A 57671-nucleotide genomic window follows, 5' to 3' on the forward strand; every position below is an offset into this window, starting at 1 on the left:
ACTGGCAAAAGATAAAAAGTTACATGACCTTGCGTCTAAACATCGCATAAGCCGCTGAACCCGTCGTGGCCGTGATCACCAGTAGCGGCCACAAACTGTTCCACACAATATCCAGACTGGCATCCTTCAAATAGATCTGCTTGGTGATGTCCGTAAAGTGGCGGATAGGGTTAATCCACGTCAGATTTTGCAGCCATACTGGCATGTTCTCCACCGGCGAAACGTAACCAGAAAGGAGAATGGCGGGCATCATAAAGACAAACACGCCGATAAACGCCTGCTGTTGTGTCGAGCAGAGTGATGAAATCAACAGACCGAATCCCACCAGCGATAAACCGTAAATCACCATCGTAAAGTAGAACAGCGCCAGCGATCCGGCGAAGGGGATTTGATACGCCCAGATACCAATCGCCAGCACAATGGTGGCCTGGAAGGTGGCGACAATTAATGCCGGTACGGCCTTGCCGATGAATATCTGCCAGGTGGTGAGCGGCGAAACCAGTAGCTGATCGAGCGTACCTTGTTCACGTTCACGAGCGACGGAAAGTGAAGTGACGATCATTACGCCGATAGTGGTGATCATGGCGATCAGCGACGGCACCACAAACCATTTGTAGTCGAGATTCGGGTTATACCAGTTGCGTACTATCAGCTCGCTGTTGTTAGGTTTCGGTTTTCCTTCCAGCAGCTCCTGCTGATAATTTTTGACGATCTGTTGCAGGTAGTTGGCGGCAATTTGCGCACTGTTGGAGTTACGCCCGTCGAGGATCAACTGCAACGGCGCGGTCTGGAAGGTATCCAGTTTGCGCGAGAAGTCAGCCGGGAAACGCACTAGGAGTAACGCCTTTTGTGTGTCGATGGTTGGGCGGATCTCCTGTGGGCTTTTCAGTAGCAGCACATGGGTAAAGGCGCTGGCGCGGGCAAAACGTTGAGTAAGTTCTACCGAATGCTCGCCGTTATCTTCATCGTAGATGGCGATGGTGGCATTAGTCACTTCCAGCGTGGCGGCGAACGGGAACAGGATCACCTGAATCAGCACCGGTAAAATCAGAATCGCGCGGGTTTGCGGTTCGCGCAGCAACGACTGCAACTCTTTGCGGATTAACGTCCATAAGCGATGAAACATGCTCTTCTCCCTAATCCAGCCGACGTTTGGTTTTCAGCCACGTCAGGCCGATAAACATCACCGCCGAAGCGATCAAAAACAGCACGTTCACTACCAGCACCACCGGAATATTCCCGGCGAGGAACAGGCTTTGCAGGGTGCTGACGAAATAACGTGCGGGAATAATGTACGTTACCGCGCGGATCACCGCGGGCATACTGTCGATCTGAAAAATAAAGCCGGAAAGCATAATCGACGGCAGAAAAGCTGCGTTCAGAGCGACCTGAGCGGCATTGAACTGGTTGCGGGTAATTGTGGAAATCAGCAGCCCCATCCCCAGGGTACTGAGTAAAAACAGGCTGGAGATAAAAAACAGAATCAGCAGCGACCCGCGATACGGCACGCCGAGAATAAACACCGAGACCAGCATACACAGCAACATCGCCAGCATCCCGAGAAAGTAATAAGGGATCAGCTTACACAGCAGCAGTTCCGTGCGGGTAATCTCCGTAGAGAGCAGAGCCTCCATGGTGCCGCGTTCCCATTCTCGCGCCACCACCAGCGAGGTGAGAATCGCGCCGATGACCGTCATGATAATGGTCACCGCGCCGGGGATAATAAAGTGCTGGCTAATCGCCGCCGGGTTAAACCAGTAGCGTGTCTGGACGTCGATAAGCGGCTCAAAGGTCTGCCCGTTGTCCTCCGCTCGCTGCATTTGCCAGATCTGCCAGATCCCTTCGACATACCCCTGCACAAAGTTAGCGGTATTCGGCTCACTGCCGTCGGTGATCACCTGAATCGGTGCGGTGGCGTTGGCGCGCTCCATCTGTTCGGCGAAATCCACCGGAATAACCACCAGACCGCGAATTTTCCCCGCCTGCATTTTGGCGATCAGTTCCTGTCGGTTATCACTGATGGTGGCGTCGATGTAGGGCGAACCGGTCATGGTGTGGGTGAAATCCAGCGCCGCTTCGCTACGCTGTTCCAGTAAAATCCCGACGCGCAGCTTGCTGGAGTCGAGGTTAATGCCGTAACCAAAAATAAACAGCAGTAACAGTGGGATCACTACCGCAATCAGCCAGCTACTCGGATCGCGAACGATCTGCCGCGTCTCTTTAACGCACAGCGCCCGCACGCGACGCCAGGACAGGATCGGGTTACTCATTGCTATGCTCCTTATCCCAGTCGTGGATCAACTGAATAAAGGCCTGCTCCATTGTGGGATCGGGTTGCTCATCGTTGGCCGACTGCGCTTTCAAATCGTCCGGCGTGCCGCTGGCGATTAATTTCCCACGGTACACCAGGCCGATGCGGTCGCAATATTCCGCTTCATCCATAAAGTGGGTGGTGACCATCACTGTGACGCCTTTCTCTACCATGCTGTTGATGTGCAGCCAAAATTCGCGGCGGGTGAGAGGATCAACGCCGGACGTCGGTTCGTCGAGAAACAGAATGTCCGGTTCATGCATCAGCGAACAGGCCAGCGCCAGCCGCTGTTTAAAACCTAATGGCAGTTCATCGGTGGCGTGGGAGGCGATACTTTTCAGGCCAAATGCCTCGCTCATGCGGGAGATCTTTTCGTTCTGCGCCCGACCGCGTAAGCCATACACACCAGAGAAAAAGCGTAAATTCTGTTCGACCGTCAGGTTGCCGTAGAGCGAAAATTTTTGGGCCATATAGCCGAGATGCTGGCGCGCTTTACCGGAACTCTCTTTCAGATCCATCCCCAGCACCAGCGCCTGACCAGAGGTCGGCACCAGCAAACCGCACATCATCTTAAAGGTGGTCGATTTGCCCGCGCCGTTTGGCCCCAGCAAACCAAAAATCTCCCCGCGTTTAACGGCAAAGTTGACGTGATCGGTGGCGGCAAAATCACCAAATTTCTTGGTTAGTTCTTTCGCTTCGATCACCGTCTCGCCGGGTGTGCCTTCTACCGTATGCAATATTGCACCCAGCGGCGATTCCGAGGTTCCAGCTCCGCCCAGCAAATCAATAAACGCATCTTCAAAGCGGGGCGTGGTTTGGCTGATGTCGATTTCTGGCATCCCGTCGGCGTGGCGAATATCGTCTGGTGTGGCCTCTTTTTTGAGGATCAGACGTACCGATTTCCCCTGAATCATGCCGTCGCTGACCTGCGGCAGTTTCAATGCCCGTTGCAACAGTTTGCGGTTACCCTCGTGTGGACTGGTCATCAGAAAGCTGCGTCCGGCCATAGTTTGCGTCAGGGCCGTCGGTTCTCCCTGATACAACAGCTCGCCTTCGTTCATCAGCAGCACGTCGCGGCACTGCTCGGCTTCGTCGAGATACGAGGTACTCCAGAGGATTAACATCCCTTCGCCCGCCAGCTCATGCACCATCTGCCACAGTTCGCGCCGTGAGATAGGGTCAACGCCGACGCCGGGTTCATCGAGCAGCAACACTTTCGGTTCGCCCACCAGGGTACAGGCCAGGCCGAGTTTTTGTTTCATCCCACCGGAGAGCTTGCCCGCCAGGCGTCCGGTAAACGGGCCAAGAGACGTAAACTCCAGCAGGCGAGCAAAAGTTTGCTTACGTGCCTCGCCGGTGACGCTGCGCAAATCCGCGTACAGATTGAGGTTCTCCATCACCGTCAGATCTTCATACAGACCAAATTTCTGCGGCATATAGCCGAGCACGGCGTGCAGCGCGCCGTCGTTTTTGATCGGATCAAAGCCAATCACCGTGGCATTGCCGCTGTCGGGTTTCAGTAATCCCGCCAGCATCCGCATTAGCGTGGTTTTACCTGCACCATCCGGCCCCACCAGCCCCGTCACATAACCGGCATGAATGGTACAGTCGAGCGGCGCGACGGCGGGCTTGTCCATGCCCGGAAAGCGTTTTTCCAGGCCGTTCAGCGTGATAACGGCATCATTCATGTCCTGCCTCGTCACCGAATTGTACCGTCACTGGCATTCCCTGGCGTAACGCATCATCGGCGTCGGTCACCACAATACGCAGGCGATAGACGAGGTCGGTACGCAGATCCGGTGTTTCGACGGTTTTCGGGGTAAATTCAGCAGTCGGCGAAACGAAACCAATCTGCCCGTGATAGGGCTTGTCCGGGCGACCATCGGTATAAAGCAGCACTTTGCGCCCCGGCTGGGCCTGGTCAAGATTCCGTTCATCAACATAAGCGCGCACCCACACCGGACGCGTTAGTGAAACGGTAAACACCGTGCCACCTTCATTGAGAACCGTGCCTGGCTCCACCGCGCGGGTTAACAGAGTGCCATCAGAGGGGGCTATCAACGTTGAGTCCTGCAAATTCAACTCCGCCTGCGCCAGTTGCGCCTGCGCCTGCTCGAGGCTGGCTTTCGCCTGGGCGATGTCCTGTTCGCGGTTACCGGAACGGTACTGACGCAATTTATCCTGTGCTGATTTCAGCGTTGCCTGTGCCTGGTCGCGCGAGGAGCGGGCATTTTCCAGGTCATTTGCCGAAATGGTGCGGCTTTTCCACAGCCCTTGCTGGCGGTTATAGAAGTTCTGCGCATAGTCATATGCGGCTTGCGCCTGTTTCACCGCTGCGGCAGCCTGAGCGATTTCTTCATCGCGATACCCGGCAAGCATCAGGTCATACTGCGCCTGAGCCACCGAAACACCCGCTTTCGCCTGCATCAGGGCAATCTCATACGGTTTATGATCCAGTTCGCCCAGCACCTGGCCCGCTTTAATTGCATCACCTTCGTCTACCGCCAGCGACTCAACGCGACCACCGACACGGAAGCTTAGATTCACGGTGCGAATATCCACGTTGCCATACAGCGTCAGGCCGTTATCCTGGCGGCTTTGATACCACCAGTAGCCTCCGGCAACCACGGCGGCAAGTACCACTACCGCCAGTCCGATCACGACAGGTTTTTTCATCACTACAAACTCCTTTGCGATAATCCTTGCAAAATCAGGTCGATATGACAGGTTACCGTCTGGTTGATCAGTTCGGTCTTTTCTTCATCGAACGCGGTCCAGCCGGTACGTAACAGAATTGTTTCTTTGCCAAGACGAAACGCCAGAATCTCACCAATCAACGCATGGGTATGAAGGATCATGCGAGTGTCGTTGGCGTCGCAGCCGGTCCAGGCCGCAATCAGGCGTGTAAGGTGGCTGTGTAGCGGACTAATCACCTGTTCGTGCACCAGGTGGTAGGCCGCCGTAGGAGAGAGCTGCTCACGGGAGATAAACTTGCTGAGGTTGACGGTGTCATCCTGGGTGAGCAGCTTAATCATGTTCCTGCAGGCGCGAAGGATCAGTTCGCGGATGGCAGCCCGATCCGGCTGTGGTTGCGCGAACAAGCGTTCGGCTTCTTCGGCGTGCGGACGAAACTGCTCGCCAATAAAATCGGCAATCCACTGGGCGCAGGCGAGGTACAAATCTTCTTTCGAACCGAAGTAATAGGTGATGGCAGCGATATTCTGTCCGGCCTGGGCGGCTATCTCGCGGGTGGTGGCGTTCATTCCATATTCACCAAACTGCGCCAGTGCGGCAGCAATCAGCTGTTTTTTCGCCTGTTCACCCTTGATTGTCATGGCAGGATTATTCATCGCACAGTCCATTCTTAATCAAATGATTGATTAAGATTATGACTCCATATGGGAGTTGTCCAGTATGGCTAAGAATTTTGGCTACGCCAGTCACAGGGATAATTTATGCGCTGTGTCACAAAAACTGCTACACTCCGCTCCCTCATGACATTGTGGTTTTTGTCATTTTCCTTTTCAGTATCTCCCTGAAAACTACACCGGTAACGGTCGGGGCGGTTCGGAGTAGTTATGTCTTTCGATTCTTTGGGTTTAAGCCCTGATATCCTGCGCGCCGTTGCCGAGCAAGGTTACCGTGAACCCACCCCTATTCAGCAGCAGGCGATCCCTGCGGTGCTGGAAGGCCGCGACCTGATGGCTAGCGCCCAGACCGGCACCGGCAAAACAGCGGGCTTTACGCTGCCGCTGTTGCAACACCTGATCACTCGCCAGCCGCACGCCAAAGGGCATCGTCCGGTACGTGCTCTCATTCTTACCCCGACCCGTGAACTGGCTGCGCAGATTGGCGAAAACGTCCGTGATTACAGCAAATACCTGAACATTCGTTCGCTGGTGGTGTTTGGCGGTGTCAGCATTAACCCACAAATGATGAAGTTGCGCGGCGGCGTTGATGTGCTGGTGGCAACGCCGGGACGTTTGCTGGACCTGGAACATCAGAATGCAGTGAAGCTGGATCAGGTTGAAATCCTCGTCCTCGATGAAGCTGACCGCATGCTCGACATGGGCTTTATCCACGATATCCGTCGCGTGTTAACAAAACTACCTGCGAAGCGCCAGAACCTGTTGTTCTCCGCGACCTTCTCTGACGATATTAAAGCCCTGGCGGAAAAACTGTTGCACAACCCGCTGGAAATCGAAGTGGCACGCCGCAATACCGCGTCTGATCAGGTGACCCAGCATGTTCACTTTGTTGATAAGAAGCGCAAACGCGAATTGCTGTCGCACATGATTGGGAAAGGGAACTGGCAGCAGGTGCTGGTGTTTACCCGTACCAAACATGGCGCTAACCATCTCGCTGAACAGCTTAATAAAGATGGCATCCGTAGTGCGGCGATCCACGGTAATAAATCGCAAGGTGCGCGTACCCGTGCGCTGGCTGATTTTAAATCGGGCGATATTCGTGTACTGGTGGCAACTGACATCGCTGCGCGCGGTCTGGATATCGAAGAGTTGCCGCACGTCGTCAACTATGAACTGCCAAACGTACCGGAAGATTATGTCCACCGTATCGGGCGTACCGGTCGTGCCGCAGCCACCGGAGAAGCGTTGTCGTTGGTGTGTGTTGATGAACACAAACTGCTGCGTGATATCGAAAAATTGCTGAAAAAAGAGATCCCGCGCATTGCGATTCCGGGCTATGAGCCGGACCCGTCAATCAAAGCCGAACCGATCCAGAACGGTCGCCAGCAACGTGGCGGCGGTGGTCGTGGGCAGGGCGGTGGTCGCGGTCAACAGCAACCACGCCGTGCGGAAAGTGGTGCGAAGTCTGGTAACGCGAAACCTGGAGAAAAGCCGTCTCGTCGCCTCGGCGATGCCAAACCAACTGGCGAGCAACAACGTCGTCGCCGTCCGCGTAAACCTGCCGCTGCGCAGTAATCTTTGATGCCGGGCGATGCCCGGCATGAGACTGATGACAAACGCAAAACTGCCTGATGCGCTACGCTTATCAGGCCTACGTGAACTCTGCAGTATATTGAATTTGCATGCTTTTGTAGGCCAGATAAGGCGCTCGCGCCGCATCCGGCATTTCACAACAAGCACTTGTCAGCAATTTGAGAACACGGCAAAAAGATTTCTCTGTTTTACCGCCCCTCTAGTCACCCGATACGTTACTTCTCCATAGCCAATTGTTCGCGCAACTCCATTAAAAGGTAGCCCAGGCGATTCTTACCCTTACCATTACCACCGTCTCCCCAGTAAGCATCATTTTCCGTATGCTCAACCAGTTTTGCGGGCGCGGTTGCCAGCAAGAGCGCACGCAGTTCTGCATGCTGTTCGAATTTAGCGCGAAGCGCTTTACGCATAACCTGTTCTTTGACCGACTCCCAGTTTTTACGCAGAGACTTAGAACGATCGCGCCCCATGCGTGCGGCGACCATGGGGGAAGAAACCCGACGGATCTCTTCGCGGTATTTTTCATCAAGAAATTTTTGTGCCTGGAAATAGTGTTCTGAGGTGGGCCAGGTTTTCCCGTCAACATTAATGGGCCAGGCGGCAAAGTTAGAAAAATCACCGTAGTCGTCGCCGGTGCTATAGAAATTTATGGTGGTGTCTTGCATGACGTGTAGGATCCTTTGTGCTCGAATGGGCATTAAACCGCATTATGTTGGTGGTTATTGCGAGCCGCTTTCCAGAAACAGAAAAACCATTACCCCTGAAAACCGAAAAATGCCACAATATTGGCTGTTTATACAGTATTTCAGGTTTTCTCATGGCATTAACCGCCGCGCTTAAAGCGCAAATTGCCGCCTGGTATAAGGCGCTTCAGGAACAGATCCCCGACTTTATTCCCCGTGCGCCGCAGCGGCAGATGATTGCGGACGTCGCCAAAACGCTGGCCGGAGAAGAAGGGAGGCATCTGGCGATTGAAGCGCCCACCGGCGTTGGGAAAACGCTCTCCTATTTGATCCCCGGCATCGCCATTGCCCGCGAAGAGCAAAAAACGCTGGTGGTGAGTACCGCCAACGTGGCGTTGCAGGATCAGATCTACAGCAAAGATTTGCCACTGCTGAAAAAGATCATTCCCGATCTTAAATTCACTGCCGCTTTTGGGCGTGGGCGCTACGTTTGCCCGCGTAATCTGACGGCGCTCGCCAGCACTGAACCCACGCAACAGGATCTGCTGGCGTTTCTTGATGACGAACTGACACCGAACAATCAGGAAGAGCAAAAACGTTGCGCGAAGCTGAAGGGCGATCTCGACACTTATAAATGGGATGGTCTGCGCGATCATACGGATATCGCTATAGATGACGATCTCTGGCGTCGTTTGAGCACCGACAAGGCCAGTTGCCTCAACCGCAACTGTTACTACTATCGTGAATGCCCGTTTTTTGTTGCTCGTCGGGAGATTCAGGAAGCAGAAGTGGTGGTAGCAAACCATGCGCTGGTGATGGCAGCGATGGAAAGCGAAGCCGTATTACCGGACCCGAAAAATTTACTGCTGGTGCTGGATGAAGGTCATCACCTGCCGGATGTGGCGCGGGATGCGCTGGAGATGAGCGCCGAAATCACCGCGCCCTGGTATCGGCTACAGCTGGACTTGTTCACGAAACTGGTCGCTACCTGCATGGAGCAGTTTCGCCCGAAGACAATCCCACCGCTGGCGATCCCTGAACGTTTGAATGCGCATTGTGAAGAGTTGTATGAGCTTATCGCCTCGTTAAACAACATTCTCAATCTCTACATGCCTGCCGGGCAGGAGGCAGAGCACCGTTTCGCGATGGGCGAACTGCCTGATGAAGTGCTGGAGATCTGTCAGCGGCTGGCAAAACTCACCGAGATGCTGCGTGGTCTGGCGGAGTTGTTTCTTAACGACTTAAGTGAGAAAACCGGTAGTCACGACATTGTTCGTCTGCATCGGTTGATTTTGCAGATGAACCGCGCGTTGGGGATGTTCGAGGCGCAAAGCAAACTCTGGCGGCTGGCTTCGCTGGCGCAATCTTCCGGTGCGCCCGTCACTAAATGGGCGACGCGAGAAGAGCGTGACGGGCAGCTACATCTCTGGTTTCACTGCGTGGGAATACGTGTCAGCGATCAGCTGGAAAGGCTGCTGTGGCGCAGTATTCCGCACATTATTGTCACTTCCGCGACCTTACGTTCGCTGAACAGTTTTTCGCGTTTGCAGGAGATGAGCGGGCTGAAAGAGAAAGCGGGCGACCGCTTTGTGGCGCTGGATTCGCCCTTTAACCACTGCGAACAGGGCAAAATTGTTATTCCACGGATGCGCTATGAGCCTTCCATCGACAACGAAGAACAGCATATTGCCGAAATGGCGGCCTTTTTCCGTAAGCAGGTGGAGAGTAAAAAACATCTCGGTATGTTAGTACTGTTTGCCAGCGGGCGTGCGATGCAGCGGTTTCTCGACTACGTGACAGATTTACGGTTGATGTTGCTGGTGCAGGGCGATCAGCCGCGCTCTCGCTTAGTTGAACTGCATCGCAAACGTGTTACTAACGGTGAGCGCAGCGTACTGGTTGGTTTACAGTCTTTTGCCGAAGGGCTGGATCTGAAAGGTGAACTGCTCAGCCAGGTGCATATCCACAAAATCGCTTTTCCGCCTATCGACAGCCCGGTGGTGATCACCGAAGGGGAATGGCTGAAAAGCCTCAACCGCTATCCATTTGAGGTGCAAAGCCTGCCGAGCGCCTCGTTTAACCTGATTCAGCAGGTTGGGCGACTGATTCGAAGCCACGGTTGCTGGGGCGAAGTGGTGATTTACGATAAACGCTTGCTGACCAAAAATTATGGCAAGCGACTACTGGATGCATTACCGGTATTTCCGATAGAGCAACCGGAAGTCCCTGAAGGTATAGTTAAAAAGAAAGAAAAAACGAAATCCCCACGCCGTCGGCGGCGTTAATGATGTGAGTCAGGTAAGGAGTCGTAAATGGACTATCGCAAAATCATTAAAGAGATCGGGCGCGGGAAAAACCACGCGCGCGATTTAGACCGGGATACTGCGCGCGGTCTGTATGCCCATATGCTCAACGGTGAAGTCCCTGACCTTGAGTTGGGCGGCGTATTGATTGCGCTGCGTATCAAAGGGGAAGGGGAAGCAGAGATGCTCGGCTTTTACGAAGCCATGCAAAATCACACCATTAAGCTGACTCCGCCTGCCGGCAAGCCGATGCCGATTGTCATTCCCAGTTACAACGGTGCGCGTAAACAGGCCAACCTGACGCCATTGCTGGCGATCCTGCTGCATAAGCTCGGTTTTCCTGTGGTGGTTCATGGGGTTAGCGAAGATCCAACTCGCGTGCTGACCGAAACCATTTTTGAACTGATGGGTATTACGCCAACGCTGCACGGCGGGCAGGCGCAGGCGAAGCTCGACGAACATCAACCGGTGTTTATGCCTGTCGGCGCGTTTTGCCCGCCGCTGGAAAAACAACTGGCGATGCGCTGGCGGATGGGAGTGCGTAACAGTGCGCATACTCTGGCGAAACTGGCAACACCATTTGCCGAAGGTGAGGCGCTGCGTCTTTCCAGCGTTTCGCATCCGGAATATATCGGGCGAGTCGCAAAGTTCTTTAGCGATATCGGCGGGAGGGCGCTACTAATGCATGGTACTGAAGGTGAAGTGTATGCTAACCCGCAGCGCTGCCCGCAAATCAATTTGATCGACCGTGAAGGGATGCGGGTGCTGTATGAAAAACAGGACACTGCTGGTAACGAGTTACTGCCACAAGCAAAAGACCCGGAAACCACGGCGCAGTGGATTGAGCGTTGCCTGGCTGGTAGCGAACCGATTCCCGAATCGCTGAAAATCCAGATGGCTTGCTGCCTGGTGGCGGCGGGCGAAGTGGCAACCGTTAACGACGGTCTGGCGCGCATTAAACAATCATTTTAAGTTCTCCCCCAGCCGGATGATCACTGTCATCCGGTCTTTACTCCTCAGCAAAATCAAAGTGCAGCATCTTGATTGACCTTCCCGTGTGCGGCGCGCAGCATAAAAAAGCAACAGGCATATAACGTAAAAAGGAGTTAACCATGGAAAGTGGACGTCGTTTTCATGCCCAGACGCTGCACAACTTTATCCTGGCTGTGTTTCGTCAGATGGGTAGCGAGGAACAGGAAGCAAAACTAGTAGCAGATCATTTAATTGCGGCAAATCTGGCAGGACATGATTCACATGGTATTGGCATGATCCCTAACTATGTGCGTTCCTGGCAGCAGGGCTATTTGCAACTCAACCATCACGCCAAAATTGTCAAAGATGTGGGGGCAATGGTCACGCTTGATGGCGATCGCGCATGTGGTCAGGTAGCTGCATATGAGGCAATGGTGCTGGGGATTGAAAAAGCACGCCAGCACGGCATTGCCGCCATAGCGCTGAGTAACTCACATCATATCGGGCGTATCGGTTATTGGGCGGAACAGTGTGCGGCGGCGGGATTCGTCTCTATCCACTTTGTCAGTGTGGTCGGGAGTAAGGCTGTTGCGCCGTTTCATGGCCGGGACAGTCGCTTAGGCACAAATCCATTTTGCGTCGTCTTTCCTCGAAAGGATGGTTTCCCGCTGCTGCTTGATTACGCGACCAGCACCATTGCGTTTGGTAAAACGCGTGTCGCCTGGCATAAAGGCGTACCCGTGCCGCCAGGTTGCCTGATTGATGCTAACGGTATGCCAACGACCAATCCGGCGGTAATGCAGGAGCCTCCGTTGGGAGCGTTACTGAGTTTTGCTGAACATAAAGGCTACGCCCTGGCGGTGATGTGCGAAATTCTTGGTGGGGCGCTTTCTGGCGGTAAAACCACCCATCAGGACACATTGCAGAGTAGTCCCGATGCCGGTTTTAACTGCATGACCACCATTATCGTTAATCCGGCGTTGTTCGGTGCGCCGGAATGCACAGCGCAGACCGAAGCCTTTACCCAGTGGGTGAAAGCCTCGCCGCATGATGAAGATAAACCGATTTTGCTGCCGGGCGAGTGGGAAGTAAATATGCGCCGTGAACGGCAGGAGTTTGGGATCCCACTAGATGCCGGAAGCTGGCAGGCCATTTGTGATGCGGCGCGACAGATTGGTATGCCGGAAGAGACATTGCAGACTTTCTGCTAACAATTAGCCAGCTAAAAAAAGCCCGTCCAGTGACGGACGGGCAAACAAGGGTAACATAGGATCAATGAGGGTTAGAGCACATGCGTCTGTCGGCAAACAGACAGGGAAATACTTGTGCTGGACGTAGCGTAAACGCCATATTCGACCAACGGTTCGGATTTTGTAGGCCTGATAAGACGCGGTAGCGTCGCATCAGGCATCTGTTGCCGGATGCGGCGTAAATGCCTTATCCGGCCAACGAATTACTTATAGATAACTGCTGTACCGCTTAATTTATTGTTGTTGGTGGCGGAAGTAATGCTGTATCCACTCGCCCCGGCAGCCGCAGCCTTTTCAGCCAGTTTCGCTTCCAGAGCATCGAGAGTAGATGCGCCATCGGCAGATACTACGCCGATTTTATTCATGCTCTGGGCCTGAGATGCCGTTACCGGTTCCGCCGCAAACACGCCAAATGACAGAGTTGAAAGAGCCATAGCAGCAACAACAGTTTTGATAGTTTTCATGATTAATCTCTCGCAGGTGATTTTGTTTAAGTGACGTTGTTTCGTCGATGTGATGAGTATCACGTTTTTTCGTGCGAGAGAAAATCGAAGAGAATTGACCACCTTGTTCAAATAAATTGATTGATATCTAACATACTGATAAACCATTTATTTGTTGCACTTATGAACCAACTTTCTACCACGTGGCAGTCATGGCAGCGTTAAAGGCACGGAATGCCACGCAAAGTGCAAATTATATTCGCTCTACATCCCGCCAGTTGCAGTTAACGTAACTGGCTATCTTTCGAACCTCTGCGATTATATCCTGTATAAGCTGGTTTTTGTAAATCTTTCTCCTGCTGGCAATGAATACATAAGCGCACGCCAGGAATGGCTTCCCGACGGGCCTGTGGGATAGGTGCGCCGCACTCTTCACATTCATACAGGCTTTCGCCACGCGGAATTTCACCCCGGGCGCGGGCAATCGCATCTTCAATTGTACTGTTGATCTGTTCGTTGACGGCGTCATCGTTAGCCCAACCGGATGCCATATCGTCCTCCCCATATCAATGCTTGTACAGTTAAGTGTAGCTAATATAGGGACGAACTCAGGCAGTTCAAGAGTCAGATCTCCGACCATTCCCGCAGCAGGTTATGATAAAGATTGAGCAGCGACAGGATCTCTTCACTTTCGCCATATCGGCTTTTCAGCGACTGAATATTGTTGTCCAGTTCAAACAGCATGGCGCGCTTTTTATCATCGCGGATCATCGACTGGATCCACATAAATGATGCCACTCGCACGCCGCGGGTTACGGGTGTCACGCAATGCAGGCTGCTGGAGGGATACAACACCAGATCACCTGCCGGGAGTTTTACCCGATGTTGTCCGAAGGTGTCATTAACGACCAGTTCGCCGCCGTCGTAGCTTTGTGGATCGCTTAAAAACAGCGTGGCAGAAAGGTCAGTGCGCATCCAGCCGTTTTGTGGATGGCTGCGTACTGCGCCATCCACATGAAAACCATAGGTTTCATTGTTCTGATAACGATTAAACAGCGGGGTGGAAAGGCTACGCGGTAAGGCAGCGGCAAAGAACAAAGCATGTTGGTTAACCGCGTTCAGCACCTCATTTTGCAGTGCGGCGTACAGGGCGCTGCGGGTGTCTACCTGTTGATTGTTCTTAACTTGTGCACCTTGTGCTCCGGTGGTGACGCGTCCATCCACCCATTCGGCTTGTTCCAGTTGTTCGCGAATCCGGGCGACGTCCTGTGGCGATAGCACGCCAGGAATGTGGTACATCATACAAGTTCTCCAAAAAGTGGGGCCTGCGCCCCACATCTGAATCAGAAATGCATATTGGCGGTGAGCAAGAAGGTTCTTGGCTCGCCCGGGTGATAACGGTAGCCGCTCTTGTTGATTGAGGCGACGTAATCGGTATCAAACAGGTTGTAGACATTTAGCTGGAAGTCGAGATTGCGATTAACCCGATACCCCAGTTTGGCGTCGGCGACCCAATAACCTTCAGTAAATGCTGGCGTTCCCACCGCACCGTCTGAACCTTTATGCATACTGCCGATGTAGCGCGCGCCCGCACCAACGGAAATATCATCGGTTGCCTGATACTGGCTCCATAAGGTGAAGGCGTGCTCCGGCGTATACGGCAGCGATGAGGAACCATCCTGGGCGACATCAGCGCCATTTTTTATGGTCGCTTTCTGTTGGGTATATCCACCAATCACCTGCCACGCGGGAGTGATATTCCCGGCCACAGAGATCTCATAACCTTCGACGCGTTTCTTTCCGTATTGCGAGTAGGTCCCGTCATCATTCTGCTCAACTTCATTTTCAATGTCGGTACGGAACAGCGCGGCGGTAAGTAGCAGGCGTTTATCCAGCACCTGCCATTTGGTGCCAATCTCACTGGTTTTGGCTTTCTGCGGTTTAAAGTCAGTCCGGCTGGCGCTGTTGCCGCTGCCAGACTGCGCAAGAGCGAAATTACTGCCGCCCGGCGGTTGCTGGGAAACCGCATAGTTCACGTAGATGTTGCCATTTTCTGTCAGGTGGTACAGTGCACCCGCTTTCCAGTTCACCAGATTGCCCGACTTGGCGGTGTCGACGGTGGTGACTGGAGAACCTTTTGCCACACCAGCTGGGCAGGTGATGGCACCGCGTCCGCTGCCGCCGCAGGCGGTGGCACTGTCATATTCAGTATGATAATTATCCAGACGGATCCCGCCGTTCAGCTCAAAATCACGGGTGATTTGCAGCGTATCGAAGGCATAAATTGCGAAGGTATCCGTCTGACCATTGGCGTTTGCGCCGTTGCGCGTCAGGCCGCCGGGATGAATGCTGCTGTCAGGATGATAAATATTTACTGCCGGTAACGTCACCGGATTAACGCCGTAGTTGGTCTGCGTTTCACGGGTAAATTCCACGCCGGTACTGACATCATGACCGATAGAACCGGTATAAAATGTGGTGGTCAGGTTGGTCTGGTTGGTGAGAATTTTATTACTCACATCTTTGGTATTCGCTGTACGTGACCACGTCCAGCTATTCACATCGCTGGTGGGCTGAGTAATATTCGACGCCCCGCCCATAATCGCCGTCATCAGGTAATCCTGCTTCACGCGTGACCAACGCGTAGTGTTGCGAATGGTGGTGTTATCGTTGATGTCGTGCTCAAAACGCATAGTAGCGGTGTCGGTGGTCGAATCGTCGTAATCAGAATCCGTGCCATAAAAGTTATGAGTATCAACTTTTCCTGAATGATTCAGGGCCGCCGTTCCCGCAGATGGGGCAGAATAGCCCGGCAAACCGATGGTCGGAATGCCGCCGTCTGGCGTGTTGTGCTGGGTGACATGCAAATAATTAAGATACAAACGATTCGCTGTACCGAGGCCAAAAGCGACAGAAGGGGCGACGCCGTAACGCTCATTTTTGACTTTGTCGCGTCCGGCATCATGCGTTTTTTCGCCCATCACATTCAGGCGCACCGCGGTGGTATCACCAATGACCTGATTGACGTCCAGCGTGCCGCGGCGGAACCAGGCGCTGCCAATACTGGCGGAGGCGTCAATGCCGGAATCATTGCGCGGCTGCTTGCTGATCATATTGATCGAGCCAGTCGGCGCGCTGCGCCCGTAGTCGGTGCCGGACGGCCCTTTAATCACTTCGACCTGCTCGGTATTGAAGGTGTCGCGCGAGACGCTGCCGATATCGCGAATGCCATCAATATAAATACTGTTAGATGTATCGGCACCGCGCATATAAATGGCGTCGCCAGTGGTGGAGTTACCGTTCTCACCCGCAAAAAACGCACCCACGCCGGGGACGTTTTTGAGCGCGTCGGTAAGGTTGGTTGCGCCCTGATCTTTAAGCACTTGTTCAGAAATCACCGTCATCGTGCGGGTAGTATCCGCTACCGGACGCGAGAATTTCGGATCGGCAGATTGTTGTGGTGCATAAAGCGAAGGCGTTGATGCTTCGACAACCAGCGTGTCATCAGCATTGTTTTGCCCTTCGGCGGAAAGTGCCTGTGCCACAGGCGTGATGCCAATACAAAGACCGGCAAAGAACGTGAGCGAATGAAATTGTCTGGCAGGGAAATTGCGATTGTTTTCCATTTTGCAGGTGACTTTTTCTTATATGTTGAAATTTTCACTGTCACGAGAAAGCCTCTCTGCGGATGCGATGCCACTGTTAATCCCGTGATAGTGTTCGTGCAAGTGATAATAATTTTGATAAGCATTATCACTTGACGCGATTTTCTATCACCCTTGACGCGAAAAAGAAATACATTTATTTACATTGCGTTCATATTTGATGTTTTTTGATTACAAAACAGGCGAAAACTGCATCCAGAGGCGAATGCAGTTACGTTGGTGGGGTTATTTGTAGATGGTTGCAGTACCGAACATCTGATCATTTCCTCCCGCGGAATTAATGACATAACCTTTCGCGCCTTGTTCGCGCGCTTTTTCTGCCAGTTTATCCTCCAGATCGCTTAGGTTTGATGCGCCAGTTGCCGAAACGGTACCGGCGGGCCGTAGCTGACCGCTGTCCAGGTTACTCATCGGTTGCGCGGCATAAGCCGTGAGAGAGATTCCGCTCAGGACGGTGGCAATCAGTAGTGTGAGGCACTTTTTCATAATGACATCCTCATAAATACAACGGGTAGTGCCTGATAAGTGTAGGTCGCCTGCGCGATGCAAATGACGCAAAAAATTGACAGAGATGTGCTTATTTTTTGAACGATATATTTTTACAAAACAAGACAAATCAATAAGATACATGCTGCTGATTTTTATGATGAATTGCCATAAACCATAGTCATAATAAGGTTTTTAGAAATGATAAACGCAGCCAGATATTTACCCTGTAGCGTTATGCGGGTATCTTACGCCGCTGCTTAAAGGAGAATGCTATGTCCGCCCAGAAACCGGGGTTGCATCCGCGCAACCGTCATCACAGCCGCTACGATCTCGCCACGCTTTGTCAGGTGAATCCTGAACTCAGGCAATTCCTCACGCTTACACCCGCAGGGGAGCAAAGCGTAGACTTTGCCAATCCGCTGGCGGTGAAGGCGCTCAATAAGGCGTTGCTGGCCCATTTTTACGCCGTAGCGAACTGGGATATCCCGGACGGTTTTCTCTGCCCGCCAGTACCGGGCCGGGCGGATTATATTCATCACCTGGCCGATTTACTGGCAGAAGCAACAGGAACAATTCCAGCCAATGCCAGCATTCTGGATATCGGCGTTGGTGCGAACTGTATTTACCCGCTGATTGGCGTACATGAATATGGCTGGCGTTTTACCGGTAGTGAAACCAGCAGCCAGGCATTAAGCAGCGCGCAGGCGATCATCAGTGCTAATCCGGGGCTTAACCGCGCCATTCGTCTGCGTCGGCAAAAAGAGAGCGGGGCGATTTTTAACGGCATCATCCATAAAAACGAGCAATACGACGCGACCTTGTGTAACCCGCCATTCCACGATTCCGCCGCTGCGGCGCGGGCAGGTAGTGAGCGTAAACGCCGTAACCTGGGGCTGAACAAAGACGATGCGCTGAATTTTGGTGGCCAGCAACAGGAGCTGTGGTGTGAAGGCGGTGAAGTCGCCTTTGTCAAAAAGATGATTGAAGAGAGCAAAGGCTTCGCGAAGCAGGTGATGTGGTTTACCTCGCTGGTTTCTCGTGGCGAAAACTTACCGCCGTTGTATCGTGCTCTGACGGACGTGGGCGCGGTGAAGGTGGTTAAAAAAGAGATGGCCCAGGGGCAAAAGCAGAGTCGCTTTATTGCCTGGACCTTTATGAACGACGAGCAGCGCCGCCGTTTTGTCAATCGCCAGCGTTAAAGCGTTGGCTCCCCCGGCGGCAGCGGTTCAGCCGGGGTCGCGCCCGGAGCAGGCAGCACCTGATAAGTCTGCACCGGCGCGCGAACACCCGCCAGGTCGAAATGTTTTTTCACCTGGCTGTCGAGGGCAAAGCGTACCGTCCACTGTTTGAGCGGCAGCGTAGTGAACGAAACACGCAGTGTAAACGCGGTATTGCTTAAGCCGACAATCCCGGCAAAATTCGGTTCACCAATAATCAGCCCGCGAATTTCTTCGTTTTCCATTAATTCCGCTACCGCATCTTTCAGTGCCTGATTGGCTTTATCAGCATCTTCATGGCGATCAACATCGTAATTTGCCACCACCGAACCAATGCCGCGGACGAAGTTAGCAAAGGTGGTTATCGAAGACCACGGAATGATGTGATACGCCCCGGTATCCTGACGCACGCCCACGGAGCGAATCGACATCCGTTCCACAGTGCCGGTCAACGGCCCGATAGTAACCAAATCTCCAGTGTTCATGCCGTTTTCAAACTGAATAAATACCCCGGTGATAATATCTTTCACCAGCGTTTGCGAACCAAACGAGATAGCCAGACCTAATGCCCCGGCACCTGCCAGCAATGGCGCGATATTGACGCCGATTTCCGACAACACAATCATGATGGTGATGGTACTGATAATCACCGCCAGCGCGTTACGAAACAGCGTCAGCAGGGTACGTGTACGGGCGCTGGGTAGCGGGCGGCCATGAATATCCGAAGCCAGCCGGTTTTCGATCAAACTGGCGAGCACCGTCCAGCCAACCGCCGAGAAGAAAAGAATGAGTGCGATACGGATCAGGATATCTACGGTTTTCTGCCCCGCGCCGTTTTGCAGCCAGTTCCAGAAATCGAACAATCCCCATGCGCTCAACAGCAACATTACTGCCACGCAGACTGTCAGAATACGTGCCGTTTTTAGTGCCGCCGAAAGCCAGCCGTTCAGCCGTTTTTGCAGCTCTGGATAGTTTCGCTGAGTATGTGGCGAGAGGGTGATGGTTTTCGCCAGCCAGCGGGAAAACATACCGGAAACAAACGCCGCGATACCAATAATCGCCAGACTGCGCACCGTCGCGCCCATCATAAATTTCAAGCTGTTGCCCGGATCGAACAACGAAAAGAAAAACAGCACGATAAAATAGGCGCTTGCCAGCCAGTGCCACACCAGCGCAAAGGCGCGGATAAACAGGCTGAAAAAGGCCAGCGAATGCTCCGCAAAGTTGAGCAAATGCTGGGTAATCTCTTTTTTATTACGAAAGATCAGGTACAGCGCCCAGACGGTCATGCACAACATAATAATAACGTTCGCCAGCGCACCTATCTGTACATTCACCTGATTAGAGATAATCGGTACTGCCACAATCAGGCCATAGCCAATCAGGCTGCTTAACCAGCTCAGGCGACGACTCCAGTAACGGGCGTTCTCGTCCTGAATCGTGAATGGGCGCAGCTCCGCCACATTTGGGCAAAAAATCAGGCGTAAAACCGCTTTGAAAAATTCAATCAGGGCGAAAGCATTAAGGAACAGACTTTGTTGAAAGGCGATGGTGCGACTGCCCGCATTCAGGTTGTCGCTTAATACCTGTCCGACAAATAACGTCAAAGCCAGTAACAGCAGGTCGATAATAAACGCCCCGATAATCATCGCCGGAAGCTGCAACCAGTTACTGCGCTCACGATTTTTTTGCCGCGCCCACTGGCCCATTTTGCGATACAGCGGCAGTGCACACAGGCGAATCAGCCAGTAAAAACCAAACACTAACACCGCTAACATTGAAAAATGGGTCAGCGCATTGCTGAAGGTTTGTGGGTTGAACGGTTTATGCGGGGAGCCGGTGATATTGCGATAAAGTTGTCCGAAGCGGGCGGAAAGGGCTTCACCATAATGGCGGCTGACTTCGGTGACCTTTTGCAGCACGGTTTGCTCTTCAACCAATGTCGGCGGCACTATCTTCGGTACGGGCTCCGCAGGGGGCGTCGCGGCGACGGTACGCAACTGGTCAATCAACTCTTTACGCGAGGTGTCATTATCCAGCACATCCGCCAGTGCGCCATAGGCCGCTTTTTTTTGTTCGATATCTGGTTCCGGGGCCGGTTCAGAGGCCGAATCCGATGTGGCTGTGGTTGTAACGCCGGGTATGGATACCGCATGGGCAGGTGCGCCCAGCAGGCAGAAGAGGATGAACAGGATCCACCGCATGACTCCTCCAGTGAGAAAACAGAGCAAAAAGATAAGTATAGATGCTGGGGGAGGGGCGATTTTAAATGAGAGGAATCTGGTGTGCCTCCCTTTCGGGTGAAAGGGAGGAAGGGATATTAAGCAGGTTGCTGACAACGTGCGGGCTTTTTTGCCGGATGCGGCGTGAACGCCTTATCCGTCCTACAAGTTCATGCAATTTTAATAAGTTGCCATATATCCTGTAGGCCTGATAAGCGTAGCGCATCAGGCTATTAAGAGACATGCTGCAAAAATTCCTGCAAGCGCTGGCTCGGCGGGTTCTTGATCAACACCTGCGGATCGCCATCTTCCGCAATTCGGCCTTTATCAATGAAGATAAGACGTGATGCTACTTTCTCGGCAAAACCGATTTCGTGGGTCACGATCACCATCGTCATCCCTTCTTCAGCCAGATCCTGCATAACCTTCAGTACTTCATGGCGCAGTTCCGGATCAAGAGCTGATGTCGGTTCATCGAACAGCATCATTTTCGGTTTTACCGCCAGCGCACGGGCAATCGCCACACGCTGTTGCTGACCACCAGAAAGCTCGGAAGGGTAGTGGTGAGCGCGTTCCGCCAGGCCGACTTTCGCCAGCAGCTCACGAGCCAGTTTTTCCGCCTCTTCTTTGTTCGCGCCACGCACGCGCAGCGGACCAAACATCACATTTTCCAACGCCGTCAGATGCGGGAAAAGGTAAAACTGCTGGAACACCATGCCTGCTTCCTGGCGAATCAGGCGCTCGTCAACTTTCGGATCGTTAACCTTCAGGCCATCGACGATTAGATCGCCGGAGGTGATTTCTTCCAGTTTGTTGATGCAGCGCAGCAGGGTCGATTTACCGGAACCGGACGGCCCGATAATCACCACGACTTCGCCCTGGGCAATGTTCAAATCGATATTGTGCAGCACCTGGGTTGGGCCAAAGTGCTTGGAGACGTTTTTAAATTCAATCACAGGATTTTCATCCTTCTTTCCAGACGACGCAGAATAAAGCTCAGCACCAGGGTAATAATCAGATAGAACACCGCCACGGCGCTCCAGATCTCAAGGGCGCGGAAGTTACCAGCAATAATTTCTTGCCCCTGACGGGTCAGTTCCGCCACGCCGATCACAATAAACAGCGAGGTGTCTTTAATGCTGATGATCCACTGGTTACCCAACGGCGGCAGCATGCGACGCAGTGCCAGCGGTAATATGACGTAGCGAATGGTTTCCCAACGTGAAAGACCGAGCGCCAGTCCTGCTTCACGAAAACCTTTGTGGATAGACAGCACCGCACCACGCGTGATTTCCGCAATGTACGCGCCGGAGTTGATCATGATGGTGACCACCGCCGCAGTAAACGGGTCGATGCGTAAGTCGTTAAACGCCATCGGCAGGGCAAAGTAGATAAACATCACCTGGACGACGATTGGTGTGCCGCGGATCACTTCAATAAAGACCAGCGCGACGTGGTTGGCTATCCAACCACCGAAGGTGCGTGCAAAACCTGCGAGCAGTCCAATAACCAGGCCGCCAGCCAGACCGAGGACCGAAATCCACAGGGTCATTTTGGCGCCTTCAATCAGAAGCGGAATGGCAGGCCAGATGGCACTCCAGTCAAACTGCATATGTTGTTCCTGTTACCGTGGTGTAAATAATAAAAGTTAGGGTAATTAATGGCGTCGGAGCTGCTTTGTGCTCCTCACCCTAACCCTCTCCCCAGAGGGGAGAGGGGACTGCCAGTACGCTTTACAGGCGTAGCGTTATTATTTTGGTTCAGTACCGAACCATTTTTTGTAGATTTCGTTGTAAGTTCCGTTCTCGCGCAGGGTTTTCAACGCGCCGTTGACTTTGTCACGCAGCTCGTCGCTACCTTTCGGGAACGCGATACCGTATTGCTGTGCTTCCAGAGAGTCACCTACCGCTTTGAACTGACCGTTACCGGCAGTTTTGATGAAGTACAGAATATTTGGCGTATCGTGCAGAACGGCGTCTGCGCGGTTGGTGCCCAGTTCCATATAGGCGTTATCGATGTTCGGGAACTGACGCAGATCTTTGGTTTTGATGTTCGCTTTTGCGTAATCAACGGAGCCGGTGCCACTCTTCACAGCAACCACTTTACCGTCGAGATCTTTCACGCTTTTCACATCGTTATTGTTGGCTTTCACCATCACTAACAGGCCGCTTTTGTAGTAGCCGTCAGAGAAATCGATCGCTTTTTTACGCTCGTCGGTAATAGTGATGCCCGCCAGCGCCAGATCGACGTTTTTAGTTTGCAGCGCTGGGATGATGCCGCTGAAATCCATCGGTTTCAGTTCGTAATCCAGCTTGAGCTCTTTGGCGATTGCAGCCCACAGATCCACATCAAAACCAACGTATTTGTCGCCCTGTTTAAATTCAAACGGAACGAAGGCGGTATCCGTCGCCACAACCAGTTTTTTATCCGCGGCATGAGAAGAAACCGCAAAAGCCAGGGTCAGTGCAGCCAGTGAAACTTTTAATACAGACTTCATAGCATTTCCTTTTTTCTATCCACGGGACGATCCCCTGCGTGACATTTACGTATATGAAAAAATCGTGCCAGTTTTACAACTCTTTGATTTTTATAGGAGCAATTAAAACGGGTTGCACAATTTATGGGGCAACATCTCCGGTCTGCACCATGTTGGGGCGCCAAAGTGGTGCGCAAAAATAGTGCACTCGACACATAGGTTATTTAGCGTAAATTCTGATGAAAAAACAATCTTTATGTAACGATTGTGTGATGGCGTTGATACAAATATTTTACTTAGATAGACAGGAAAGACGATGGGTTGCACTAAAAAAGTGCATAGAGGTGGGCAGCAATACAAAACGGCCTCCTGTCAGGAAGCCGCTTTTATCGTTTACTTAAGTTTTGCACCATCTGTGATGGATTTATTCGATATTAGATTCGATAAACCACAAGAATTTATCCAGGTCGCGGGAAGCGGCGGTCAGGATATCTGCGGTGTCGTCATCTTTCGCTTCGCCAATCGCTTTACGCACATCATTAGCGACAATCGCGTAACGGTCAGCCAGTTCTTTCAGGTGATCCTGAACGCTGTGGATGTCCAGCGGGTAGCTTTTCAGCGGGGTTTTGCTGTTAATAACTTGAGTGGTACCAAGGGCTACGCCGCCTAGCTGCACCGCGCGCTCTGCCATGGTATCCAGGTGATCGGTCAGTGCGGTACGGAAACCATCCAGCATCTCATGTACGGCAATGAAGTTAGCGCCGCGCATGTTCCAGTGCGCTTGTTTGGTAATCAAAGAGAGATCAATAAACTGGATAACCTGGCGATTCAGCAACTCAACTGTCGCTTTCTTCTCGCTGTCAGAGACATCGTTGCGGGTATAAAGCAGATTGGTCGCTTTTGCTTTAACTAATTTAGCGGTACTCATAATTTCATATCCTCTTGATGTTGTGTCCCAGTAATTAACGAGACTAAGTATAGCACCGCCCTGGTGTTCCGCTATTCTGGCTGTTCCTATCACACTAATAGCAGTAACAAGCGTGAAAAATAAAAACCATATAAATTCACATGGTTATGTATATTGCCAGGAACGATTCTTATTTTCTTTTTTACGCGAACTATTCAGAGAGAATAGGTTTTGCGATAACAAGATATATAAAAAGGGCAGGGATCAAGAGTCGTGTAATATTCTGCATGGTTATGCATAACCATGCAGAAAGGTAGCTTTAATTAATATCTAATTCTTTAATTTTAGTCTCTTTGCGCGCTGTCAGCGTTGAGCCCATTGAGGCGGCAATAATAGCGCTGAGGGCCAGCAGTTGTATTGGCACCAATGTCTCACCGAGGAAAATCATTCCGGAAACGGCAGCCAGCGCAGGTTCCATACTCATTAGCGTACCAAATGTCCGTGTTGGCAGACGGGTGAGGGCAATCATCTCAAGCGAATAGGGTAGAGCGGTAGAGAGGATAGCGACAGCCAGACCCAATGGAACAACCGACCAGTGCCAGAGCGCCTCTCCAGCCTGGAATGCGCCAATCGGCACGAAAATAAGCGCCGCAATCAGCGAGCCGATGGCCACCGTTGCCGGGCCGTGTTCCGCACCGGCGCGTTGCCCACTTAATATGTAGACAGCCCAACAAGCACCAGCACCGAGCGCCAGCGCACAGCCGGTTAGGTCGACATGGGAAACATCCTGCCCCAGCGGCAGCAGGAACCACAGGCCGAGTACCACCAGCACAACCCAAACAAAGTCTACGGGGCGGCGTGAAGAGAACAGCGCCACTGCCAGTGGGCCGGTGAACTCCAGCGCCACCGCAATCCCAAGCGGCACGGTCTGAATAGAAAGATAAAAAAGATAGTTCATTCCACCCAGTGAGATGCCGTAAAACAACAGCGGCAAGCGCTGTTCTTTGGCAAATCGCAGCCGCCACGGTTTAAAGAATGCGATAAGAATCAATGTTCCCAGCGCCAGACGCAGGGCAGTCACGCCCGGCGCGCCGACCAGTGGAAAAAGCGACTTTGCTAATGAGGCCCCGCCCTGAATAGACGCCATGGCAACGAGCAATAATAATATCGGTAACCAGACCGGCATTTTACGTAATGTCCCTGGCATCCGTTCCCCCATAAATTTGTATAGTCAGGTAAAGCGAGGAGTGTACTGGATATAACCAAAACTGGTTGAGCATTTGTTGAAAAAATTTTCCCCCGTTTTGACTAAAATGCGCCAGGATTGATTGATTCATCAGCTTGGTGATTAGGAATAATCTGGATGAACGGCAGTGAAAATATGCGTAATACTTACGCAGTTCACTGAAAAAATGATTTAAATTTAGATGGATAGCGGCATGTGGAAACGTTCTGTTACATGAAATGGCCCGTTAGACATCACAAATCGCGAAGAGTTTCCCATTAATTTTTGATATATTTAAAGCTTAGGACTTATTTGAATCACATTTGAGGTGGTTATGAAAAAAATTGCATGTCTTTCAGCACTGGCCGCAGTTCTGGCTTTCACCGCAGGTACTTCCGTAGCTGCGACTTCTACCGTAACTGGCGGTTACGCACAGAGCGACGCTCAGGGCCAAATGAACAAAATGGGCGGTTTCAACCTGAAATACCGCTATGAAGAAGACAACAGCCCGCTGGGTGTTATTGGTTCTTTCACTTACACCGAGAAAAGCCGTACTGCAAGCTCTGGTGACTACAACAAAAACCAGTACTACGGCATCACTGCTGGTCCGGCTTACCGCATTAACGACTGGGCAAGCATCTACGGTGTAGTGGGTGTGGGTTATGGTAAATTCCAGACCACTGAATACCCGACCTACAAACACGACACCAGCGACTACGGTTTCTCCTACGGTGCTGGTCTGCAGTTCAACCCGATGGAAAACGTTGCTCTGGACTTCTCTTACGAGCAGAGCCGTATTCGTAGCGTTGACGTAGGCACCTGGATTGCCGGTGTTGGTTACCGCTTCTAATCACTTCGGTGATATAAAAAATCCGCCTCTCGGGGCGGATTTTTGTTTTTAAGGTTTCGGGTCGAAAATATCGGTTCCGAGATGGTTGTAATCCACCTTCTGTAACTGGAAGTTGGTGATGTATATCGGCCCGGCTTTCTTCTCAGATATAAACGGGTATTTGATGTTAATTTCCTTCGCTTTAATTCCCGTCCACTGGGAGAAAAAGCCTAAGAAGTCATTGGCTGAACGGCGGGCTTTAATCACCCGATGCGCTTTATCGTCGCTGGAAATGACCATAAAAGGCACCTGAAAGTTCTGCTGATATTTATCATCGTGGGCCAGGTATTGCACTTCTTTTCCGCGTTCTTTAAAGGCTAAACCGTGGTCTGAAAAATAAACCATGGAGAAACTGCTGCCGCTGTTGCGTAACTGGTCGTACAGTTTGCGCAGTAAATCGTCCGTTTGCGTCATGGTGTAGAGATAGCACGATGTTTCTTTCGATTGTACAAAGGTTTCGTATTTACCTTGTGTCCGGTCACAGGCCTGAGGATGTGAGCCCATCAGATGCAAAACAATCAGTTGCGGCTGCGAGTGTTCTTCCGCCAACACCTGAGCGGTCATTGTCAGTAGTTCTTCGTCTTTAGCGTTCTTATCTGCTTCAAAATTACCGTTTTTCAGGAAGTGCACTTCATCTGCACGTTTAGCAATGCTGGCGATAGCCGTATCGTATTCGCCTATTTGTCCCTGATTAGAAAACCACCAGGTCTGGAATCCTGCTCGGTTGGCCAGGGTCACAAAGTTATCCTGAAACTGTGGCTTGCCATCGACAACGCGATTGAGCGTTAAGCCAAGCGATTTCTGCGTGGAGCCACTGGCGGCAATGTAGTCAGCAAATATCAAACCGTTAACGCTGCTGGCAAACGGGGTATTGTTCCAGTGACCGCCAAAGGCACCGAGGGCATCGCGACGTGCGCTTTCGCCAATGACCACCACATAAGTGTGATATTTTGGTTTAACTGCAGTGACTGTCCAGGTATCTTTCATCCCGGAAAGTTTCGCCATCCGTTCTTGCTCTTCAATCACCTCGTTATTGTTGACGATGACATCCCTGGCAAAACGAAATACCGGATAACCGGTGTCTTTGAGTTTAAATACGCCGCCCCAGGCGAGATTTTGAACCGGAGCGACAAAAAATGTCGCCACACTGAATACCAGACACAGGCTGTCGAATTTATTCCAGCGTGCTTTTTCATCCTCTTTTTTCCGCCTGATCGCAATCACGCCGAGCGCAAAAATAAATAAACCGACCAGATAGCTATACCACGGGAAGATCGTCAGAATTTCGGTCGACTCTTCCATATTGGTGGAATGTAGCGCCAGCAATGTATTGAAGTTAGGCGCACCGTACGCCTGAGCAAAAGGGAAATAACAGGCTGCCACCAGCGAACAGACGCCTATTAAGGTTTTTTGCACGCGCGGCAACATCCGCCATAGCAAAAGCAAAATGGCAGTAAAAGCGGCGGTGTAGAGAAAACTAAAGGGATAACCTAAACCAAGGTTAATCAATAGCGACTGTAAAAAGTAGAACGCAGTCCACGGGCTAAAAACCCGGCTACGGGAAACAAGCGATTCTTTAAGGGTTAAGTTCATATGCCACTATCGTAACAAACGCCATGTGCTTACCCTGGCGTCAAGGGTCAATACCTGCAAGAGTGCGTGAAGAGGGGGAAGGGTCCGCATCTGCGAGCCGCAATATACGCAGGGCTGCAAGAAGATAGAGCGAGCTGCCGTTCAGGTCAACTACTGAGGAACAAATCTTTTGCGAGGAGAATAGCAAAACCGATAAAAAGTGGGGGTTTTCAATCCTGAACAATCTATGCCTGCAATAAAGCAGGAGTGAAGCGGCGTACCGCGACGCCGCTATTTATTGGAAGGTTTATCTTGCTGCGGTTTGTTGTTGACCATATCGCACAACATCGAGAGCAGCATTAACCGTACTTTAAAGGGAGAGTGACTAAACACGCGTATACACCTCTTGAACTCATTCATAAGACCTCCTGACTTGCTAATCCCGTCGGTCCTTGAGGGATGATTGCATTACATACAGATATAGCACAGGCTATATTATATAGCTATTGCTAAAACGTTAATTTTTTGTGCCTTCGCAACTCTGGTTTACAATGTGCGCACGAAATGAGAACGCTATGTATGCGTCACCATAATGAGGAAGCACAATGAGTCGTCGCGCAGGTACGCCATCAGCAAAAAAAGTGACGCAGTTAGTGAACGTGGAAGAGCACGTTGAAGGATTCCGCCAGGTCAGAGAGGCACATCGCCGTGAACTTATCGACGATTACGTAGAGCTGATTTCTGACCTGATAAGGGAGGTTGGAGAAGCGCGTCAGGTTGATATGGCCGCCCGTCTGGGAGTCTCTCAACCTACGGTGGCTAAAATGCTTAAGCGACTGGCAACAATGGGATTGATTGAAATGATCCCCTGGCGTGGCGTGTTTTTAACGGCGGAAGGAGAGAAACTGGCACAGGAAAGCCGCGAACGACATCAGATAGTTGAAAACTTCTTGCTGGTATTGGGCGTTAGCCCGGAAATCGCCCGCCGCGACGCGGAAGGCATGGAGCACCATGTCAGTGAAGAGACGCTGGACGCCTTTCGTTTGTTTACCCAGAAACACGGTGCCAAATGAGTCTGCCCTTTTTACGCACGCTGCAAGGCGATCGCTTTTTTCAGTTATTAATTCTTGTTGGCATCGGATTAAGTTTTTTCGTTCCTTTCACACCTAAGTCCTGGCCTGGCGCTATTGACTGGCACACCATCATCACCTTAAGTGGTCTGATGCTGCTGACCAAAGGCGTCGAGTTAAGCGGTTATTTTGACGTGCTTGGGCGCAAAATGGTGCGCCGTTTTGCTACTGAGCGTCGACTGGCGATGTTTATGGTGCTGGCGGCGACGCTGCTTTCTACATTTCTGACCAACGATGTCGCGCTGTTTATTGTTGTTCCGCTAACCGTCACGCTAAAAAGACTGTGTGAGATCCCGGTTAATCGGCTGATTATTTTTGAGGCGCTGGCGGTGAATGCCGGATCGTTGCTGACGCCGATTGGCAATCCGCAAAATATCCTCATCTGGGGACGCTCTGGTCTTTCGTTTGTTGGTTTTATTGCCCAAATGGCCCCGCTGGCTGGTGCGATGATGCTGACACTCCTGCTGTTGTGCTGGTGTTGTTTCCCTGGAAAGGCACTGCAATATCATACGGGTGCGCAGATGCCTGAGTGGAAGCCGCGGCTGGTGTGGAGTTGTCTGGGGCTGTATATCGTCTTTCTTACGTCGCTTGAGCTAAAACAAGAACTGTGGGGGCTGGTGATTGTGGCGGCGGGCTTTGCGCTTCTGGCGCGTCGCGTGGTGCTGAGTGTGGACTGGACGCTGCTGCTGGTGTTTATGGCGATGTTTATTGACGTCCATTTACTGACCCAGCTTCCGGCATTACAGGGCGTGTTGAGCAACGTGAGTCATTTATCTGATCCTGGATTATGGCTGACTGCGATTGGTTTATCGCAGGTAATCAGTAACGTGCCGAGCACGATTTTGCTGCTCAATTATGTACCGCCGTCTTTATTTCTGGCATGGGCGGTAAACGTAGGTGGCTTTGGGTTATTACCCGGATCGCTGGCAAATTTGATTGCGCTACGTATGGCGAACGATCGCCGTATCTGGTGGCGTTTCCATCTCTATTCAATACCGATGCTGTTGTGGGCGGCGCTGGTGGGATATGTTTTGTTGGTTATGATCCCGGCGGGATAAGGTCTGGCAAATTAAAAAGGCGGAATATCACTCCGCCTTTTGCTTTAAGTTTTGAAGATTAATTCAGACGAACTGGCATCCCGGAACGGTTTTTAATCGCTTCATCCAGAACAACCTGATCAACGTCTGGCTGGCCGGTTACTGTCTGTACGCTCTTCGTCAGGGTAATCGGTACAATTTCCTGACCTTCAAACTGGGCTTCGGTGGTAGACAGTGGGTTATGGACTTCAATGTAACGGCTGCCGTCTGGTTCGGTAGTCGCTTTCACCGGCTCATCAATAAACTGCACGCGAGTACCGACTGGCACTTTCTCGAACAGGAATTTAATGTCTTCGTTACGCAGACGCACACAGCCGTGGCTTACGCGCAGACCGATACCGAAGTTAGCGTTGGTGCCGTGGATAGCGTACAGGCGACCGATGTACAGTGCGTACAGCCCCATCGGGTTATCCGGGCCAGCCGGAACGACAGCCGGAAGCGGTTCGCCCGCTGCGCGGTACTCTGCGTGCATTTTGGCAGTCGGTGTCCAGGTCGGGCCTGCTTTCTTACGCTCAACTTTGGTGGTCCAGTTGATAGGCGTGTCTTTGCCTAACTGACCAATGCCGATCGGCAGCACAATAACGGTGTTGGTCCCTTTCGGATAGTAATACAGACGCATCTCTGCACTGTTAATGACGATACCTTCATGTACGGTATCTGGCAGGATCAACTGCTGCGGAATGTTCAGTACGGTGCCGCCTTTCGGCAGGAAGGTATCCACACCTGGGTTAGCTTCCATCATGTTGGAAAGACCCATCTGGTACTCGGCAGCAAAATACTCCAGCGGCTGAGTGTTACCTTCAGGGATAGTGATCACCTGATTCTGACCAACCAGGCGACTCCCGTCGGTTGGCAGAGGATAAGTTACCGCAGAGGCGGTACTGCAAAAGCCGACAACAGCGAAGGCCGCTGCGAATAATGTTTTCAATTTCATATTCATGTTAAGCGAGATTTAGTGCCTGGCAGGCCATTAGGTTGAGAATATTAGAGTATTGGAAGCGCATTATATGTTCATTCCAGCTAACAGTGAAATCAGATGTGTACGAAATCACATTTTTTGCCTTTGGCTTGAGTGTAGACCTTAAGCGACGGACAGGATCTTCTTTCAGACTTATGGCATAATGCGCGGTTTGTCATATCTCTTTTCAGGATACGCCTGTGTTAGTTTCCAGTAACGTCACCATGCAGTTCGGCAGTAAGCCGTTGTTTGAAAACATTTCCGTCAAATTTGGCGGCGGCAACCGTTACGGCCTGATTGGCGCGAACGGTAGTGGTAAATCCACCTTTATGAAAATCCTCGGCGGCGACCTTGAGCCGACGCTGGGCAACGTTTCCCTCGATCCGAATGAGCGCATTGGTAAGCTGCGTCAGGATCAATTTGCCTTTGAAGAGTACACCGTGCTGGATACGGTGATCATGGGGCATAAAGAGTTGTGGGAAGTGAAGCAAGAGCGCGACCGAATCTATGCTTTGCCGGAAATGAGCGAAGAAGATGGCTACAAAGTGGCCGATCTGGAAGTGAAATACGGCGAAATGGACGGTTACTCTGCAGAATCGCGTGCGGGGGAATTGCTGCTTGGTGTAGGCATTCCACTGGAACAACACTACGGCCCGATGAGTGAAGTTGCCCCTGGCTGGAAGCTGCGTGTGCTGCTGGCGCAGGCGTTGTTTGCTGATCCAGACATTCTCCTGCTCGACGAACCGACCAACAACCTGGACATCGATACCATTCGTTGGCTGGAACAGGTGCTGAACGAGCGTGACAGCACCATGATCATCATTTCGCACGACCGTCACTTCCTCAACATGGTTTGTACTCACATGGCGGATCTGGATTACGGTGAACTGCGCGTTTATCCGGGCAACTATGATGAGTACATGACGGCCGCAACCCAGGCGCGTGAACGTCTGCTGGCCGATAACGCCAAGAAGAAAGCACAGATTGCCGAGCTGCAATCCTTCGTTAGCCGCTTTAGCGCCAACGCGTCTAAATCTCGCCAGGCGACTTCGCGCGCGCGTCAGATTGATAAAATCAAACTGGAAGAGGTAAAAGCCTCCAGTCGTCAGAACCCGTTCATCCGTTTTGAGCAGGATAAGAAACTGTTCCGTAATGCGCTGGAAGTGGAAGGGCTGACTAAAGGATTTGATAACGGCCCACTGTTTAAGAATCTCAATCTGCTGCTGGAAGTCGGTGAAAAACTGGCGGTGCTCGGCACCAATGGCGTCGGTAAATCGACCCTATTGAAAACGCTGGTGGGCGATCTGCAACCGGACAGTGGTACCGTAAAATGGTCTGAGAACGCGCGCATTGGTTACTATGCCCAGGACCACGAATATGAGTTCGAAAATGATCTGACCGTGTTCGAATGGATGAGTCAGTGGAAGCAGGAAGGCGATGATGAGCAGGCGGTACGCAGCATTCTTGGTCGTTTGCTGTTCAGCCAGGATGACATCAAAAAGCCTGCGAAAGTGCTTTCCGGTGGGGAAAAAGGGCGGATGCTGTTTGGTAAGTTAATGATGCAGAAACCAAATATTCTGATCATGGACGAACCGACGAACCACCTGGATATGGAATCCATTGAGTCGCTGAACATGGCGCTGGAACTGTATCAGGGTACGCTGATCTTTGTTTCTCACGACCGTGAGTTTGTGAGTTCACTGGCGACCCGCATTCTGGAAATCACTCCGGAACGCGTGATCGACTTTAGCGGTAACTACGAAGATTATCTGCGTAGCAGAGGGATCGAGTAAGTTATTATCCGTCACCCCGATACTGTCGGGGTGACGGCGGCTGATGACAAACGCAAGATTGCCTGATGCGCTACGCTTATCAGGCCTACGCAGTACCTGCAATATATTGAATCTGCAGGACTTTGTAGGCCGCATCCGGCATGAACAAAGCGCACTTCGTCAGCAATCTGAGCAACATCGAACCGACTTTCTTAATCCCACATCAATTCACTTCCATTAACTCTCAAACGTCCATGCCCAGTGCGCGCTTACCGTGAATGTTCAGATCATCCAGCGTAAAGCGGCCTTCCCAGTTTGCTTCGTAATCTTCCCGCGGGAAGTCGCCAGGTGATGCGCCTTTTTCCAGCGCCATTTTAACTTTGTGTGCGTAAGCCCGATTTTTCTCACACATAGGTGCAGCAGGGATATACATCACGTTGCCCCAACCCTGTTGATTGTTTACTGGCGCGACGGAGTGAATCACATCGCAGTGCCACCACACGGAATCCCCCGCTGTTATCGCGGGAATCGAGGTCAACGCTTTAATCAGTAGTGGATGCCATTTCTCTGAAATGGGTAGAACTTTGCCAGGTGCGACCCCGCACAGTTCCTCGTCCGGTACGTCATCCAGCAGCGGGCGCAATAAAACATACGCCATCGCTTCCGGGATAGGCACCACATGCAACAATCCCTGACCCGACAACATATCAGAGAGCGCCGTCCAGCCTTGAAACGTGCGGAACACCGAACATTTGGTGGTGTTATCCACCGTGTACTCTTCGACGTCGGTCCGGTGTGCAGCATCCCAGGGATCGTAATCATCGAAATTACCATTAAATACATTGGCAAAAACGCGCTGATAAGCGGGTAATAACCACCGTTCCAGCGCACCAGAATCGGTATGCGCGCCCAGGCCTTTAGATGTAGTACCTGGAGGGCGGCGGCGGATCCTGTCTGGGTAAATCACACTGATATCAGGATCAAACCACTGTTTGCCGTTGCTTTCAGACTTCCACAGGCGGTTCAGGAAAGATTGCACTGCTGCCATATTTTCGCTCTGTCGCGCCTGCATCTGTGCTTGCGACCAGTAAATGGGATAGATTTCGGGGCGAGAAGCTTCCAGTGAGCCGAAAAAACTGTCGCCAGGGCCTTTATAAACATCATCAAAATGATTGATATCAAGATAATCGAGCATGGCACGATCCCACGCCAGCGCCTGCTCGCGAGGGAAATGGCCTTTTATGACTGCACAGCCGCGACGTTTAATTTCATTGCGAGTGGCATCGCTAACTGTACCTGCGGCAATATCGCTATAAGAAACCTCCGGCCAAACCGGCAACCCTTGCGCTTTTAGGGCATCGATTTCAGCAATACGCGTTTCGATTTTTGCAGAGAGAGTATCGAAAACCTGTTGTACATCACCGAGCTGTTCCCGCAGCGCAGCTTTCATCTCTCGGATAGCCGCTTTCGCATCTGTGGGTAGCGTCTCACAGGAAAAAGTCATATCAACCTCGCACCTTTCGTTCGAAAGTAAAATGATTACGATTGATACTTTAAGTTAAAAATAAGTTAACGCAAGATAAAAATCTTGAGTCAGTGCACAAAGCGAGCAAAAAGGAGAGAGGCCGAAGTGTTCACTTCGGCCACGGGGAAGATCAACTATTGAAAGGAGCGAGATTATCCAGCACCGCCTGAATTACATTCAGCGCGCCTTCATGATTATTGTCATCCGTAGCGTAATGGGCGATTTGTTTAATACTTTCAGCAGCATTGCCCATCGCAAAAGAATAATGCGCCATTTTTAACATTTCGGCGTCGTTACCGCTGTCGCCAATTGCCACGACATTTTGCGGCGACAAATCCCAGCGTTTTATCAATCGTGAAATACCGTTCGCTTTATGCAGGCCAGGTATAATCAGGTCAATAAACCCAAAACCACTGGTCACCGGTTTCATAATGCCGTCGAGTGCAATGTGCAGTTTGTCTATCACCAGTGGGATCTGTTCATCCGGTAGGTTAAGAGAAAACTTGAACAGCACATCGTCAATATCCTGGTAATCCTTTACAGGTTTCAGTCGATGGTAGTGTTTTGCCATCAGAGCGACAAAAGCTTCTGGCGCATTCTCACTGATATAGGCACTTTGCAGGCCACAAGCGACAAAATTTAGCTGTTTATCTTTCAGCAGTTCACCAATGACAATTTGCGATTCATGCCGGGTCAACTCGCCGTGAAACAGCTGTTTGCCATGTTCGTAAACCAGCGCGCCGTTTTCTGCGACAAATGAGATTTCATCCTTTAGCTCAGGAAAGAAGGAAATAAGCTGATAATACTGATTACCACTGGCGACAACGAACTCAATACCGCGTTTTTTAAGTTCCTGATACTGCGCCATAAAACGCTCATGGTTGTACGTTTTGGCGTCGTTTAGAAAAGTACCGTCCATGTCTGTGACGATAACTTTTACGCTCATAGAAGTGCTCCTGGCAATGAATGCAAACCGCCACAGTGTAATAACAATGTGACGCAGGGCACAAATTTATTTCGAATGCAATTGAGCGAGAAATTGATACTGTGAATGGTATAGCCCGGCGACGGTAGCCGCCGGGCGGAAGAGTTACAGCATATGTTCGGTACGGGCGATGATATCGTCCTGCGCTTCCGGAGACAGCGCGGTGAAGAAGGCGGAATAGCCCGCGACACGCACGACCAGATCGCGGTATTGATCTGGATGTTTTTTCGCTTCCAACAATGTTTCGCGGGAAACGATGTTGTACTGAATATGCCAGCCTTTATGCACTTCGAAGAAGGTGCGCAGCAGGATCATCAGTTTCTGCTTGTCAGATTCGTTCTCCAGCGTCGCCGGATTCAGTTTCTGGTTGAGCAACACGCCGCCGAGAATTGACCCGGTAGGCAGTTTACCCACTGAGCCAATTACCGCCGTTGGGCCGAGATGGTCAGTACCAGAAGCCGGACTTGCGCCTTCAGCCAGTGGGGTATGCGCTTTACGTCCGTCCGGCGTTGCCATAGTCTGCGCGCCAAATGGCACGTTGGCGGAAATAGATGATGTACCTGCGTAATAATTGCCGCCGATCGGGCCACGACCGTAGCGTGGGTTATGGTACTGTTTCAGTTCGTCGATATAGGTCTGATAAGCGCGAGCCAGTAGCGTATCGACGCTATCATCGTCGTTGCCGTACTTCGGCGCACCATTAATCAGACGCTGACGCAACTGCTCGTGAGTCAGACCGTCGAAGTCTTCCGCCAGTGCGGCAGCCAGTTGTTGCTGACCAATCGCGCCCTGTTCAAATACCAGTTTCTTCACTGCCGCCAGGCTGTTGCCGAGGTTAGCAATACCCACCTGTAAGCCAGATACCCAGTCATATTTCGCGCCGCCTTGTTTAATACTCTTCGCCCGCTCAATGCAGTCATCCACCAGCGCCGAGCAGAGAATATCGTGCACGTTCTCTTCCAGCATGGTGTCGACGACATATTCGATTTCGATCGATTTGCGGGTGTAGTAACGGATTTGCGTGTCCCACGCGTCCGATACTTCATCGAAGTTGTTGAAATTACCCGCTGACAACGCTTTTTCTTGTGGCAGGAACACCTTGCCGCTGGTGGCATCGCGACCGCCTTCCAGCGCTGCCAGCATCACACGGGCGAAGTTGATAAAGCTCATGCCGGTGCAGCGATAGCCCCATTTGCCACCGACGGCGGTTTCGATACAACCAATCGCTGCGTAGTCGTAAGCGTCTTGCGGTTCAATACCGAGTTTAATAAATTCCGGGATGACGATTTCGTCGTTGTTGAAGGCTGGCATCCCGAAGCCGCAGCGGATCACCTGCACACAGGCGTCGAGGAAATCGTTACTCATTCCCGCATGGTAACGCACGCTGAGGTTAGGCTGAGTCGAACGCAGGCGACCGCAGGATTCAAGGATCGCATAAGAGAGCGGATTCACCGCATCCATCGGCTGACCATCAACCAGATTTTGCCCACCAATGGTGACATTCTGATACAGCGGGCTACCCGCAGAGGCTTTTGAGTGCGAGCCGGAGCGGATCTTGTTCACTTCCAGCAGTTTCAGCCAGCAACTGTGCAGCATCTCGATGGCGTGTTCACGATCCAGCGTCTGGTTGAGTTCAACGTCGCGGCGATAGTACGGATAGAGATACTGGTCCATACGACCGAACGAAACCGAGTGACCGTTAGATTCGATCTGCAAAATCAACTGGATGAAGTAGCAAAGTTGCAGCGCCTGCCAGAACGTCTGCGGCGGCTGGTGGGCGATAAGAACGCAGTTTTCTGCCATCGCCAGCAGTTCATCGCGACGGCTTTCGCGGGTTTCAGTCGCTGCCATTTCACGCGCCAGCGCAGCGAAACGTTCAATGTGTTCACTGACTGCTACCAGTACGATATCAATCGCTTTCAGGAACTGCTCGCCGTGCAGATCTTCCAGCACCGTCAGGTTGATACGCGAGCGGCGCTCCGCCACTTTCTCGCGCAGGCCATCAAGACCTTTTTCCAGCAGCAGCGGGAAATTGACCGCCAGGTGTGCGTCTCCGGAGGTCATATTGCCTTCCGCTTTGATAATACCGGTCGCCAGCAGGCCTTTTTGTTCATCGGTAAACATGCCATAGCAGCGATCCTGCACGGTCTGACCGCGCCACCACGGGCACACTTCATGCAGAACGCGTTTGTTCTCTTCGCTCACCGCAAAACCAGCACCGGGACGATCCGCCAGATCATCAATCTCTTTTTCGATCCACGACACGGTATATTCCGGGAAGATCGGCGCGGCGCGAACTTCGCTGGCCTGGTTGCCGATGATCAACTCATCGTGTTTGATCCAGATGGTGCGATTAGCCAGGTGGTGCGCCAGCGCCAGCGCGCGACGAACCGGGATCGGCTTATCGAGATGTTGTTGATACATCTCAGTATAGTGCTGTGCGCGCTCGGTACAGACCGGCGGTTTCACAATATGTACCAGCGCATTTTTGTGCGCTTTAATGCGGTTGCTGAGCGTGTCCAGTTTCAGTGTTGTCATGATTGTTATCCTCGTAAGGTCGCGGTTAACCCTTTCTGGCTGGCATACTGCTGGGCAAAGTCGAGCAGTTCTGGCGCATCAAGCGGTTTTTCCGGGGCGTCATAGGGCAGATTAAGTAAGTGATATTTGTTGATGCCCAGCGTGTGGTAGGGCAAGAAATGGATTTCGTTAACGTGCAGTTCACTGGCGGCAAAATCTGTAATGGCTTTCACAGTGGCTTCATCGGCATTAAAGCCTTGAATCAGCGGCACGCGAATAATGATTTTTTTGCCCGCCGCTGCGAGTTTTTTCAGGTTATCCAGTACTCTCGCGGCATTACCGTCGGTCCACTGTTTAAACGGCACGTCGGCAACGTGTTTTAAATCGGCAAGAAACAGATCGATATACGGCAGAGAAGGGGCGATGTATTTCCACGGCACATGCAGGCAGGTTTCTACCGCAGTATGAATGCCGGCCTCGTGGCTGGCTTGCAGTAGCGCCGTCGCCATTTCCGGCTGCATGAATGGTTCACCGCCAGAAAGTGTTAAGCCGCCGCCGCTGCGATCGTAAAACGGTTTGTCGCGCAGAACGGTCGCCATGATCTCCTCAACGCCTTTCGCTTCACCGCACACGGTTAATGCATGAGTCGGACAGCAGTCGTTCAGCGCCGTCAGATGTTCAGGCGTTAACTTTTCCCTATGAATAAGTAAACCATTCAGCGCGTGCTCAATCACTTCCGGAGCAGCCTTCGAGCATAGTTCGCAGCCTTCCAGGCACAGACGCGCGTCATATAGCAGGTCCTGCGTGCGGGCGCGGCTTTCCGGGTTCTGACACCAGCGGCAGCCCAGTGAGCAACCCTTAAGGAAAACTACCGTGCGGATACCGGGACCGTCGTGGGTCGAATAGCGCTGAATATTGAAAATCATAGTTGCCCCTCTATTTCGTTCAAACATTAAAATACTTTCGAATGAAAGTTAGATTGATGTGCGTCAACTGTTCAGAGGGTTTTCTCGTGATAGTCTGCATTCAGACAAAAAGTAGATTTAGAGGATGACTATGGAACTGTATCTGGATACTTCAGACGTCGCTGTAGTGAAGGCGCTGGCTCGTGTTTTTCCGTTGGCGGGTGTGACAACTAACCCAAGTATTGTGGCGGCAGGTAAGAAGCCTCTTGAGGTTTTACTTCCTGAGTTACATGAGGCAATGGGCGGACAGGGGCGTTTGTTTGCCCAGGTTATGTCTACTACTGCTGAAGGTATGGTGAATGATGCGCGTAAGTTGCGTTCTATTATTGCGGATATCGTGGTTAAAGTACCTGTGACTGCCGAGGGGCTGGCAGCAATTAAGCTATTAAAAGCGGAAGGTATTCCAACGCTGGGTACGGCGGTGTATGGCGCGGCGCAAGGGCTGCTGTCGGCGCTGGCGGGGGCGGAGTATGTTGCGCCTTACGTCAACCGAATTGATGCTCAGGGCGGAAGTGGTATTCAGACTGTGACCGACTTACACCAGTTACTGAAAATGCATGCGCCACAGGCGAAAGTGCTGGCAGCCAGTTTCAAAACTCCGCGTCAGGCGCTGGACTGCTTACTGGCAGGATGTGAATCAATCACGCTGCCGCTGGATGTTGCGCAACAGATGATTAGCTATCCGGCAGTTGATGCTGCGGTAGTGAAGTTTGAGCAGGACTGGCAGGGGGCTTTTGGTAAAACGTCGATTTAACAGGACGTTTGTCATCCTCATAAATTGCTGATGAACTGGCGGAGTGCACCGATGCCTGTCGCGTCTTATCAGGCCTGGAAATCTGCGCCCGAACCGTAGGCCAGATAAGGCGTTCACGCCGCATCTGGCGTCTGGAGCAAATGCCTGATGCGACGCTCGCCGCGTCTTATCAGGCATACGGTGGCAATTACTGCCCGCACACCTCACACCCCGGGTTACGCATCAGTTTCATTTCGCGAAACTGACAGGTCATCGCATCGTACATCACGATTTTACCGCTGGCCGGTTTGCCATAACCTGCCAGCAGTTTGATCGCTTCCATTGCCTGCAATGAACCAATCACCCCAATCAACGGCGCCATCACGCCCGCTTCCACGCAGGTTAGCGCGTTCTCGCCAAACAAACGGCTAAGGCAGCGATAGCACGGCTCACCGTCCTGATAAGTAAAGACCGTGATTTGGCCTTCCATACGAATTGCCGCACCGGAAACCAGCGGCACCTTCGCGGCAAAACAACCCGCGTTCAGTTGATTACGTACCGCAACGTTATCCGTGCAGTCGAGCACCAGATCGTGTTCAGCAATCAACGCAGCAAGTTCCGCGTCATCAAGCAGCGCATTTACCGGCGTAATCGCGATATGTGGATTGATCCGCGCCAGGGCATCACAGGCGGATTCCACCTTCGGTTGCCCGACCGTAGCATCACTGTGCAGCGTCTGGCGCTGTAAATTTGAGAGCGAAACAGTGTCGAAGTCGAGCAGCGTCAGGTTACCGACGCCCGCGCTTGCGAGATATTGCGAGGCTGCGCAGCCGAGGCCGCCCAGGCCAACCACCAGCACGCGGGAATCTTTCAATGCTTCCTGACCGTCAAAATCAAAACCACGCAGGATGATTTGCCGATTGTAGCGCAGCATCTCCTGATCGCTGAGTTCCGCCATTACAGGCCTCCGAACAACGCGTTAAATGGCTCGACTTCCACCCATTCGCCCGCTTCAACATTGCCGCGATCGCGTTCCAGCACGATAAAACAGTTGCCAAGACTAAAGGAGCTAAATATATGTGAACCCTGATGCCCGGTGGTGGTGACTTCCAGTTCGCCGTCGGCGTTGCGTTGCAGCACGCCGCGCTGGAAATCAAGACGTCCTGGGGATTTCTTCAGACGAGATGCCGTGCGTACGCGCTGACGCGCGGGCAGGCCATTGGCGGTGTTGCCGCTTAATTTGGCCAGCAAAGGTTGTACTAATTGATAGAAGGTCAGCGTTGCTGAAACCGGATTGCCCGGCAGGCCGCAGAACCAGCTATTAGAGAGCTTACCAAACGCGAACGGTTTGCCCGGTTTAATCGCCAGTTTCCAGAAAGCAATCTCGCCCAGTTCTTCGAGAATGGTTTTAGTGTAATCCGCCTCACCAACCGAAACACCGCCGGAACTGATCACCACATCCGCCTGGCTGTCGGCTTCAATAAATGCGGCGCGCAGGGCATGTGGATCGTCGCGAATAATCCCTAAGTTGATGACTTCGCAACCCAGCTGTTCCAACATCAAATGCACCGCGAGGCGGTTAGTATCGTAAATTTGACCGTCGCCCAGAGGCTGACCGGGTAACTGCAACTCATCACCCGTGGAAAACAGCGCCGCTCGCACTTTACGAATCACCGGAACTTCGGCAATCCCTAGCGAAGCAATCACTGGTAGTTCCGCGGTAGTCAGGCGAGCACCTGCCGGGAAAACAACAGCGCCCGCAGAAATATCTTCACCGCGATGACGAATATTTTGCCCGCTACGCACTTCAGCGGTAAAACGTACGCCATTGTCCGTTTGTTCAGTCTGTTCCTGCATGACCACAGCTTCGCAGCCTTCGGGTACTGGTGCGCCAGTCATAATGCGGATGCAGGTGCCAGCGGGCCACTCGCCATGATAAGGCTGACCGGCAAACGACTTCCCGGCAACGGGCAGCGGTTGTCCGGAGGTGATATCGGCCAAACGTACCGCGTAGCCGTCCATTGCGGAGTTATCAAAGCCTGGGACATCCAGCGGCGAAACCACATCGCTCGCCAGAATACGGCCAAAACACTGTACCAGTGGCAGCGTTTCCTGGGCGGTCAGTGGGGTAACGCGAGAAAGCATCTCATTAAGCGCGGTGTCGAGCGACATCAATCCGGTGGTAAATTCCATGAAAACACTCCTGCGGAGGCAAAATCGAATTTGCCTATTATGTCAGAAAAACGTCACAGACTGTATGCCACCTCGGTCGTAGAGTAGACGCTCGCCTTTACATGCCATATACATCTTTCTATATTCAAAAATTGAATGAGTAATTCATAAAAATTCTGATATTTATAGCAAAAGTGGCGAGCCACCCTTAATGGACGAAGACTATGGGCAAAGCAGTCATTGCAATCCACGGCGGCGCAGGCGCAATTAGCCGCGCGCAGATGAGTCTGCAACAGGAATTACGCTACATTGAGGCGCTGTCTGCCATTGTTGAAACCGGACAGCAAATGCTCGAAGCGGGCGAAAGCGCGCTGGATGTGGTGACAGAAGCGGTGCGCCTGCTGGAAGAGTGTCCGCTCTTTAACGCCGGAATTGGCGCCGTCTTTACGCGTGATGAAACCCATGAACTGGACGCCTGCGTGATGGATGGCAACACACTGAAAGCGGGGGCGGTGGCGGGCATTAGCCATCTGCGCAATCCGATTCTTGCTGCCCGTCTGGTGATGGAGCAAAGCCCGCATGTGATGATGATTGGCGAGGGGGCGGAAAACTTTGCTTTTTCTCATGGCATGGAGCGCGTCTCACCGGAGATTTTCTCCACGCCTTTGCGTTATGAACAGCTGCTGGCGGCGCGTGAGGGAGGGGAAACCGTCCTCGACCATAACGGCGCTCCGCTGGATGAAAAACAAAAAATGGGTACGGTGGGGGCCGTGGCTTTGGATTTACACGGCAATCTGGCGGCAGCCACGTCCACGGGCGGAATGACCAATAAATTACCCGGACGAGTGGGCGATAGTCCCTTAGTTGGTGCCGGATGCTACGCCAATAACGCCAGTGTGGCGGTTTCTTGTACCGGTACGGGCGAAGTTTTCATCCGCGCGATGGCGGCGTATGACATTGGCGCATTAATGGATTATGGCGGTCTGAGCCTTGCGGAAGCCTGCGAGCGGGTGGTGATGGAAAAACTCCCGGCGCTTGGCGGCAGCGGTGGCTTAATCGCTATCGACCATGAAGGTAACGTCGCGCTACCGTTTAACACCGAAGGAATGTATCGCGCCTGGGGCTACGCAGGCGATACGCCAACCACCGGTATCTACCGCGAAAAAGGGGACACCGTTGCCACACAGTGATGAACTTGATGCCGGTGATGTACTGTCGGTCGATAATCTCAATATTGCCTTTATGCAGGACCAGCAGAAAGTGGCTGCGGTGCGCAATCTTTCTTTTCGTTTGCGGCGCGGCGAGACGCTGGCCATTGTTGGGGAATCAGGTTCCGGTAAATCCGTCACAGCACTGGCATTAATGCGTCTATTGGAACAAGCAGGCGGTCTGGTACAGTGCGATAAAATGCTATTGCGGCGACGCAGTCGTGAAGTGATTGATCTTAACGAGCAGAGTGCCAGGCAAATACAGCATGTGCGCGGCGCAGATATAGCGATGATTTTTCAGGAGCCGATGACGTCGCTGAATCCGGTATTTACTGTGGGTGAGCAGATTGCCGAGTCTATCCGTTTGCATCAAAACGCCACTCGTGAACAGGCGATGGTAGAGGCGAAGCTGATGCTGGATCAGGTACGCATTCCGGAGGCACAAACCATTCTTTCACGTTATCCGCATCAACTCTCTGGCGGGATGCGCCAGCGAGTGATGATTGCGATGGCGCTGTCATGCCGCCCGGCGGTGCTGATTGCCGATGAGCCAACCACCGCGCTGGATGTCACTATTCAGGCGCAGATCCTGCAATTAATCAAAGTATTGCAAAAAGAGATGTCGATGGGCGTCATCTTTATCACTCACGACATGGGCGTGGTGGCGGAGATAGCCGATCGGGTGTTGGTGATGTATCAGGGCGAAGCGGTCGAAACGGGCAGCGTCGAACAGATTTTTCATGCGCCACAGCATCCTTATACCCGCGCGCTGTTGGCTGCCGTGCCGCAGTTGGGGGCGATGAAAGGGCAGGATTATCCTCGCCGTTTCCCGCTGATATCGCTTGAAAATCCGGCTAAACAGGAACGAGCTGTCGAGCAAAAAACGGTGGTTGATGGCGAACCTGTTTTACAGGTGCGTAATCTGGTGACCCGTTTCCCTTTACGTAGTGGCTTACTGAATCGTGTAACGCGAGAAGTGCATGCAGTTGAGAAGGTCAGTTTTGATCTCTGGCCGGGCGAAACGTTGTCGCTGGTGGGCGAGTCCGGGAGTGGCAAATCAACCACCGGTCGGGCGTTGCTGCGCCTGGTTGAATCGCAGGGCGGCGAAATCATCTTTAAAGGGCAGCGAATCGATACCCTTTCACCAGGCAAACTTCAGGCATTGCGTCGCGACATCCAGTTTATTTTTCAGGACCCTTACGCCTCGCTGGACCCGCGCCAGACGGTTGGCGATTCGATTATGGAACCACTGCGTGTTCACGGTTTATTGCAGGGTAAAGAGGCGGCTACACGCGTTGCGTGGTTGCTTGAGCGCGTTGGTCTGTTGCCTGAACATGCATGGCGTTACCCGCATGAGTTTTCCGGCGGACAGCGTCAGCGTATCTGCATTGCTCGCGCGTTGGCGCTGAACCCGAAAGTGATCATTGCCGATGAAGCTGTTTCTGCGCTGGATGTTTCTATCCGCGGGCAAATCATCAACTTGTTGCTCGATCTCCAGCGTGATTATGGCATCGCCTTTCTGTTTATCTCCCACGATATGGCCGTTGTAGAGCGGATCAGTCATCGCGTGGCGGTGATGTATCTCGGGCAAATCGTTGAAATTGGTCCACGGCGCGCGGTCTTTGAAAATCCGCAGCACCCTTATACACGTAAATTACTGGCGGCAGTTCCGGTCGCTGAACCGTCCCGACAACGACCGCAGCGCGTGCTGCTGTCGGACGATCTTCCCAGCAATATTCATCTGCGTGGCGAAGAGGTTGCTGCCGTCTCGTTGCAATGCGTCGGGCCGGGGCATTACGTTGCACAACCACAATCAGAGTACGCATTTTTGCGTAGATAACATTCAGGCGGAGAATAAAATGGCAAGAGCTGTACACCGTAGTGGGTTAGTGGCGCTGGGCATTGCCACAGCGTTGATGGCATCTTGTGCATTCGCTGCCAAAGAGGTGGTTGTGGCAGTGGGATCGAACTTCACTACGCTCGATCCGTATGACGCGAATGACACGTTGTCGCAGGCAGTGGCGAAATCTTTTTATCAGGGACTGTTCGGCCTGGATAAAGAGATGAAACTGAAAAACGTGCTGGCGGAGAGTTATACCGTTTCCGATGACGGCCTCACTTACACCGTGAAATTGCGCGAAGGGATTAAGTTCCAGGACGGCACCGACTTTAACGCCGCAGCAGTCAAAGCGAATCTGGACCGGGCCAGCGATCCGGCAAATCATCTAAAACGCTATAATCTGTACAAAAATATTGCTAAAACTGAAGCGGTCGATCCGACAACGGTGAAGATTACCCTCAAGCAACCGTTCTCCGCGTTTATTAACATCCTCGCTCACCCGGCGACAGCGATGATTTCACCAGCGGCGCTGGAAAAATATGGCAAGGAGATCGGTTTTCACCCGGTCGGAACCGGACCGTATGAACTGGATACCTGGAACCAGACCGATTTTGTGAAGGTTAAAAAATTCGCTGATTACTGGCAGCCTGGCTTGCCCAAACTGGACAGCATCACCTGGCGTCCGGTGGCGGATAACAACACCCGCGCGGCAATGCTACAAACCGGTGAAGCGCAGTTTGCTTTTCCCATCCCTTATGAACAAGCGGCGCTACTGGAAAAGAATAAAAATATCGAGTTGATGGCCAGCCCGTCGATTATGCAGCGTTATATCAGCATGAACGTGACGCAGAAACCATTCGATAACCCAAAAGTGCGCGAGGCGCTGAATTACGCCATCAACCGTCAGGCGTTGGTGAAAGTGGCCTTCGCGGGATATGCAGTACCTGCTACTGGTGTGGTGCCACCGAGTATTGCCTATGCGCAAAGTTATCAACCGTGGCCTTACGATCCGGCTAAGGCGCGCGAACTATTGAAAGAGGCGGGATATCCCAACGGCTTCAGTACCACGCTGTGGTCGTCACATAACCACAGTACCGCGCAGAAAGTGCTGCAATTTACCCAGCAGCAGTTAGCGCAGGTCGGGATTAAAGCCCAGGTGACTGCGATGGATGCCGGGCAGCGGGCGGCAGAAGTTGAAGGTAAAGGGCAGAAAGAGAGCGGCGTGCGAATGTTCTACACTGGCTGGTCGGCCTCGACTGGTGAAGCTGACTGGGCGCTATCGCCACTGTTCGCCTCGCAGAACTGGCCGCCGACGCTGTTTAATACCGCGTTTTACAGCAATAAGCAGGTGGATGACGAGCTTGCCCAGGCCCTGAAAACCAACGATCCGGCGGAAAAGGCGCGCTTGTATAAGGCGGCGCAGGATACCATCTGGCAAGAGTCGCCGTGGATCCCGCTGGTGGTAGAAAAACTGGTGTCGGCACACAGCAAAAACCTGAGCGGTTTTTGGATCATGCCAGACACTGGCTTTAGCTTTGAAGATGCGGATTTGCAATAAGCAACGCAGGGAGAGGAATGCTTAATTACGTTATCAAACGCTTACTGGGGCTGATTCCGACGCTGTTTATTGTCTCAGTGCTGGTGTTTTTGTTTGTCCATATGCTACCCGGTGATCCGGCGCGATTGATTGCTGGTCCAGAAGCCGATGCGCAGGTCATCGAGTTGGTGCGTCAGCAACTGGGGCTGGATCAGCCGCTGTATCACCAGTTCTGGCACTATATCAGCAATGCCGTGCAGGGCGATTTTGGTCTGTCGATGGTGTCGCGTCGTCCGGTAGCCGATGAGATTGCCAGCCGCTTTATGCCAACGCTGTGGCTGACCATAACCAGTATGGTCTGGGCGGTGCTGTTCGGCATGGCGGCTGGTATTATCGCCGCCGTCTGGCGTAACCGTTGGCCGGATCGATTAAGTATGACCATCGCGGTATCAGGGATCTCATTTCCGGCATTTGCGCTCGGAATACTGCTGATTCAGGTTTTCTCTGTTGAACTTGGCTGGTTGCCTACCGTAGGTGCAGACAGTTGGCAGCACTACATATTACCTTCTCTGACACTCGGCGCGGCGGTAGCGGCAGTGATGGCGCGTTTTACCCGCGCCTCGTTTGTCGACGTTTTAAGTGAAGATTATATGCGTACCGCGAGGGCAAAAGGAGTGAGCGAAACCTGGGTGGTCCTCAAGCATGGTTTACGCAACGCCATGATCCCGGTGGTCACCATGATGGGATTACAGTTTGGCTTTTTGCTCGGCGGCTCCATCGTAGTGGAGAAAGTATTTAACTGGCCCGGACTTGGGCGCTTACTGGTCGATTCGGTAGAAATGCGTGATTACCCGGTGATTCAGGCGGAAATTCTGCTCTTCTCGCTGGAGTTTATTCTTATCAACTTAGTGGTGGATGTGCTTTACGCCGCCATTAACCCGGCTATCAGGTACAAGTAAGGATGCGATTATTTAACTGGCGACGTCAGGCGGTGTTAAATGCTATGCCATTGGTAAAACCTGACCAGGTACGTACACCGTGGCATGAGTTCTGGCGACGTTTTCGTCGTCAACACATGGCGATGGCCGCCGCACTGTTCGTCATTTTATTGATTGTGGTGGCAATTTTTGCCCGCTGGATCGCCCCCTATGATGCCGAAAATTTTTTCGATTATGACAACCTGAATAACGGACCTTCTTTGCAACACTGGTTTGGCGTCGACTCGTTGGGGCGTGATATTTTCAGCCGTGTCCTGGTCGGCGCGCAAATCTCGCTGGCGGCGGGTGTGTTTGCTGTCTTTATTGGTGCGGCGATCGGTACGCTATTGGGCTTACTGGCGGGATATTACGAAGGCTGGTGGGACCGATTAATCATGCGTATTTGCGATGTGCTGTTTGCTTTCCCGGGCATATTACTGGCGATTGCGGTCGTTGCGGTGTTAGGAAACGGCATTGCCAATGTGATTATCGCTGTAGCCATCTTTTCCATTCCGGCTTTTGCCCGACTGGTGCGCGGCAACACGCTGGTGTTGAAACAGCAAACTTTTATTGAATCGGCGCGCAGTATTGGTGCCAGTGACATGACCATCTTGTTGCGCCATATCTTGCCCGGAACTGTTTCTTCCATTGTCGTCTTTTTCACTATGCGTATTGGCACTTCGATCATCTCGGCTGCCAGCCTTTCATTTCTCGGTCTGGGCGCGCAGCCGCCGACACCAGAATGGGGGGCTATGCTCAATGAAGCGCGAGCGGATATGGTCATCGCGCCGCATGTGGCGGTTTTTCCTGCGCTCGCTATCTTCCTGACCGTACTGGCTTTCAACTTGCTGGGCGATGGCTTACGCGATGCGCTGGACCCGAAAATTAAAGCCTAGTCACGGCAGAATATTGCTTAAAAAAGTAATGGCGTCATAGGAAATTATTGCCATACGCAAGTGTTGTAACTTTCTGCCGATTTTGTAGAATCAGGCAATTGGGTAAATATGCTGCTTTAAAAGTCTATTTATGCAGAAGAGCAGCGTACTGATAGTTATTTTGTTACGTGTATTAACATGCTTAGTTTATACGAAAAAATAAAGATAAGGCTGATTATTTTATTTTTGTTGGCTACGCTGTCATTTATCGGTCTTTTTTTCATCATTAACTATCAGTTGGTATCGGAAAGGGCGGTAAAACGTGCCGATAGCCGCTTTGAACTTATTCAAAAAAATGTAGGTTATTTTTTTAAAGATATTGAGCGTGCTGCCTTAACGTTAAAGGATTCGCTGTATTTATTGAAAAACAGTGAGGAGATTAAACGTGCCGTCATTCTGAAAATGGAAATGATGCCATTTCTGGACACGGTAGGATTAGTACTTGATGATAATAAATATTATCTCTTTTCACGTCGAGCGAATGATAAGATCCTTGTTTACCATCAGGAAAAAGTAAATGGACCGCTTATCGATGAGGCAGGACGCGTCATCTTTGCCGACTTTAACCCGTCGCAGCGGCCCTGGTCGGTAGCATCAGATGACTCGGTCAGTAGCTGGAATCCGGCCTACAACTGCTTTGATCGCCCAGGGAAAAAGTGTATCTCTTTTACCCTGCGAATTAATGGCAAAGACCGTGACTTACTGGCGGTTAATAAAATTCATGTTGACTTAAACTGGCGCTATCTGAATGAATATCTTGATCAAATCAGTGCGAATGATGAAGTGCTGTTTTTAAAACAAGGCCATGAGATCATCGCCAAAAACCAACTCGCCCGTGAAAAACTGATTATTTATAATAGCGAAGGAAATTATAACATTATTGATTCTTTCGACACGGAATATATCGCAAGAACAGCGGAGGTTCCAAATAACTCGTTGTTCGAAATATATTTTTATTATCCCACGGGGAATTTATTTAACGCATCAGATAAACTCTTTTATCTACCATTTGCGTTTATTATTGTCGTATTGCTGTTGGTTTACTTAATGACCACGCGTGTGTTTCGTCGACAATTTTCCGAAATGACAGAACTGGTCAATACGCTGGAGTTTTTGCCCGATTCTACTGAACAAATGCAGGCGCTGAAAATCCGTGAAGGCGATGCGAAAGAGATTATCAGCATCAAAAATTCCATAGCGGAAATGAAAGATGCCGAAATTGAACGTTCGAATAAACTGCTCTCGCTAATCTCCTACGATCAGGAGAGTGGTTTTATCAAAAACATGGCGATTATTGAATCTAATAATAGTCAGTATCAGGCTGTCGGGATCATCAAACTGTGCGGACTGGAAGCCGTCGAAGCTGTGTTTGGCGTCGAGGAACGAAATAAAATAGTCAGGAAACTGTGTCAGCGAATTGCCGAGAAATATGCGCAATGCTGCGATATAGTGACATTCAATGCCGATCTCTATTTATTATTGTGCCGGGAAAATGTACAGACATTTACCCGTAAAATAGCGATGGTAAATGATTTTGACAGCAGCTTTGGTTATCGTAATCTGCGTATACACAAATCTGCCATTTGTGAACCTTTGAAAGGTGAAAACGCCTGGAGTTATGCCGAAAAACTGAAACTGGCGATTTCCAGTATCCGTGACCATATGTTCTCTGAGTTTATTTTCTGTGATGACGCGAAACTCAACGAAATTGAAGAGAATATCTGGATTGCGCGTAACATTCGCCATGCAATGGAAATAGGCGAACTATTTTTAGTCTATCAACCAATTGTTGATATAAAAACCAGAGACATTATCGGCGCAGAAGCATTATGCCGCTGGATCTCTGCGGAACGAGGAATAATCTCACCGCTGAAGTTTATTACGATTGCTGAAGATATTGGGTTTATCAATGAACTTGGCTATCAAATTATTAAAACCGCGATGAAGGAGTTCAGGCATTTTAGCCAGCGTGCGGCCCTGAAGGACGGTTTCTTACTGCATATTAATGTTTCGCCCTGGCAGCTAAACGAGCCACACTTTCATGAACATTTTACAACTATCATGAAAGAACATGATCTGCAGGCGAATAGTATCTGTATTGAGATCACTGAAACAGTGATTGAACGAATTAATGAACATTTTTATCTCAATATTGCACAACTGCGTAAACAAGGGGTAGGGATATCGATTGATGACTTTGGCACAGGGCTGTCAAACCTGAAACGTTTTTATGAAATTAACCCTGACAGCATAAAAGTAGACTCACAATTTACCGGCGATATTTTCGGCACCGCAGGAAAAATTGTGCGGATTATCTTCGACCTGGCACGCTATAACCAGATCCCGGTGATTGCAGAAGGTGTTGAAAGCGAAGAGGTTGCGCGTGAATTAATAAAATTAGGCTGTGTTCAGGCTCAGGGGTATCTGTACCAGAAGCCTATGCCATTCTCTGCCTGGGATAAAAGTGGAAAGTTAGTAAAAGAGTAGTTTAGGTATGTCCAGAATCAATAAATTCGTACTTACAGTCAGTCTGCTGATTTTTATTATGATTTCGGCAGTTGCCTGCGGGATCTACACTCAAATGGTGAAAGAACGGGTGTATGGCCTGAAACAGTCCGTTATTGATACTGCTTTTGCGGTGGCAAATATTGCTGAATATCGCCGTAGTGTGGCAATTGATCTCATCAATACGCTAAACCCTACGGAAGAACAATTGCTGGTTGGCTTACGCACAGCCTATGCCGATTCGGTTTCTCCTTCTTATTTGTATGATGTTGGGCCTTATCTGATTTCCAGTGATGAATGTATTCAGGTAAAGGAGTACGAGAATAACTATTGTACAAATATCATGCAGGTGGTTAAGTATTTGCATGTTAAGAATACGGGGTTTATCTCTTTTGATGGTAAAACCTTCGTCTATTATCTCTACCCGGTTAGCCATAATCGTAGTCTGATATTTTTGCTTGGGCTGGAGCGCTTTTCTTTACTGTCAAAATCACTGGCAATGGACAGCGATAACCTGATGTTCTCACTTTTTAAGAATGGCAAACCGGTTACTGGTGATGAATATAACGCCAAAAACGCCATCTTCACTGTTTCGGAAGCGATGGAGCACTTCTCCTATTTGCCGACAGGATTGTATGTGTTTGCCTATAAAAAAGACGTTTATTTTCAGGTGTGTATGTTGATCATCTTTTTTGCCGCATTGGTGGCGGTTATATCGGGGACCAGCTGCCTCTATCTGGTACGCAGAGTGATCAATCGTGGTATTGTGGAGAAAGAAGCCATTATTAATAACCATTTTGAACGCGTACTGGACGGCGGGCTTTTCTTTTCGGCTGCCGATGTCAAAAAACTCTACAGTATGTATAACTCGGCGTTCCTGGACGACCTGACCAAAGCGATGGGCAGAAAATCCTTTGATGAAGATTTAAAAGCGCTGCCGGAAAAAGGCGGATATTTGTGCCTGTTTGACGTCGATAAATTCAAAAACATTAACGACACCTTCGGTCATTTGTTGGGCGATGAAGTGTTGATGAAAGTGGTGAAAATCCTTAAATCACAGATCCCGGTAGATAAAGGTAAAGTCTACCGCTTCGGCGGTGACGAATTTGCGGTGATTTATACTGGCGGAACGCTGGAAGAGTTGCTATCGATTCTAAAAGAAATCGTTCATTTCCAGGTGGGAAGCATTAATTTAAGCACCAGTATCGGTGTAGCGCATTCAAATGAATGTACTACCGTTGAACGGCTGAAAATGCTGGCGGATGAGCGACTGTATAAGAGTAAGAAAAACGGCAGGGCACAGATTAGCTGGCAGTAATCATTATTCACAGGCCGGACAAATGATTTTGTCCGGCCTGAATTAATTAAACCCGGCTACCCCACAAATCGTACTCATCGGCATGCTCGACTTTCACACGCAGGATGTCGCCCGGCTTAACGTTAGTTTCACCGTTGAGATAGACCGCGCCGTCGATTTCCGGTGCATCAGCCATACTGCGGCCAATCGCGCCTTCTTCGTCCACTTCGTCGATAATCACCAGAATTTCACGGCCCACTTTCTCCTGCAGGCGTTCGGCGGAAATCTGTTGTTGCAGTTGCATGAAGCGATTCCAGCGTTCTTCTTTCACTTCTTCCGGAACCTGGTCAGGCAGGGCATTGGCATCTGCACCTTCAACCGGGCTGTATTTAAAGCAGCCAACGCGATCCAGACGTGCTTCTTTCAGGAAGTCGAGTAGCATCTGGAAATCTTCCTCCGTCTCGCCAGGGAAGCCGACAATAAAGGTTGAGCGTAGGGTCAGTTCCGGGCAGATTTCGCGCCATTTTTTGATACGTGCCAGTTGGCGATCCACCGACCCCGGGCGCTTCATCAGTTTGAGAATGCGCGGGCTGGCGTGCTGCAACGGAATGTCCAGATACGGCAGGATTTTGCCTTCTGCCATCAGCGGGATAACGTCATCCACATGCGGATAAGGGTACACGTAGTGTAGACGTGTCCAGATCCCCAGTTTCGATAACTGTTCGCACAGGCTGACCATGCTGGTTTTTACCGGCTCGCCGTTGTGGAAGCCAGTACGGTGTTTAACATCAACGCCATACGCGGAAGTATCCTGGGAGATAACCAGAATCTCTTTAACGCCCGCATCAACCAGACGTTTCGCTTCGCTTAATACTTCGCCAATCGGGCGACTCACCAGATCGCCGCGCATTGAAGGAATAATGCAGAAGGTGCAGCGGTGGTTACACCCTTCGGAAATCTTCAGATAGGCGTAATGACGCGGGGTCAATTTAACACCCTGTTCCGGCACCAGGCTCAAGAACGGATTGTGTTTCGGTTTTGGCACGTAGTGATGAACGTGCTCCAGAACCTGCTCGTAGCTATGAGGCCCGGTGATTTCCAGCACTTTCGGGTGGACTTCGCGGATCTGATCTTCTTTTGCCCCCAGACAACCGGTCACAATCACCTTGCCATTTTCATTCAACGCTTCGCCAATGGCTTCCAGAGACTCTTGCACCGCGCTGTCAATAAAGCCGCAGGTATTAACGATCACCATATCCGCGTCGTCATAGCTCGGTACTACGTCATAACCTTCAGTTCGCAGTTCGGTCAGAATGCGCTCCGAATCGACAAGGTTTTTCGGGCAGCCAAGGGAAACAAAGCCGATTTTCGGCTGGGGAGTTACTTTGCTCATAGCTTAAAAAATATTCAGTTACAGGAAAGGTCAGGGCAGGGATTCTACAGAGTTCTGGATAAAATTTGTATCGTAATCTGGTCTACAGGTGAGGAAAACGCCCCAAATATCGGGGCGCAAATGATTGTCATGCTACTGGGTTTTCAGTTAGCGCCTCCGCAGGCTGGCTGCTGGATTTGTCCCGCAGCGTAAAGACCGAAATAAGCGTGAAGCAACCGGCAATCGCCCCCAGGATTAGATAGGTTTCAGCAAAGCCAATGGTGTCATACAGATAGCCGGCAATGGGTGAATAGATTGCCGTGGCGATGGATGCCACAAAAAGCACCAGCAGGTATACCGTCGAAGAGAGTTTATGATCAAAGTTAGCCGCGATAAATTTAAACACAGACACCAGAATCAGTGGTTTTTCGATGGCGTGCATCATTTTAACGGCCGCAATCCACACTGGCCCCAGTTGGATTGCAGAACCGGCAATGCGTAGCGACATAATGGTTCCGGCAATCACTAATGCCCATTTGGCGCCAGTGCGGTTAACAAACCACGGCATCAGACAGAGAAATAAGGTTTCTCCACAGACCTGGACAGAAGCCAGAATTCCGTACCAGCGATTGCCTTCTTCTGGCGTCGGAAATTGCAGCGAAAAATATTGTGCGAATTGTTGATCGTAGGTGTCATAAATTTGCGTTACGAACAGAGTGAACATCAATAAAAACCAGAACTGACTATTTTTCGCCAGTTCAAGCGCATGGATAGCTTTCAGCGAATTGGTTTTTTCAATTTCCGCCTCGGTCAGTTCAATTTTGGTAAACATAAAGCAGATTGCGGCGATCACAATGGCACAGCTTGCCAGCCAGAAAGAGAGATTAGGGCTGGTATCAATGTATTTACCCACAATCCACGCGGCGGCGGCCCATCCCAGAGAGCCCCACATTCTTACGCGACCATATTCAAAATGATAACGGCGCGAAACTTTATCTATCCAGGAATCCAGAACGCCACAGCCAGAATTAAAAATGATCCCCAGGTAAACACCACCTAAAACAGCGCCCAGCCAGAAGTTATGAACCAGAAGTGGGGCATACACATAAATAAAGAATGGGCCTACGGGAAGTAATAATGCGACGAGGATCCAGATGAGTTGTTTCTTAAGACCAAATTTATCGGAGATGAAACCGAAGAACGGCTGCATTAATAACGCAATGAAAGCATTAACGGAATAAAGCAATCCTGTGCGTGTGGCGGTAATTTCCAGATGCTGTGTCGTCCATATGACAAAAAATGCCATCGTTGCCGACCAGGCGAAGAGGTACAGAAAATCGAAAATACTGAGCAAAATATAATTACGTTTACCGGGCAATAACATAGCCATATCCTCAATCACTGGCGTTGGGTCATTTACCGTTGGCACAGGCATTAGCTGTGCTTACTGGTTATTGTTTTGGTATGCATCTCCGGAAATGTCATACGTTAACAATTTCATTTTTACTCTGACCCTGACTGCGATGATTAGGCAATATGTTAAATGAATGTTTGAGATTTACATCACAATTATTGCTGATAATAAAAAAGATTTAGCGAAACAGATCACTAAATCTTTTTATGAGAACGTATTACTTTTATGCCTTTCGTGTTAGCTCATCTGCCAGTGTGCGAAGGTGTTCAGCAATATTCATCAGATCAGCCTGCGGTGAGTGCAGGGGGCCAGCAGAGTTACGCACGACCAGGCGACTGGGAAGGATGGTTGAAGAGCGGAGCATCGCGTGTTCATCGTCCGGCTGTAAAATTTGTTGAACGGCAATTTTCCCTTGTAAATCAAAGTCGATTGCAACGGTCGTTAGCGAAGGTTCAAAAAATGCACTTTCATAGGTGTCGTCATACCCTATGACAGAAATATCTTGCGGGATTTTACGTTTTTGTTGATGTAAGGCGCTTAATGCCCCCAATGCCATCTGATCATTGGCGATCAGAAGAGCGGTTACCTGTGGTGTTTCACGTAGCATCTGTAACGTCGCCAGATAGCCGCTTTGAGCGTCCCAACTACCGTAATGAATGGCCAGCGGCGTCAGTTGGAGTGAAGCGAGGGTGTCGCGCCAGGTATTGAGTCGTAGCCGCGCTGGTACTGAATTTTCAGGGCCAGAGATCAAGCAAAATTGACGATGCCCCAAATCGTAAAGATGTTTCACGCTGGCGCGTGCACCTTCTGCGGGATTAAAGGTGACGTTAAATACCGGGCTATAAGGGTCCACGTCGAGAAACAAACACAATACATCGCTGTTTTCAGCCACCAGTGTTTCAGCCAATGCCGTTTCCAGCGGTGCGTTGATAATAATCTTTGTTACCCGTTGTGCTTTTAATTCAGTAATTGCAGCCTGAATACCTTTAATATCAACATCATCAATCATGGATATCAGCACCTGATATCCCTGTTCTCCGGCATATTTTTTCACTGCTGCCGCAATTTGCGAGGGGGCATGCAGGGCAAGTGAAGTTGTAACCAGCCCGACCGTTTTGCTCTCTTTCCCTACCAACTGTTGAGCAACGCGATTTGGAACGTACTTAAGTTCGGCAATGGCTTGTTCAATTTTTTGACGTGTTTTAGCAGACACGTTCGCTGAATTGTTAAGCACCCGCGACACTGTCTGATAAGAAACATTGGCATGACGAGCAACATCGGCAAGGGTTGCAGCTTTGGTTTTCATATTCGCCCCGGCTAAAAGATTTGTCACAGTATACCGCAGTGAATGTCATACGTATCACGCTCACCTGTCACAGTGCCGGTAAGCTGAACCGACGAACCTGTTTGAAGGGAAAAAACGCGTACTTGATCACATTCCTGCCGGACATTCCTTGCATAACGAAGCAATTAATTACTAGATGACAGTATTGTGAACGAATAACATTTTTTGTCTGTTTAAAACAATTCAGGAGTCAGCATGGACAAGCACCCACCGATCATCCCCAGAGCCCCATGGTTACTTCATGGTGCTGATTACAATCCGGAGCAATGGTTACATGTCCCTGGGATTCTGGAGAAAGATATTGCCATGATGCAACAGGCTGGTTGTAACACCATGTCGGTGGGCATTTTTAGCTGGTCAATACTGGAACCCACAGAGGGTGAGTATCGCTTTGACTGGCTGGATGAGGTGCTGGATAAACTTCATGCTGGTGGGATCTCTGTCTTCCTCGCAACACCAAGCGGAGCCAAACCCGCCTGGCTTGCTGCTCGTTATCCAGAGGTTCTGAGAGTTAGCGCCTCACGCGAGAAAATGCTTCACGGTGGTCGCCATAATCACTGCCTTTCTTCGCCAGTGTATAAAGATAAAGTGACGCAAATTAACCGTAAGCTGGCGCAGCGATACGCCAATCATCCGGCGGTTCTGGGATGGCATATCAGTAATGAGTATGGCGGAGAGTGTCATTGTAATGGATGCCAACAGGCGTTTCGCCGTTGGTTGCAGACTCGTTACACCACTCTCGAGGCGCTTAATCAGGCATGGTGGACTGGCTTCTGGAGCCATACCTACAGTGACTGGTCACAAATTGAATCTCCTTCCCCATTAGGTGAAATGTCCAACCACGGTTTGAATCTTGACTGGCGACGCTTTGTCACATCGCAGGTAAAAGAGTTCTATCAAATGGAAATCGCGCCGTTAAAAGCAGAACGCCCCGATTTACCTGCGACGACCAATTTTATGTGGTATTTCAATGACTACAACTACTGGGCATTAGCCGAAGTGGTTGATTTTGTGAGTTGGGATAGCTACCCCATGTGGCACAAACAGGAAGATGAACGCGCCGTAGCCTGTAAAACAGCGATGTATCACGACCTGATGCGTACCTTGAAAAATAAACCGTTTATTCTGATGGAATCCACGCCCAGCCAGACAAGCTGGCAGCCAACCAGCAAACTGAAAAAGCCGGGAATGAATATTCTTTCTTCCTTACAGGCCGTCGCTCACGGCGCAGACGGCGTGCACTATTTTCAGTGGCGTAAGAGTCGTGGTGCCGTGGAAAAGTTTCATGGTGCGGTGGTTGATCACGTCGGTCATCTGGAGACGCGTACCGGGCGCGAAGTCATACAACTGGGGCAACGGCTGGCCCATCTTAAACAATTGGTTGGGACGAAAACGCAGGCAAAAGTTGCCATTATTTTCGACTGGGAAAACCGCTGGGCGGTCAATGATGCTGCCGGGCCACGCAATTGCGGTATCCACTACGAACAAACGGTAGTGGAGCATTACCGACCTTTCTGGGAGCAGGGCGTGGCGGTCGATATTATCAATGCTGATTGTGATCTTACGGGTTATCAGTTAGTTATCGCCCCAATGCTCTATATGGTTCGCGATGGATTTGCTGCTCGTGCTCGTGCCTATGTCGAAGCTGGTGGCAATTTTATCACCACTTACTGGTCCGGGATTGTCAATGAAACCGATTTATGTCACCTGGGTGGGTTCCCTGGCCCGTTGCGTGACCTGATGGGCGTATGGGCTGAAGAGATTGATAGCCTTAATGATTATCAGCATAACGAAGTTATCTG

The 57671-nt window shown here is 51.1% G+C and carries 49 protein-coding genes (2 of these 49 cut by a window edge); 20 read left to right on the plus strand and 29 right to left on the minus strand.

Features of this window, described 5'->3' with window-relative positions; translation table 11 throughout:
* On the plus strand, positions 1-58 hold the 3' portion of the coding sequence (locus D9742_RS20355; protein WP_095716427.1) for a YbhQ family protein. It extends 353 nt beyond the left edge of the window; only the last 58 of its 411 coding nucleotides appear in the window; its start codon lies beyond the left edge, outside the window; the stop codon is at positions 56-58.
* Here the strand turns inward: D9742_RS20355 and D9742_RS20360 are convergent.
* The 5 genes from D9742_RS20360 to cecR are packed head-to-tail and all read right to left on the minus strand — an operon-like array spanning position 20 to position 5661.
* Entirely contained in the window at positions 20-1126 is a 1107-nt protein-coding gene (locus D9742_RS20360; protein ID WP_130238046.1) for an ABC transporter permease, read from the minus strand. The two genes, D9742_RS20355 and D9742_RS20360, sit on opposite strands and share 39 nt — an antisense overlap.
* 10 nt (positions 1127-1136) lie before the next feature.
* Positions 1137-2270, minus strand: a complete 1134-nt coding sequence (locus D9742_RS20365) for an ABC transporter permease (protein WP_000070131.1) — start codon at positions 2268-2270, stop codon at positions 1137-1139.
* Positions 2263-3999 carry an ATP-binding cassette domain-containing protein gene (locus D9742_RS20370; protein WP_130238047.1) on the minus strand — a complete coding sequence of 579 codons (1737 nt, stop codon included), beginning with the start codon at positions 3997-3999 and terminating at the stop codon, positions 2263-2265. The genes D9742_RS20365 and D9742_RS20370 overlap by 8 nt, the downstream gene beginning before the upstream one ends.
* Positions 3992-4987, minus strand: coding sequence for a secretion protein HlyD (gene hlyD, locus D9742_RS20375; RefSeq protein WP_000743444.1), 996 nt, complete (start codon positions 4985-4987; stop codon positions 3992-3994). The genes D9742_RS20370 and hlyD overlap by 8 nt, the downstream gene beginning before the upstream one ends.
* A gap of 2 nt (positions 4988-4989) precedes the next feature.
* Positions 4990-5661, minus strand: coding sequence for a DNA-binding transcriptional regulator CecR (gene cecR, locus D9742_RS20380; RefSeq protein WP_001296991.1), 672 nt, complete (start codon positions 5659-5661; stop codon positions 4990-4992).
* Positions 5662-5889: 228 nt separating this feature from the next.
* Between cecR and rhlE the strand changes: the two genes are divergently transcribed.
* Entirely contained in the window at positions 5890-7254 is a 1365-nt protein-coding gene (gene rhlE / locus D9742_RS20385) for an ATP-dependent RNA helicase RhlE (protein WP_130238048.1), read from the plus strand.
* A gap of 233 nt (positions 7255-7487) precedes the next feature.
* Here rhlE and ybiA read toward each other — a convergent pair whose 3' ends face one another.
* Positions 7488-7970 carry an N-glycosidase YbiA gene (ybiA, locus tag D9742_RS20390; protein WP_130238049.1) on the minus strand — a complete coding sequence of 161 codons (483 nt, stop codon included), beginning with the start codon at positions 7968-7970 and terminating at the stop codon, positions 7488-7490.
* Between the two features lie 119 nt (positions 7971-8089).
* Here ybiA and dinG point away from each other — a divergent pair, with 119 nt between their 5' ends.
* The 3 genes from dinG (at position 8090) to D9742_RS20405 (ending at position 12441) form a co-directional block, all read left to right on the plus strand.
* Positions 8090-10240, plus strand: coding sequence for an ATP-dependent DNA helicase DinG (dinG, locus tag D9742_RS20395; RefSeq protein ID WP_130238050.1), 2151 nt, complete (start codon positions 8090-8092; stop codon positions 10238-10240).
* Positions 10241-10267: 27 nt separating this feature from the next.
* A complete protein-coding gene (gene ybiB, locus D9742_RS20400; RefSeq protein WP_130238051.1) occupies positions 10268-11230 on the plus strand; it encodes a DNA-binding protein YbiB in 963 nt (320 codons plus the stop codon).
* A gap of 140 nt (positions 11231-11370) precedes the next feature.
* Complete coding sequence (locus tag D9742_RS20405) at positions 11371-12441, plus strand: malate/lactate/ureidoglycolate dehydrogenase (RefSeq protein ID WP_130238052.1); 1071 nt, start codon at positions 11371-11373, stop codon at positions 12439-12441.
* 242 nt (positions 12442-12683) lie between these two features.
* Here the strand turns inward: D9742_RS20405 and ybiJ are convergent, their stop codons facing one another.
* The 5 genes from ybiJ to mcbA all read right to left on the minus strand — a co-directional run bounded on the left by ybiJ (position 12684) and on the right by mcbA (position 17074).
* Positions 12684-12944, minus strand: a complete 261-nt coding sequence (ybiJ, locus tag D9742_RS20410) for a DUF1471 family protein YbiJ (RefSeq protein WP_130238053.1) — start codon at positions 12942-12944, stop codon at positions 12684-12686.
* Positions 12945-13207: 263 nt separating this feature from the next.
* A complete protein-coding gene (gene ybiI / locus D9742_RS20415; RefSeq protein WP_000146357.1) occupies positions 13208-13474 on the minus strand; it encodes a C4-type zinc finger protein YbiI in 267 nt (88 codons plus the stop codon).
* Positions 13475-13547: 73 nt separating this feature from the next.
* Positions 13548-14225: a PKHD-type hydroxylase YbiX gene (ybiX, locus tag D9742_RS20420; protein WP_130238054.1), complete on the minus strand. Its 678-nt coding sequence runs from the start codon at positions 14223-14225 to the stop codon at positions 13548-13550.
* 41 nt (positions 14226-14266) lie between these two features.
* Positions 14267-16549 (minus strand): catecholate siderophore receptor Fiu, encoded by a 2283-nt coding sequence (locus D9742_RS20425; protein WP_130238055.1) that lies wholly within the window; start codon positions 16547-16549, stop codon positions 14267-14269.
* Between the two features lie 264 nt (positions 16550-16813).
* Positions 16814-17074 carry a DUF1471 family periplasmic protein McbA gene (gene mcbA, locus D9742_RS20430; protein ID WP_000710619.1) on the minus strand — a complete coding sequence of 87 codons (261 nt, stop codon included), beginning with the start codon at positions 17072-17074 and terminating at the stop codon, positions 16814-16816.
* A gap of 275 nt (positions 17075-17349) precedes the next feature.
* On the opposite strand from mcbA, the gene rlmF reads away from it, so the two are divergent.
* Entirely contained in the window at positions 17350-18276 is a 927-nt protein-coding gene (gene rlmF / locus D9742_RS20435) for a 23S rRNA (adenine(1618)-N(6))-methyltransferase RlmF (protein WP_130238056.1), read from the plus strand.
* Here the strand turns inward: rlmF and ybiO are convergent.
* From ybiO to rhtA, 6 genes are all read right to left on the minus strand, one after another.
* A complete protein-coding gene (gene ybiO, locus D9742_RS20440; protein ID WP_130238057.1) occupies positions 18273-20498 on the minus strand; it encodes a mechanosensitive channel protein in 2226 nt (741 codons plus the stop codon). The two genes, rlmF and ybiO, sit on opposite strands and share 4 nt — an antisense overlap.
* A gap of 251 nt (positions 20499-20749) precedes the next feature.
* A complete protein-coding gene (gene glnQ / locus D9742_RS20445; RefSeq protein WP_000569080.1) occupies positions 20750-21472 on the minus strand; it encodes a glutamine ABC transporter ATP-binding protein GlnQ in 723 nt (240 codons plus the stop codon).
* Positions 21469-22128, minus strand: coding sequence for a glutamine ABC transporter permease GlnP (glnP, locus tag D9742_RS20450; protein WP_001159065.1), 660 nt, complete (start codon positions 22126-22128; stop codon positions 21469-21471). Before glnP ends, glnQ begins: the two co-directional genes overlap by 4 nt.
* Before the next feature lie 138 nt (positions 22129-22266).
* On the minus strand, positions 22267-23013 hold the full coding sequence (gene glnH / locus D9742_RS20455; RefSeq protein WP_000843866.1) for a glutamine ABC transporter substrate-binding protein GlnH: 747 nt from the start codon (positions 23011-23013) through the stop codon (positions 22267-22269).
* 403 nt (positions 23014-23416) lie between these two features.
* Positions 23417-23920, minus strand: coding sequence for a DNA starvation/stationary phase protection protein Dps (gene dps / locus D9742_RS20465; RefSeq protein WP_064530112.1), 504 nt, complete (start codon positions 23918-23920; stop codon positions 23417-23419).
* Positions 23921-24218: 298 nt separating this feature from the next.
* A complete protein-coding gene (rhtA, locus tag D9742_RS20470; protein WP_130238058.1) occupies positions 24219-25106 on the minus strand; it encodes a threonine/homoserine exporter RhtA in 888 nt (295 codons plus the stop codon).
* Positions 25107-25340: 234 nt separating this feature from the next.
* Here rhtA and D9742_RS20475 point away from each other — a divergent pair, with 234 nt between their 5' ends.
* Both D9742_RS20475 and ompX read left to right on the plus strand, forming a co-directional pair.
* Positions 25341-25406: a protein YliM gene (locus D9742_RS20475; RefSeq protein ID WP_120795379.1), complete on the plus strand. Its 66-nt coding sequence runs from the start codon at positions 25341-25343 to the stop codon at positions 25404-25406.
* Between the two features lie 52 nt (positions 25407-25458).
* Positions 25459-25974: an outer membrane protein OmpX gene (ompX, locus tag D9742_RS20480; protein WP_001295296.1), complete on the plus strand. Its 516-nt coding sequence runs from the start codon at positions 25459-25461 to the stop codon at positions 25972-25974.
* 48 nt (positions 25975-26022) lie between these two features.
* On the opposite strand, the gene opgE is transcribed toward ompX, so the two are convergent.
* Positions 26023-27606, minus strand: a complete 1584-nt coding sequence (opgE, locus tag D9742_RS20485; protein WP_130238059.1) for a phosphoethanolamine transferase — start codon at positions 27604-27606, stop codon at positions 26023-26025.
* Positions 27607-27876: 270 nt separating this feature from the next.
* Complete coding sequence (mntS, locus tag D9742_RS20490) at positions 27877-28005, minus strand: manganase accumulation protein MntS (RefSeq protein ID WP_130238060.1); 129 nt, start codon at positions 28003-28005, stop codon at positions 27877-27879.
* A 185-nt stretch (positions 28006-28190) separates the two neighbouring features.
* Here mntS and mntR point away from each other — a divergent pair, with 185 nt between their 5' ends.
* Together mntR and D9742_RS20500 are read left to right on the plus strand one after the other, a co-directional pair.
* The gene (gene mntR, locus D9742_RS20495) at positions 28191-28658 is read left to right on the plus strand and encodes a manganese-binding transcriptional regulator MntR (RefSeq protein ID WP_130238061.1); all 468 of its coding nucleotides are present in this window, start codon (positions 28191-28193) and stop codon (positions 28656-28658) included.
* Entirely contained in the window at positions 28655-29773 is a 1119-nt protein-coding gene (locus D9742_RS20500) for an anion transporter (RefSeq protein ID WP_130238062.1), read from the plus strand. Before mntR ends, D9742_RS20500 begins: the two co-directional genes overlap by 4 nt.
* Positions 29774-29831: 58 nt before the next feature.
* On the opposite strand, the gene ldtB is transcribed toward D9742_RS20500, so the two are convergent.
* Positions 29832-30752 (minus strand): L,D-transpeptidase, encoded by a 921-nt coding sequence (gene ldtB / locus D9742_RS20505; protein WP_001056384.1) that lies wholly within the window; start codon positions 30750-30752, stop codon positions 29832-29834.
* Between the two features lie 218 nt (positions 30753-30970).
* Here ldtB and D9742_RS20510 point away from each other — a divergent pair, with 218 nt between their 5' ends.
* Positions 30971-32563 carry an ABC-F family ATPase gene (locus tag D9742_RS20510; protein WP_130205149.1) on the plus strand — a complete coding sequence of 531 codons (1593 nt, stop codon included), beginning with the start codon at positions 30971-30973 and terminating at the stop codon, positions 32561-32563.
* Between the two features lie 223 nt (positions 32564-32786).
* On the opposite strand, the gene D9742_RS20515 is transcribed toward D9742_RS20510, so the two are convergent.
* From D9742_RS20515 to D9742_RS20530, 4 genes are all read right to left on the minus strand, one after another.
* Positions 32787-34046 carry a DUF1479 domain-containing protein gene (locus tag D9742_RS20515; protein ID WP_130238063.1) on the minus strand — a complete coding sequence of 420 codons (1260 nt, stop codon included), beginning with the start codon at positions 34044-34046 and terminating at the stop codon, positions 32787-32789.
* A 151-nt stretch (positions 34047-34197) separates the two neighbouring features.
* On the minus strand, positions 34198-35013 hold the full coding sequence (ybiV, locus tag D9742_RS20520) for a sugar-phosphatase YbiV (RefSeq protein ID WP_130238064.1): 816 nt from the start codon (positions 35011-35013) through the stop codon (positions 34198-34200).
* Positions 35014-35157: 144 nt separating this feature from the next.
* Entirely contained in the window at positions 35158-37590 is a 2433-nt protein-coding gene (locus D9742_RS20525) for a glycyl radical protein (protein ID WP_130238065.1), read from the minus strand.
* 5 nt (positions 37591-37595) lie between these two features.
* Positions 37596-38495, minus strand: coding sequence for a glycyl-radical enzyme activating protein (locus D9742_RS20530; protein WP_130238066.1), 900 nt, complete (start codon positions 38493-38495; stop codon positions 37596-37598).
* A gap of 130 nt (positions 38496-38625) precedes the next feature.
* Between D9742_RS20530 and fsa the strand changes: the two genes are divergently transcribed.
* A complete protein-coding gene (gene fsa, locus D9742_RS20535; protein WP_130238067.1) occupies positions 38626-39288 on the plus strand; it encodes a fructose-6-phosphate aldolase in 663 nt (220 codons plus the stop codon).
* A gap of 187 nt (positions 39289-39475) precedes the next feature.
* Here the strand turns inward: fsa and moeB are convergent, their stop codons facing one another.
* Together moeB and moeA are read right to left on the minus strand one after the other, a co-directional pair.
* Positions 39476-40225: a molybdopterin-synthase adenylyltransferase MoeB gene (moeB, locus tag D9742_RS20540; protein ID WP_130238068.1), complete on the minus strand. Its 750-nt coding sequence runs from the start codon at positions 40223-40225 to the stop codon at positions 39476-39478.
* Positions 40225-41460, minus strand: coding sequence for a molybdopterin molybdotransferase MoeA (gene moeA / locus D9742_RS20545; RefSeq protein ID WP_130238069.1), 1236 nt, complete (start codon positions 41458-41460; stop codon positions 40225-40227). The genes moeB and moeA overlap by 1 nt, the downstream gene beginning before the upstream one ends.
* 203 nt (positions 41461-41663) lie before the next feature.
* On the opposite strand from moeA, the gene iaaA reads away from it, so the two are divergent.
* From iaaA to D9742_RS20580, 7 genes are all read left to right on the plus strand, one after another.
* Positions 41664-42629 carry a beta-aspartyl-peptidase gene (gene iaaA, locus D9742_RS20550; RefSeq protein WP_130238070.1) on the plus strand — a complete coding sequence of 322 codons (966 nt, stop codon included), beginning with the start codon at positions 41664-41666 and terminating at the stop codon, positions 42627-42629.
* Positions 42616-44487: a glutathione ABC transporter ATP-binding protein GsiA gene (gsiA, locus tag D9742_RS20555; protein WP_130238071.1), complete on the plus strand. Its 1872-nt coding sequence runs from the start codon at positions 42616-42618 to the stop codon at positions 44485-44487. Before iaaA ends, gsiA begins: the two co-directional genes overlap by 14 nt.
* 19 nt (positions 44488-44506) lie before the next feature.
* The gene (gene gsiB, locus D9742_RS20560; protein ID WP_130238072.1) at positions 44507-46045 is read left to right on the plus strand and encodes a glutathione ABC transporter substrate-binding protein GsiB; all 1539 of its coding nucleotides are present in this window, start codon (positions 44507-44509) and stop codon (positions 46043-46045) included.
* A gap of 17 nt (positions 46046-46062) precedes the next feature.
* Positions 46063-46983, plus strand: coding sequence for a glutathione ABC transporter permease GsiC (gene gsiC, locus D9742_RS20565; protein WP_130238073.1), 921 nt, complete (start codon positions 46063-46065; stop codon positions 46981-46983).
* Positions 46984-46985: 2 nt separating this feature from the next.
* Positions 46986-47897: a glutathione ABC transporter permease GsiD gene (gene gsiD, locus D9742_RS20570; protein WP_130238074.1), complete on the plus strand. Its 912-nt coding sequence runs from the start codon at positions 46986-46988 to the stop codon at positions 47895-47897.
* A gap of 177 nt (positions 47898-48074) precedes the next feature.
* Positions 48075-50423, plus strand: a complete 2349-nt coding sequence (locus tag D9742_RS20575) for an EAL domain-containing protein (RefSeq protein WP_130238075.1) — start codon at positions 48075-48077, stop codon at positions 50421-50423.
* Between the two features lie 7 nt (positions 50424-50430).
* Positions 50431-51759 (plus strand): GGDEF domain-containing protein, encoded by a 1329-nt coding sequence (locus D9742_RS20580; RefSeq protein ID WP_130238076.1) that lies wholly within the window; start codon positions 50431-50433, stop codon positions 51757-51759.
* A 46-nt stretch (positions 51760-51805) separates the two neighbouring features.
* Here D9742_RS20580 and rimO read toward each other — a convergent pair whose 3' ends face one another.
* The 3 genes from rimO to D9742_RS20595 form a co-directional block, all read right to left on the minus strand.
* On the minus strand, positions 51806-53131 hold the full coding sequence (rimO, locus tag D9742_RS20585; protein WP_001558886.1) for a 30S ribosomal protein S12 methylthiotransferase RimO: 1326 nt from the start codon (positions 53129-53131) through the stop codon (positions 51806-51808).
* 127 nt (positions 53132-53258) lie between these two features.
* Positions 53259-54494 carry an oligosaccharide MFS transporter gene (locus tag D9742_RS20590; protein ID WP_130238092.1) on the minus strand — a complete coding sequence of 412 codons (1236 nt, stop codon included), beginning with the start codon at positions 54492-54494 and terminating at the stop codon, positions 53259-53261.
* Positions 54495-54747: 253 nt separating this feature from the next.
* On the minus strand, positions 54748-55830 hold the full coding sequence (locus D9742_RS20595; RefSeq protein ID WP_130238077.1) for a LacI family DNA-binding transcriptional regulator: 1083 nt from the start codon (positions 55828-55830) through the stop codon (positions 54748-54750).
* Positions 55831-56064: 234 nt separating this feature from the next.
* On the opposite strand from D9742_RS20595, the gene D9742_RS20600 reads away from it, so the two are divergent.
* A protein-coding gene (locus tag D9742_RS20600) for a beta-galactosidase (RefSeq protein WP_130238078.1) crosses the window boundary here: on the plus strand, positions 56065-57671 show its 5' portion. Its footprint extends 448 nt past the window's final position; 1607 of the gene's 2055 nt are visible here — the first part of the coding sequence; its start codon is at positions 56065-56067; the stop codon falls past the right edge of the window.

Source organism: Escherichia sp. E1V33 (assembly GCF_004211955.1).
Classification (GTDB): Bacteria; Pseudomonadota; Gammaproteobacteria; order Enterobacterales; family Enterobacteriaceae; genus Escherichia.

Bases quoted from the DNA above. Each gene is read 5' to 3' on its own strand.
- D9742_RS20580 (WP_130238076.1), top strand. From the start codon at position 50,431: ATGTCCAGAATCAATAAATTCGTACTTACAGTCAGTCTGCTGATTTTT.
- D9742_RS20370 (WP_130238047.1), bottom strand. From the start codon at position 3,999: ATGAATGATGCCGTTATCACGCTGAACGGCCTGGAAAAACGCTTTCCG.
- ybiO (WP_130238057.1), bottom strand. From the start codon at position 20,498: ATGCGGTGGATCCTGTTCATCCTCTTCTGCCTGCTGGGCGCACCTGCC.
- mntS (WP_130238060.1), bottom strand. From the start codon at position 28,005: ATGAATGAGTTCAAGAGGTGTATACGCGTGTTTAGTCACTCTCCCTTT.
- fsa (WP_130238067.1), top strand. From the start codon at position 38,626: ATGGAACTGTATCTGGATACTTCAGACGTCGCTGTAGTGAAGGCGCTG.
- moeB (WP_130238068.1), bottom strand. From the start codon at position 40,225: ATGGCGGAACTCAGCGATCAGGAGATGCTGCGCTACAATCGGCAAATC.
- rhtA (WP_130238058.1), bottom strand. From the start codon at position 25,106: ATGCCAGGGACATTACGTAAAATGCCGGTCTGGTTACCGATATTATTA.
- cecR (WP_001296991.1), bottom strand. From the start codon at position 5,661: ATGAATAATCCTGCCATGACAATCAAGGGTGAACAGGCGAAAAAACAG.
- D9742_RS20405 (WP_130238052.1), top strand. From the start codon at position 11,371: ATGGAAAGTGGACGTCGTTTTCATGCCCAGACGCTGCACAACTTTATC.
- gsiB (WP_130238072.1), top strand. From the start codon at position 44,507: ATGGCAAGAGCTGTACACCGTAGTGGGTTAGTGGCGCTGGGCATTGCC.
- D9742_RS20360 (WP_130238046.1), bottom strand. From the start codon at position 1,126: ATGTTTCATCGCTTATGGACGTTAATCCGCAAAGAGTTGCAGTCGTTG.
- ybiX (WP_130238054.1), bottom strand. From the start codon at position 14,225: ATGATGTACCACATTCCTGGCGTGCTATCGCCACAGGACGTCGCCCGG.
- moeA (WP_130238069.1), bottom strand. From the start codon at position 41,460: ATGGAATTTACCACCGGATTGATGTCGCTCGACACCGCGCTTAATGAG.
- rimO (WP_001558886.1), bottom strand. From the start codon at position 53,131: ATGAGCAAAGTAACTCCCCAGCCGAAAATCGGCTTTGTTTCCCTTGGC.
- rhlE (WP_130238048.1), top strand. From the start codon at position 5,890: ATGTCTTTCGATTCTTTGGGTTTAAGCCCTGATATCCTGCGCGCCGTT.
- ybiV (WP_130238064.1), bottom strand. From the start codon at position 35,013: ATGAGCGTAAAAGTTATCGTCACAGACATGGACGGTACTTTTCTAAAC.
- gsiC (WP_130238073.1), top strand. From the start codon at position 46,063: ATGCTTAATTACGTTATCAAACGCTTACTGGGGCTGATTCCGACGCTG.
- glnP (WP_001159065.1), bottom strand. From the start codon at position 22,128: ATGCAGTTTGACTGGAGTGCCATCTGGCCTGCCATTCCGCTTCTGATT.
- D9742_RS20530 (WP_130238066.1), bottom strand. From the start codon at position 38,495: ATGATTTTCAATATTCAGCGCTATTCGACCCACGACGGTCCCGGTATC.
- mcbA (WP_000710619.1), bottom strand. From the start codon at position 17,074: ATGAAAAAGTGCCTCACACTACTGATTGCCACCGTCCTGAGCGGAATC.
- D9742_RS20595 (WP_130238077.1), bottom strand. From the start codon at position 55,830: ATGAAAACCAAAGCTGCAACCCTTGCCGATGTTGCTCGTCATGCCAAT.
- mntR (WP_130238061.1), top strand. From the start codon at position 28,191: ATGAGTCGTCGCGCAGGTACGCCATCAGCAAAAAAAGTGACGCAGTTA.
- ompX (WP_001295296.1), top strand. From the start codon at position 25,459: ATGAAAAAAATTGCATGTCTTTCAGCACTGGCCGCAGTTCTGGCTTTC.
- gsiD (WP_130238074.1), top strand. From the start codon at position 46,986: ATGCGATTATTTAACTGGCGACGTCAGGCGGTGTTAAATGCTATGCCA.
- ybiA (WP_130238049.1), bottom strand. From the start codon at position 7,970: ATGCCCATTCGAGCACAAAGGATCCTACACGTCATGCAAGACACCACC.
- dinG (WP_130238050.1), top strand. From the start codon at position 8,090: ATGGCATTAACCGCCGCGCTTAAAGCGCAAATTGCCGCCTGGTATAAG.
- ybiJ (WP_130238053.1), bottom strand. From the start codon at position 12,944: ATGAAAACTATCAAAACTGTTGTTGCTGCTATGGCTCTTTCAACTCTG.
- ldtB (WP_001056384.1), bottom strand. From the start codon at position 30,752: ATGAATATGAAATTGAAAACATTATTCGCAGCGGCCTTCGCTGTTGTC.
- D9742_RS20525 (WP_130238065.1), bottom strand. From the start codon at position 37,590: ATGACAACACTGAAACTGGACACGCTCAGCAACCGCATTAAAGCGCAC.
- D9742_RS20425 (WP_130238055.1), bottom strand. From the start codon at position 16,549: ATGGAAAACAATCGCAATTTCCCTGCCAGACAATTTCATTCGCTCACG.
- D9742_RS20515 (WP_130238063.1), bottom strand. From the start codon at position 34,046: ATGACTTTTTCCTGTGAGACGCTACCCACAGATGCGAAAGCGGCTATC.
- rlmF (WP_130238056.1), top strand. From the start codon at position 17,350: ATGTCCGCCCAGAAACCGGGGTTGCATCCGCGCAACCGTCATCACAGC.
- D9742_RS20500 (WP_130238062.1), top strand. From the start codon at position 28,655: ATGAGTCTGCCCTTTTTACGCACGCTGCAAGGCGATCGCTTTTTTCAG.
- D9742_RS20365 (WP_000070131.1), bottom strand. From the start codon at position 2,270: ATGAGTAACCCGATCCTGTCCTGGCGTCGCGTGCGGGCGCTGTGCGTT.
- D9742_RS20590 (WP_130238092.1), bottom strand. From the start codon at position 54,494: ATGTTATTGCCCGGTAAACGTAATTATATTTTGCTCAGTATTTTCGAT.
- dps (WP_064530112.1), bottom strand. From the start codon at position 23,920: ATGAGTACCGCTAAATTAGTTAAAGCAAAAGCGACCAATCTGCTTTAT.
- D9742_RS20575 (WP_130238075.1), top strand. From the start codon at position 48,075: ATGCTTAGTTTATACGAAAAAATAAAGATAAGGCTGATTATTTTATTT.
- ybiB (WP_130238051.1), top strand. From the start codon at position 10,268: ATGGACTATCGCAAAATCATTAAAGAGATCGGGCGCGGGAAAAACCAC.
- hlyD (WP_000743444.1), bottom strand. From the start codon at position 4,987: ATGAAAAAACCTGTCGTGATCGGACTGGCGGTAGTGGTACTTGCCGCC.
- glnH (WP_000843866.1), bottom strand. From the start codon at position 23,013: ATGAAGTCTGTATTAAAAGTTTCACTGGCTGCACTGACCCTGGCTTTT.
- ybiI (WP_000146357.1), bottom strand. From the start codon at position 13,474: ATGGCATCCGGTTGGGCTAACGATGACGCCGTCAACGAACAGATCAAC.
- iaaA (WP_130238070.1), top strand. From the start codon at position 41,664: ATGGGCAAAGCAGTCATTGCAATCCACGGCGGCGCAGGCGCAATTAGC.
- opgE (WP_130238059.1), bottom strand. From the start codon at position 27,606: ATGAACTTAACCCTTAAAGAATCGCTTGTTTCCCGTAGCCGGGTTTTT.